General features: G+C 65.7%; 48 protein-coding genes (1 of these 48 only partly in view). 22 read left to right on the forward strand and 26 right to left on the reverse strand.

The features are described from left to right. From rpsA to polA, 3 genes are all read right to left on the reverse strand, one after another. Positions 1-1,162 carry the 5' portion of a 30S ribosomal protein S1 gene (gene rpsA, locus PSET11_RS14265; protein WP_124092974.1) on the reverse strand. It extends 317 nt beyond the left edge of the window, so only the first 1,162 of its 1,479 coding nucleotides appear in the window; its start codon is at positions 1,160-1,162; the stop codon falls past the left edge of the window. A gap of 195 nt (positions 1,163-1,357) precedes the next feature. Further along, complete coding sequence (locus PSET11_RS14270; protein WP_124092975.1) at positions 1,358-2,668, reverse strand: GNAT family N-acetyltransferase; 1,311 nt, start codon at positions 2,666-2,668, stop codon at positions 1,358-1,360. Between the two features lie 48 nt (positions 2,669-2,716). Next, positions 2,717-5,473: a DNA polymerase I gene (gene polA / locus PSET11_RS14275; RefSeq protein ID WP_377946833.1), complete on the reverse strand. Its 2,757-nt coding sequence runs from the start codon at positions 5,471-5,473 to the stop codon at positions 2,717-2,719. Positions 5,474-5,492: 19 nt separating this feature from the next. On the opposite strand from polA, the gene PSET11_RS14280 reads away from it, so the two are divergent. Then, positions 5,493-5,972 carry a hotdog fold thioesterase gene (locus PSET11_RS14280; protein WP_124092976.1) on the forward strand — a complete coding sequence of 160 codons (480 nt, stop codon included), beginning with the start codon at positions 5,493-5,495 and terminating at the stop codon, positions 5,970-5,972. Positions 5,973-5,978: 6 nt separating this feature from the next. Here PSET11_RS14280 and PSET11_RS14285 read toward each other — a convergent pair whose 3' ends face one another. The 7 genes from PSET11_RS14285 to PSET11_RS14315 all read right to left on the reverse strand — a co-directional run bounded on the left by PSET11_RS14285 (position 5,979) and on the right by PSET11_RS14315 (position 12,259). Continuing rightward, the gene (locus tag PSET11_RS14285) at positions 5,979-6,527 is read right to left on the reverse strand and encodes a dihydrofolate reductase family protein (protein WP_124092977.1); all 549 of its coding nucleotides are present in this window, start codon (positions 6,525-6,527) and stop codon (positions 5,979-5,981) included. A gap of 9 nt (positions 6,528-6,536) precedes the next feature. Then, positions 6,537-6,758 (reverse strand): hypothetical protein, encoded by a 222-nt coding sequence (locus PSET11_RS14290; protein WP_124092978.1) that lies wholly within the window; start codon positions 6,756-6,758, stop codon positions 6,537-6,539. Further along, positions 6,755-8,125 (reverse strand): inorganic phosphate transporter, encoded by a 1,371-nt coding sequence (locus PSET11_RS14295; protein WP_124092979.1) that lies wholly within the window; start codon positions 8,123-8,125, stop codon positions 6,755-6,757. Before PSET11_RS14295 ends, PSET11_RS14290 begins: the two co-directional genes overlap by 4 nt. 200 nt (positions 8,126-8,325) lie before the next feature. Further along, positions 8,326-9,021 (reverse strand): hypothetical protein, encoded by a 696-nt coding sequence (locus tag PSET11_RS14300; protein ID WP_124092980.1) that lies wholly within the window; start codon positions 9,019-9,021, stop codon positions 8,326-8,328. A 41-nt stretch (positions 9,022-9,062) separates the two neighbouring features. Further along, positions 9,063-9,494: a VOC family protein gene (locus tag PSET11_RS14305; protein ID WP_124092981.1), complete on the reverse strand. Its 432-nt coding sequence runs from the start codon at positions 9,492-9,494 to the stop codon at positions 9,063-9,065. A gap of 102 nt (positions 9,495-9,596) precedes the next feature. After that, entirely contained in the window at positions 9,597-10,319 is a 723-nt protein-coding gene (locus tag PSET11_RS14310; RefSeq protein ID WP_124092982.1) for a response regulator, read from the reverse strand. Beyond that, a complete protein-coding gene (locus PSET11_RS14315) occupies positions 10,316-12,259 on the reverse strand; it encodes a DUF4118 domain-containing protein (RefSeq protein WP_238989164.1) in 1,944 nt (647 codons plus the stop codon). The genes PSET11_RS14310 and PSET11_RS14315 overlap by 4 nt, the downstream gene beginning before the upstream one ends. Positions 12,260-12,447: 188 nt before the next feature. Between PSET11_RS14315 and PSET11_RS14320 the strand changes: the two genes are divergently transcribed. Next, positions 12,448-14,421: an APC family permease gene (locus PSET11_RS14320; protein ID WP_124092984.1), complete on the forward strand. Its 1,974-nt coding sequence runs from the start codon at positions 12,448-12,450 to the stop codon at positions 14,419-14,421. A gap of 105 nt (positions 14,422-14,526) precedes the next feature. Beyond that, on the forward strand, positions 14,527-15,147 hold the full coding sequence (locus PSET11_RS14325) for an L-threonylcarbamoyladenylate synthase (protein ID WP_124092985.1): 621 nt from the start codon (positions 14,527-14,529) through the stop codon (positions 15,145-15,147). Positions 15,148-15,160: 13 nt separating this feature from the next. On the opposite strand, the gene ligD is transcribed toward PSET11_RS14325, so the two are convergent. Continuing rightward, positions 15,161-16,183 carry a non-homologous end-joining DNA ligase gene (gene ligD, locus PSET11_RS14330; RefSeq protein ID WP_203415983.1) on the reverse strand — a complete coding sequence of 341 codons (1,023 nt, stop codon included), beginning with the start codon at positions 16,181-16,183 and terminating at the stop codon, positions 15,161-15,163. 68 nt (positions 16,184-16,251) lie between these two features. Here ligD and PSET11_RS14335 point away from each other — a divergent pair, with 68 nt between their 5' ends. Continuing rightward, complete coding sequence (locus tag PSET11_RS14335) at positions 16,252-16,929, forward strand: alpha/beta hydrolase family protein (protein ID WP_124092986.1); 678 nt, start codon at positions 16,252-16,254, stop codon at positions 16,927-16,929. On the opposite strand, the gene hrpB is transcribed toward PSET11_RS14335, so the two are convergent. Both hrpB and PSET11_RS14345 read right to left on the reverse strand, forming a co-directional pair. Next, positions 16,922-19,531: an ATP-dependent helicase HrpB gene (gene hrpB / locus PSET11_RS14340; RefSeq protein WP_203415984.1), complete on the reverse strand. Its 2,610-nt coding sequence runs from the start codon at positions 19,529-19,531 to the stop codon at positions 16,922-16,924. The genes PSET11_RS14335 and hrpB overlap by 8 nt on opposite strands. Positions 19,532-19,577: 46 nt before the next feature. Next, on the reverse strand, positions 19,578-20,093 hold the full coding sequence (locus PSET11_RS14345; protein WP_124092987.1) for a flavin reductase family protein: 516 nt from the start codon (positions 20,091-20,093) through the stop codon (positions 19,578-19,580). Between the two features lie 239 nt (positions 20,094-20,332). On the opposite strand from PSET11_RS14345, the gene PSET11_RS14350 reads away from it, so the two are divergent. After that, positions 20,333-20,767, forward strand: a complete 435-nt coding sequence (locus PSET11_RS14350) for a hypothetical protein (RefSeq protein WP_124092988.1) — start codon at positions 20,333-20,335, stop codon at positions 20,765-20,767. Positions 20,768-20,773: 6 nt separating this feature from the next. On the opposite strand, the gene PSET11_RS14355 is transcribed toward PSET11_RS14350, so the two are convergent. The 3 genes from PSET11_RS14355 to ribA all read right to left on the reverse strand — a co-directional run bounded on the left by PSET11_RS14355 (position 20,774) and on the right by ribA (position 25,347). Beyond that, positions 20,774-22,348, reverse strand: coding sequence for a long-chain-fatty-acid--CoA ligase (locus tag PSET11_RS14355; protein ID WP_124092989.1), 1,575 nt, complete (start codon positions 22,346-22,348; stop codon positions 20,774-20,776). A gap of 83 nt (positions 22,349-22,431) precedes the next feature. Continuing rightward, the gene (locus PSET11_RS14360) at positions 22,432-23,370 is read right to left on the reverse strand and encodes a 5'-3' exonuclease (RefSeq protein ID WP_203415985.1); all 939 of its coding nucleotides are present in this window, start codon (positions 23,368-23,370) and stop codon (positions 22,432-22,434) included. Between the two features lie 57 nt (positions 23,371-23,427). Beyond that, positions 23,428-25,347 carry a GTP cyclohydrolase II RibA gene (ribA, locus tag PSET11_RS17015; protein WP_124092991.1) on the reverse strand — a complete coding sequence of 640 codons (1,920 nt, stop codon included), beginning with the start codon at positions 25,345-25,347 and terminating at the stop codon, positions 23,428-23,430. 109 nt (positions 25,348-25,456) lie between these two features. Here ribA and arfB point away from each other — a divergent pair, with 109 nt between their 5' ends. Then, positions 25,457-25,879: an alternative ribosome rescue aminoacyl-tRNA hydrolase ArfB gene (gene arfB, locus PSET11_RS14370; protein ID WP_124092992.1), complete on the forward strand. Its 423-nt coding sequence runs from the start codon at positions 25,457-25,459 to the stop codon at positions 25,877-25,879. Between the two features lie 380 nt (positions 25,880-26,259). Here arfB and PSET11_RS14375 read toward each other — a convergent pair whose 3' ends face one another. Continuing rightward, positions 26,260-28,143, reverse strand: coding sequence for an FAD-binding monooxygenase (locus tag PSET11_RS14375; RefSeq protein ID WP_124092993.1), 1,884 nt, complete (start codon positions 28,141-28,143; stop codon positions 26,260-26,262). A 220-nt stretch (positions 28,144-28,363) separates the two neighbouring features. Here PSET11_RS14375 and PSET11_RS14380 point away from each other — a divergent pair, with 220 nt between their 5' ends. The 6 genes from PSET11_RS14380 (at position 28,364) to PSET11_RS14405 (ending at position 34,768) form a co-directional block, all read left to right on the forward strand. Continuing rightward, on the forward strand, positions 28,364-29,842 hold the full coding sequence (locus PSET11_RS14380) for a fumarylacetoacetate hydrolase family protein (RefSeq protein WP_124092994.1): 1,479 nt from the start codon (positions 28,364-28,366) through the stop codon (positions 29,840-29,842). Next, on the forward strand, positions 29,835-30,503 hold the full coding sequence (locus PSET11_RS14385) for a GntR family transcriptional regulator (RefSeq protein ID WP_124092995.1): 669 nt from the start codon (positions 29,835-29,837) through the stop codon (positions 30,501-30,503). Before PSET11_RS14380 ends, PSET11_RS14385 begins: the two co-directional genes overlap by 8 nt. Before the next feature lie 10 nt (positions 30,504-30,513). Further along, positions 30,514-32,016 carry a 5-carboxymethyl-2-hydroxymuconate semialdehyde dehydrogenase gene (gene hpaE, locus PSET11_RS14390; RefSeq protein ID WP_124092996.1) on the forward strand — a complete coding sequence of 501 codons (1,503 nt, stop codon included), beginning with the start codon at positions 30,514-30,516 and terminating at the stop codon, positions 32,014-32,016. A gap of 102 nt (positions 32,017-32,118) precedes the next feature. After that, complete coding sequence (hpaD, locus tag PSET11_RS14395; RefSeq protein ID WP_124092997.1) at positions 32,119-33,192, forward strand: 3,4-dihydroxyphenylacetate 2,3-dioxygenase; 1,074 nt, start codon at positions 32,119-32,121, stop codon at positions 33,190-33,192. Positions 33,193-33,194: 2 nt separating this feature from the next. Beyond that, entirely contained in the window at positions 33,195-33,980 is a 786-nt protein-coding gene (gene hpaH / locus PSET11_RS14400; protein WP_124092998.1) for a 2-oxo-hept-4-ene-1,7-dioate hydratase, read from the forward strand. Further along, positions 33,965-34,768 carry an aldolase/citrate lyase family protein gene (locus PSET11_RS14405; protein ID WP_124092999.1) on the forward strand — a complete coding sequence of 268 codons (804 nt, stop codon included), beginning with the start codon at positions 33,965-33,967 and terminating at the stop codon, positions 34,766-34,768. The genes hpaH and PSET11_RS14405 overlap by 16 nt, the downstream gene beginning before the upstream one ends. Here the strand turns inward: PSET11_RS14405 and PSET11_RS14410 are convergent. Both PSET11_RS14410 and PSET11_RS14415 read right to left on the reverse strand, forming a co-directional pair. After that, a complete protein-coding gene (locus PSET11_RS14410; RefSeq protein ID WP_238989165.1) occupies positions 34,762-35,811 on the reverse strand; it encodes a PQQ-dependent sugar dehydrogenase in 1,050 nt (349 codons plus the stop codon). The two genes, PSET11_RS14405 and PSET11_RS14410, sit on opposite strands and share 7 nt — an antisense overlap. 26 nt (positions 35,812-35,837) lie before the next feature. Beyond that, the gene (locus PSET11_RS14415; RefSeq protein WP_124093001.1) at positions 35,838-36,569 is read right to left on the reverse strand and encodes an SDR family NAD(P)-dependent oxidoreductase; all 732 of its coding nucleotides are present in this window, start codon (positions 36,567-36,569) and stop codon (positions 35,838-35,840) included. 140 nt (positions 36,570-36,709) lie between these two features. Here PSET11_RS14415 and PSET11_RS14420 point away from each other — a divergent pair, with 140 nt between their 5' ends. Further along, the gene (locus PSET11_RS14420; protein WP_238989166.1) at positions 36,710-37,231 is read left to right on the forward strand and encodes an alpha/beta hydrolase; all 522 of its coding nucleotides are present in this window, start codon (positions 36,710-36,712) and stop codon (positions 37,229-37,231) included. On the opposite strand, the gene PSET11_RS14425 is transcribed toward PSET11_RS14420, so the two are convergent. Then, on the reverse strand, positions 37,172-38,035 hold the full coding sequence (locus PSET11_RS14425) for a hypothetical protein (RefSeq protein WP_124093002.1): 864 nt from the start codon (positions 38,033-38,035) through the stop codon (positions 37,172-37,174). The genes PSET11_RS14420 and PSET11_RS14425 overlap by 60 nt on opposite strands. A gap of 130 nt (positions 38,036-38,165) precedes the next feature. Here PSET11_RS14425 and PSET11_RS14430 point away from each other — a divergent pair, with 130 nt between their 5' ends. Both PSET11_RS14430 and PSET11_RS16940 read left to right on the forward strand, forming a co-directional pair. Further along, positions 38,166-39,080, forward strand: coding sequence for a benzoate/H(+) symporter BenE family transporter (locus PSET11_RS14430; protein ID WP_238989167.1), 915 nt, complete (start codon positions 38,166-38,168; stop codon positions 39,078-39,080). Beyond that, complete coding sequence (locus tag PSET11_RS16940; RefSeq protein ID WP_238989168.1) at positions 38,999-39,187, forward strand: benzoate/H(+) symporter BenE family transporter; 189 nt, start codon at positions 38,999-39,001, stop codon at positions 39,185-39,187. The genes PSET11_RS14430 and PSET11_RS16940 overlap by 82 nt, the downstream gene beginning before the upstream one ends. Here the strand turns inward: PSET11_RS16940 and PSET11_RS14435 are convergent. The 4 genes from PSET11_RS14435 to PSET11_RS14450 all read right to left on the reverse strand — a co-directional run bounded on the left by PSET11_RS14435 (position 39,172) and on the right by PSET11_RS14450 (position 44,552). Beyond that, positions 39,172-40,155, reverse strand: coding sequence for an NAD-dependent epimerase/dehydratase family protein (locus PSET11_RS14435; protein WP_124093003.1), 984 nt, complete (start codon positions 40,153-40,155; stop codon positions 39,172-39,174). The genes PSET11_RS16940 and PSET11_RS14435 overlap by 16 nt on opposite strands. Further along, a complete protein-coding gene (locus tag PSET11_RS14440; RefSeq protein ID WP_124093004.1) occupies positions 40,152-42,815 on the reverse strand; it encodes an alpha/beta fold hydrolase in 2,664 nt (887 codons plus the stop codon). The genes PSET11_RS14435 and PSET11_RS14440 overlap by 4 nt, the downstream gene beginning before the upstream one ends. Continuing rightward, positions 42,809-43,831 carry a 3-oxoacyl-ACP synthase III gene (locus PSET11_RS14445; protein WP_124093005.1) on the reverse strand — a complete coding sequence of 341 codons (1,023 nt, stop codon included), beginning with the start codon at positions 43,829-43,831 and terminating at the stop codon, positions 42,809-42,811. The genes PSET11_RS14440 and PSET11_RS14445 overlap by 7 nt, the downstream gene beginning before the upstream one ends. Positions 43,832-43,988: 157 nt before the next feature. Then, positions 43,989-44,552 (reverse strand): TOPRIM nucleotidyl transferase/hydrolase domain-containing protein, encoded by a 564-nt coding sequence (locus tag PSET11_RS14450; RefSeq protein ID WP_238989169.1) that lies wholly within the window; start codon positions 44,550-44,552, stop codon positions 43,989-43,991. A 99-nt stretch (positions 44,553-44,651) separates the two neighbouring features. On the opposite strand from PSET11_RS14450, the gene PSET11_RS14455 reads away from it, so the two are divergent. The 4 genes from PSET11_RS14455 to PSET11_RS14470 are packed head-to-tail and all read left to right on the forward strand — an operon-like array spanning position 44,652 to position 47,730. Then, on the forward strand, positions 44,652-45,062 hold the full coding sequence (locus PSET11_RS14455; RefSeq protein WP_124093006.1) for a TOBE domain-containing protein: 411 nt from the start codon (positions 44,652-44,654) through the stop codon (positions 45,060-45,062). Then, positions 45,059-45,856: a molybdate ABC transporter substrate-binding protein gene (modA, locus tag PSET11_RS14460; RefSeq protein ID WP_124093007.1), complete on the forward strand. Its 798-nt coding sequence runs from the start codon at positions 45,059-45,061 to the stop codon at positions 45,854-45,856. Before PSET11_RS14455 ends, modA begins: the two co-directional genes overlap by 4 nt. Positions 45,857-45,865: 9 nt before the next feature. Then, positions 45,866-46,684, forward strand: coding sequence for an ABC transporter permease (locus tag PSET11_RS14465; protein WP_124093008.1), 819 nt, complete (start codon positions 45,866-45,868; stop codon positions 46,682-46,684). After that, the gene (locus tag PSET11_RS14470) at positions 46,681-47,730 is read left to right on the forward strand and encodes a sulfate/molybdate ABC transporter ATP-binding protein (protein ID WP_124093009.1); all 1,050 of its coding nucleotides are present in this window, start codon (positions 46,681-46,683) and stop codon (positions 47,728-47,730) included. The genes PSET11_RS14465 and PSET11_RS14470 overlap by 4 nt, the downstream gene beginning before the upstream one ends. On the opposite strand, the gene PSET11_RS14475 is transcribed toward PSET11_RS14470, so the two are convergent. After that, a complete protein-coding gene (locus PSET11_RS14475; protein ID WP_124093010.1) occupies positions 47,718-48,434 on the reverse strand; it encodes a TetR/AcrR family transcriptional regulator C-terminal domain-containing protein in 717 nt (238 codons plus the stop codon). The two genes, PSET11_RS14470 and PSET11_RS14475, sit on opposite strands and share 13 nt — an antisense overlap. A 231-nt stretch (positions 48,435-48,665) precedes the next feature. Between PSET11_RS14475 and PSET11_RS14480 the strand changes: the two genes are divergently transcribed. Both PSET11_RS14480 and PSET11_RS14485 read left to right on the forward strand, forming a co-directional pair. Next, positions 48,666-48,917: a hypothetical protein gene (locus PSET11_RS14480; protein ID WP_124093011.1), complete on the forward strand. Its 252-nt coding sequence runs from the start codon at positions 48,666-48,668 to the stop codon at positions 48,915-48,917. A gap of 115 nt (positions 48,918-49,032) precedes the next feature. Beyond that, positions 49,033-49,389 (forward strand): hypothetical protein, encoded by a 357-nt coding sequence (locus PSET11_RS14485; RefSeq protein ID WP_124093012.1) that lies wholly within the window; start codon positions 49,033-49,035, stop codon positions 49,387-49,389. Here PSET11_RS14485 and PSET11_RS14490 read toward each other — a convergent pair. Next, on the reverse strand, positions 49,367-50,065 hold the full coding sequence (locus PSET11_RS14490) for a TetR/AcrR family transcriptional regulator (RefSeq protein ID WP_124093013.1): 699 nt from the start codon (positions 50,063-50,065) through the stop codon (positions 49,367-49,369). The genes PSET11_RS14485 and PSET11_RS14490 overlap by 23 nt on opposite strands. Positions 50,066-50,260: 195 nt before the next feature. Between PSET11_RS14490 and PSET11_RS14495 the strand changes: the two genes are divergently transcribed. Continuing rightward, positions 50,261-50,947, forward strand: a complete 687-nt coding sequence (locus tag PSET11_RS14495; RefSeq protein WP_124093014.1) for a DUF4386 family protein — start codon at positions 50,261-50,263, stop codon at positions 50,945-50,947. Positions 50,948-51,364 lie beyond the last annotated feature (417 nt).

A 51,364-nucleotide genomic window follows, 5' to 3' on the forward strand; every position in this document is an offset into this window, starting at 1 on the left:
CGGCCATGCCGTAGAGAGCCGGATCGAATTCGGTGGACTCGGCGTCGACGCCTTCGTTGGCCTGCTTGAGGGACAGCGAAATACGGCGGCGTTCCAGGTCGATGTCGATGACCTTGACGAACAGTTCGTCACCAACGGAGACAACCTGCTCGGCCAGCTCAACGTGGCGCACGGCGAGCTCGGAGATGTGAACCAGGCCCTCGATGCCGTCTTCGACGCGAACGAACGCACCGAACGGAACCAGCTTGGTGACCTTACCCGGAACAACCTGGCCGAGGGCGTGGGTGCGGGCGAAGGTCTGCCACGGATCTTCCTGCGTAGCCTTGAGCGAGAGCGAAACACGCTCGCGGTCTAGGTCGACTTCGAGAACCTCGACGGTGACTTCCTGGCCAACTTCGACAACCTCGGACGGGTGGTCGATGTGCTTCCAGGACAGCTCGGAAACGTGAACCAGGCCGTCTACGCCGCCCAGGTCCACGAAGGCACCGAAGTTGACGATCGAGGAAACAACGCCGGGACGAACCTGGCCCTTTTCCAGCTTGTTGAGGAACGTGGAGCGAACCTCGGACTGGGTCTGCTCGAGCCAGGCACGGCGGGAAAGGACCACGTTGTTGCGGTTCTTGTCCAGCTCGATGATCTTGGCTTCGATCTGCTGACCGATGTACGGAGCCAGGTCGCGCACACGGCGCATCTCGACGAGGGATGCGGGCAGGAAGCCGCGCAGACCGATGTCGAGGATAAGACCACCCTTGACAACCTCGATGACGGTACCGGTGACGACACCGTCTTCTTCCTTGACCTTCTCGATGTCGCCCCAGGCACGCTCGTACTGAGCGCGCTTCTTGGAGAGGATCAGGCGGCCTTCTTTGTCTTCCTTGGTGAGAACCAAAGCTTCGACCTGATCGCCAACGGAGACAACGTCTCCGGGATCAACATCGTGCTTGATGGAAAGCTCACGGGAAGGGATGACACCTTCGGTCTTGTAACCGATGTCGAGCAGAACTTCGTCGCGGTCAACCTTGACAACGGTACCTTCGACGAGATCTCCGTCGTTGAAGTACTTGATGGTGGCGTCGACTGCTGCGAGGAAGTCCTCAGCGGACCCAATGTCGTTAATGGCGACGACGGGGGTACCGGGCTTCTCGGTGGAGGTGATGGTCATGTAGTAGGGGCTCCGTTGTGGATAGTAACTTGGTCAGGCGACCACCGCTTCCGGGTATTGACCTGGGAACGGAGCACGGCGGATTGCCGGGTCATCCTGATTGCGTGGCCTGCAGGTGCACAGAACAGTGCACACGTAACACACGCCCGTTTAGTCTAGTCGGTTGGCGTTGGCAGGGTCAAAAGCGGCAGGCACCTAGAAGTGGGTCAGGCAGTGCGTTGACCGCTCCACGGCAAACATGTCCCGCGCCTGCAGCGCGGCACCGCTCCGGTGTTCGCGAATCCGGCCGGCAGCAGCCAACGTCACCGGGCTGACAGCGCCCAGGTAGATGGACGAGAGGTCCGCGATGTCGAGCTCCACGTCAACGCCAGCTTCCGCACCGGAACCACCTGCCAGGAGTTCCACCGTGGCAGCTCCGCCACTGACGGTCACCGCAAACGTTCCACCGGCCAGGCCCAAGGTGTCAGCAACCTTGAAGACCAGCTTGCCGTCAGCAGAGTAGTGCCGTGCCGAGAGCGCAGCCGGTACATCCAGGATGCGGAGCCAGAGCATGTCCCGGACATCCGAGGCTTCAATACAGCGCGGATCGGTCAAGGCCCACCCCAGCGGATCGTCAACGGGAGCATCCTCCCAGCTCACCCGCTGGATCAGGTCAATGGCGCCCAGGAACTGCCACAGCTCGAGGTAGGCAGCGTTGCTGGCAGCGAGGAGGTCCACCACTTCCACCGTGTACGGTTCGGTGTCCCAGCCAGCGAACTTGTACGACACGTAGCCATCCAACGTCCCGTCCGGACCGTAGTGCAGCGCCACCTTGATGGCGGGGTCCGCTTTCCCATCGCGACCCAGCGTTCCGGAGGCCAGTTGGCGGTACCAATCCTGCCTACCGATCGAGCCGGGCGTCAGCTGATGCACTCGGTCGAAGACTTGCGGAGCAAGCTCCAGGAGGACCTTGGGGTCGGCAATTTCGACGCTGCCCACTGGCTGATGCTGCACAGTGAAGCGCTGGCTGGTGTCCACCTTGATGCTGCGCTCAAAGCTGGCAACGCCAAACCCGAACCGGCCGTAGATGCTTGCTTCCGAAGCGGTCAAGGCGGCCATGGCCACCCCGTCGTCCTTTGCCAGTTGCAGATCCGCGGCCATCATGGCGCGCAGCAAACCGCGACGCCGGTGGGTGGTGCGGACCGTGACGGCGGTAATCAGGTGACTGGGCAAGGTCCGGCCAAAGCCCACGTTGAGGGTTTTGCGGAACGTCCCGAACGTCGCCACCGGCGTCTCGGCAGGCAGCGATGACGGTGCTACTGCCCCGGTCTGGTAGACGCCGGTAAGGATCCGGCCGTCTGCAACATAAGTCGCGTGCGTCTTCTCCACGTGATCGGCGGTGCGGGTGGATTCGTGGAAGCCGAATCCCACCGCCTGGCCCCAGGCGATCGATTGTGGGAAGGCCTCATGGTCGCTGGTAACGGCCGGGAAGCGCCGGATTTCATAGTCTGCACTCAATTCGGACATGTTCTTGAGCCTAACCAATGAAACCGGCGCCTGACCAGCACCGAAACGCTAGTGACCGGCGTCGTACCAGCTGGGTCCGACGCCGATCTGGACTTCCAGCGGCACCGTCAGGTCAGCGGCGGCGGCCATCTGTTCGGTGACCAGTCGTTCGACGGCGGCCCGCTCCCCCGCTGCCACCTCCAGCACCAGTTCATCGTGCACCTGGAGCAGCATTCGCGATTTCAGGCCCTGCGCTGCGAGTTCGGCGTGCACGCCCAGCATGGCGCGCTTGATGATGTCCGCGGCGGAGCCCTGGATGGGACTGTTCAAGGCGATCCGCTCGGCGTTCTCCCGCGCCTGCCTGTCGGTGCTGGTGAGGTCGGGCAGGTAACGGCGCCGGCCTTCGATGGTTGCGGTGTAGCCATCGATCCGGGCCTGGTCCACCACGCCACGGAGGTAGTCCCGGACGGCGCCGAACCGGTCGAAGTAGTCCTTCATCAGCGTGCGGGCCTCGTCCACCGAGATTTCCAGTTGCTTGGACAGTCCGAATGAGGTCAGCCCGTACGCTAGACCGTAGGACATGGCTTTGACCTTGGAGCGCATGGCACTGGTGACTTCCTCGGTGGGCACGTGGAAGATGTTCGAGCCAACAAACCGGTGCAGGTCCTCGCCGTCCTTGTACGCCTGGATCAGGCCCGCATCGCCGGAAAGATGCGCCATGATGCGCATTTCGATCTGTGAATAGTCCGCTGACAGCAGGCATTCGTAGCCGTCACTGACCACGAAGATGCCGCGCACGCGCCGGCCTTCCTCGCTGCGGATGGGGATGTTCTGCAGGTTGGGGTTGTTGGACGAAATTCGGCCGGTGGCGGCCACGTTTTGCGCGTACGTGGTGTGGATTCGGCCATCCACCGTCACGGATTTCTTCAGCGATTCGATCATCTGCCGGAGCTTGGCCGACTCACGGTGCGCCATCAACTGGACCAGGAACTCGTGGCCGGTTTTCTCCAGGAGGTTCTTCAGTGACGCAGCGTCAGTGGTGTACCCGGACTTGATCTTCTTGGTCTTGGGTAGTTCCAACTCCTCGAACAGGACCGTCTGCAGCTGTTTGGGCGATCCGAGGTTCACCTCGTGGCCGATCGCCGCAAACGCCTGCTCCTGCGCGTGCTCAATCACCCGGGCCAGGTCCGCGAGTTGGTCGTCCATCTGGCTCGAATCGATCCCAATGCCTGCCAGCTCCATGTCTGCCAAGACACGGCTCACGGGCAGTTCCAGTGAGGTCAGCAGCTCTTCGGACGCGCGATCCTTCAGTTCCGCCTGGAAAAAAGCGCTGAGGGACTGCACGACGGCGGCCGCCTGGATCAGCGCGTCGGCCGCCGCGGCGTCGTCCCCGTCAAAGGACAGTTCCAGTTGGCCAGCTTTGGCAGTGGCGCTCGGAAGACCCACGTTGAGGTGGTGCTGGGCAAGTTCCGCCAACTCGTAGGTGCGGCGATCCGGCTCAATCAAGTACGCCGAGATCGAGGTGTCATCCACCACGCCGTTAAGAGTGAGGCCGCGGACACTGAGTGCTTTCAGTGCCGCCTTGAAACCGTGCAGCACCTTGGGTTCATCGGCCTTAGCCAGCCACGCGGCGAGGACGTTTTCTGTTGCAGCATCCTGGCCCTCGAGTGACACGTACGCGGCAGCATCCTCCCGGACGATGGCCAAAGCCGCAGCGTCTTCGCCGATCCGGCCGGGAACCAGGTCAACGGCGACGGCGGAACGCTGGCCGGCGCCGGCGTTGAAGAACGCTGTCAGCACGGCAGCGCCCTCCGGCCGGATGTAGTCGGGGACGGGAATGCTTTCCCGTTCTGCGGCAGGGGTGTCAGCGTCGCCGTACAAAGCAAACAGCCGGGTCCTGATCGTCTTGAATTCGAGGTCGTCGAAAAGGTTCTCCAACGCCGCCTGATCCGGGCGGGGCTCGAAGAGGTCGTCCAGGGTGACAGGCAAGTCCAGGTCGGTGTGGAGGCGGTTGAGCTTCCGGTTGCGTTTTACGGAATCGACGTGCTCACGCAGGGCGTCCCCCACCTTGCCGCCAATGGAGTCAAGGTTCGCCAAAACCCCCTCCAACCCGCCGTAGAGGTTGATCCACTTGGCGGCCGTCTTGGGACCCACGCCGGGGACACCCGGCAGGTTGTCCGCCGTCTCGCCCACGAGTGCGGCCAGGTCCGAATATTCGGCCGGGCTGACGAAGTACTTCTCCTGGATCGCTGCGGCGTCCATCCGGGGGATGTCGCTGACACCCTTCTTGGGATAGAGCACAAACACGTTGTCAGTGATCAGTTGGAAGGCGTCCCGGTCGCCGGAGACCAGCAAGACTTCGAAGCCTGCCTTGTCCCCCATGGACGCCAGAGTGGCCAGGATGTCATCCGCTTCAAAACCGGGCATCTTGATGGTCTTGATGCCCCAGGCCTCCATGACCTGCCCGATCAGGTCGATCTGGCCACTCATCTCGCGGGGGGTCTCGTTCCGGCCGCCCTTGTACTCGCTGTATTCGGCCTTGCGGTGCGTGGTCTCATCCGAGACGTCAAACGCCACGGCAATGTGGGTGGGCTGCTGATCCTTGATGAGGTTGATCAGCATGGACGTAAAACCGTGAATGGCGTTGGTGTGCTGGCCACTGGCCGTTGAGAACTTGTCGGCCGGTAGCGCAAAGAACGCCCGGAACGCCATGGAATGCCCATCGAGGACCAAAAGCCGGGGCTTACCCTGCGGTGTCACTGCTGGCGCGGGGTCCTCCTGCAGGATCTGGGCGGGGCTGGGGGCCGGTTTGGTAGTTTCACTCACAGGTGCCAGCCTAGTTGGCATGATGGACAAATTCACGCCCGTACCCTTCGCCGCCGAACTGACGGCAGCCGGTATTCCCGAGCATCTGCACGGCTGGCTCGGCTCGATGGGAGTCGGGGCGCTGGTGGTAAGGATGGGCATCACGTTCCTGGAATTGAGCGCCGAACGGGCGGTCGCCACCATGCCTGTTGAAGGCAACACCCAGGTAGCGGGCATCCTGCACGGCGGCGCGCACGTGGTGCTGGCCGAGACGCTGGGCTCGTTGGCCGCCTCCTTGCAGGCGGGCCCGGGCCGGCACGCGGTAGGCATCGAGGTGGGCGCAACCCACCACCGGTCCATCCGAACGGGGTTGGTAACCGGTACCTGCACGGCTGTTCACCTGGGCCGGACCCTCACCACCCATGAAGTCGTGATGACCGATGAAGACGGCCGTCGGCTGTCCACCGCCCGGATCACCAACATGCTCCTCGACACCCCCACCGCGGGTCCGAAGCCCTAACTGCACCTAGCCGGCGGGCGTGAGCAGGTACCGCGACTCGACGATGCCGCGCCCTAAAGTGCGGGCGGACGTCAGTTCAAGGGCCGACGTCGGGCCGGCCAGCGGGAGCAGGCGCTTTCCGTCGCCCAGGACCACGGGGATGGTGGACAGGATGATCTCGTCGAGGAGGCCGGCCGCGGCAAACTGCGCGGCCATGTTCCCGCCGCCCACCACCCACGTGTTGGCGTCGCCTGCAGCCTGACGAAAGTCCGCTGCGAATTCGGTGACGTCGCCGCGCACAAAGGTGATGTCGGCTCCGGCCACTGCGGTGAACTCGTGGTGGGTGAACACGAAGCAGGGCTTGCCTGCATACGGCCATTCGCCGGGAGCGTTCTCGAGCAGCCACGAATAGGTGTCTCCGCCCATGACCAGGCATCCCACCTCGGCCATGAAGGCCTCGTAACTCTCGGTGCCGCCGTCGAATCCGTCGAACTGCAGCAGCCAGTCCAGGTTGTCAGCGGACGTGGCAATGAAACCGTCGATGGACGCGGCAACGAAGTACTGGAATCGGGGCATCACCCCAGCCTACCGAGAGAAGTACGGGATGATCAGATACAAGCCAAATAGGACGGCCACGCCGCACAGTCCGAAGCAGACGTAGGCGAGACCACGCTTGAGGCCGGGCGAACGCTGGCTTGCATCGCCGGCGATGGCCGTTAGGCGCACACCGAGTGAATACAGCACCACCACGGTGACCGCGGAGGCCAGGGTTGCCCCGGCAACGGTGACCAGTTCCAACCATTTCATCGTTGCGTCTCCTGCGGATCGGTGGCGGCTTCCTCGGTGCTCGGCGCTGCGGCGTCTGGTGCCGTTGCGTCCGGTGCGGTGCTGGCGTCGGCGGGCCCGACGGCGGCTGGTGCCGCAGTAACCGAGTCGGTCCCGGCGTCGGAGCTGGGCTTCGCTGCTGCCAGCCTGGCTGCCTTGGCTTTCGCCCGGGCCCGAGCCATGGCCTTCTTTTTGGCGAAGCGGACCGCCTGGCCGGCTTCCTCAACTTCCACGGCGTTGCTGTGGTTGACCTCGGTTTTGCGCGAGTAGAAGAACATGAATAGCACAGCGCTGGTCCCGGCGATCGCGGCGATCAAAACGCCAACCACCCCGGTTTTCACCAACAGTGCCGTCAAGGCACCCACAATGCCTGCGGCGGGCAACGTGAACAGCCAGCCCAGTGCGATCTTGCCCACCATGGACCACCGCACTGTGGTCCCGCGCCGGCCCAGGCCGGAGCCGATGACCGACCCGGACGCCACCTGCGTGGTGGAGAGGGCGAAACCAAGGTGTGAAGAGGCAAGGATGGCGGATGCGGTGCTGGTCTCGGCAGCAAATCCCTGGGCGGGTTTGACCTCGGTCAGTCCGGATCCCATGGTCTTGATGATCCGCCAGCCACCGGAGTAGGTACCAATGGCGATCGCCAGCGCGCAGGCGGCGATGACCCAGAACTGGGGACCGGAGCCCGGCTCCTGGGTGCCCGCAGCAATGAGGACCAGGGTGATGATGCCCATGGTCTTCTGCGCATCGTTGGTGCCGTGAGCCAATGCCACCAGGCTGGAGGTGAAGATTTGACCGGTGCGGAAACCGCCGCGCTTCTGAGTGAGCTTGCTGCCGGTGTCCGGATCATGCCGGGACGTCAGGGCGTAGGCCAGGCGGGTGCAGATGTACGCCACCAAGCCTGCAATCAGGGGGGCGAAGAGGGCCGGCAGGATCACCTTCTGCGCCAAGCTTTCAAGGTTGATCGAGTTGAAGCCAATGCCAGCAATTGCTGCGCCGATCAAGCCGCCGAAGAGGGCGTGCGACGAACTCGAGGGCAGGCCCTTGAGCCAGGTGATCATGTTCCACAAGATGGCACCCATCAGGCCGGCGAAAATGATCTCCGGGGTGATCTGGACCCCGTCAGTACCTTCCCTGATGATGCCGCCCGAGACCGTCTTGGCAACTTCGGTGGACAGAAACGCGCCCACCAGGTTCAGGACGGCGGCCAGGGCTACAGCGGTTTTCGGCTTGATCGCACCGGTGGCAATGGGGGTAGCCATCGCGTTCGCCGTGTCGTGGAAGCCATTCGTGAAGTCGAAAAATAATGCCAGTGTGATCACCAGCGCCACCATTACGGTGATATCCACCTGTTGCCCAATCTGCAGAGTCGACGGTCAGCAGTTTCTCGTGTCCCGGCTGAAAGCATGGCATGTTCATCTAGTGTTCGCCTGAATGCTCCTGTGGAAATAACCAACCGGCAGGAAACCTTTACGATCGTACGCGCACGCGCCAGCAGGTCAAAACAACGGGTGGCAGGGTTCCGCCTTCCTCGGGGGCCAGTCTCCAGCTACGGCGTGGATTCGCGCCCCGTGGCCTCGGGAGTTGCGGTGCCACCGGTTATCTCCCGTGCCACCTTCGCTTCCAGCGCCGCGATGGTGATGTCCGGGATGACAATGAGCCCGTCCAGTTCGCGGCGCGCCCGCCGGTAGGCGGCCTGCCGCTCAGCAGGTGTGGCTGCGGAGTCCTCGGCGATGCGCAGCAGCTTCCGCGCGGTAGCCAGCCGTTCCCGCTCGGGTCCGCTGAACTTGCTGTCCTTGATGCGCCGGGCTTCCCGTTCGGCAACGTCCAGTGCCACCGCGAAGGCGTCCACGGCCTGCCGATAGGCGTCGAGACGCGCCGGGGACGTGACGTCTTCCGCCGACGTCGGACGCTGGCCGTCAGCCACGCGTTTAGCCCGCAGGAAGGCGACGGTGAGCGGCTCCCGGACATCCGTCATCAGCGGATAGTCGATGAGCTTGCCCACATCGAGCTCAAAGTCGAGCCAACGCGCCGAGGTGGCGTCGTGGGCGGCCATGATGGCTGCGACGTCGGCGGCAGCAGCAACCTCGGCATCGCGGGTCTGGTTCTTGAGGGTATAGAGCTCAACCTTCCGGCGGTGCCGGCGCTCGGAGCTCTTGCGCCATGAGTTGGCCCAATGCCCGGCAAATGCGCTCAGCGGAAATACCAGCCACCACTTGTCGGACAGGAATTGGAAGATGTCCACCGGTCCATCCTTGCAGGCGGACCGGTGGGCCTCAAGGCTGCTTACTCGGGTGCGCCGCCGCCGGCGCCATTGACGTTGACCAGCCAGTCGATGCCGAACTGGTCGGTGCACATGCTAAAGACGTCACCCCAAGGGGCCTTTTCCATCGGAACGGTGACGCGTCCGCCGTCGGAAACCAGCTTGTCGTAGTAGCCGCGCAGTTCGGTTTCATCCTCACCGCTCAGGGAGATGGAGATGGACGCTCCAGGCGCGTACTCCATGTGGGCCGGTGTATCGGCCCCCATCAGGATCAAACCACCTGGCGTGATCAGCATGCCGTGCATGATTTTGTCCGTGTCAGCCGGGTCCTCCGTCATCTGGAAATCGCCGAACGTGCTGACGGTCAGTTCACCGCCAAGGACTGACTGATAGAAGGTCATGGCCTCCCGCGCATTGTCACGGAAGCTGATGTAGGGATTCAGGGTGGTGGACATGCTGGCGCTCCTTGGGACGGGTAACAACTGCTGGACCAGTCACCATCCTGCCCCATGCCACCAGCCGCCGGAAGGGGGGATTTGCACATGGTTCGGCCGCGGCTACGGGACGAACCGGTAGCCCCTGCCCGGTTCGGTGAGCAGGTGCCGGGGGTTGGCTGGATCAGGCTCGAGTTTCCGCCGCAGCTGGGCCATGTAGACCCGGAGATAGTTGGCCTCTTTCTGGTAGCTGGGACCCCAGACCAGGGACAGCAGCTCCTGTTGGCTGATGAGTTTGGCGGGGTGCCGGACCAGGATCTCCAGGATGTTCCACTCAGTGGGAGTAAGCCGGATAGGAAGTCCGGCGCTGAAGACCTGCCGGTTCTGCAAGTCCACGGTGAAACCAGCCGACGCGACGGTCGGTGCGGTCTCGGGCTGCGGAACCCGGCGGAGCAGCGCCCGCATCCGCGCCAACAACTCATCCAGGCCAAACGGCTTGGTGATGTAGTCATCAGCACCGGCGTCGAGGGCGCCTACCTTGTCCGTGGAGCCGTGCCGGGCCGAGAGCACCAGCACCGGTACGCTGCTCCAACGCCGGATCTCCCGGAGTACATCGTTGCCGTCGAGGTCAGGAAGACCCAGGTCGAGGATGACCAGGTCCGGAGCCTGCGCGGCAGCCGCGAGCGCCGCGGTACCGTCTGCAGCCGTGGCCACCCGGTAGCCATGCCCTGACAGGGTAATCCGGAGCGCCTTCAACAGGTGCGGGTCATCATCCACCACGAGGATGGTTGCTTGTTTCTCCGGTGCGTTGGCGAGCTCCGCGCCGGTGGCAGTGTGGTCGTTCACTTGGGTCCCCCGTTTACCCCTGTGGAGAGCGGAAGCCTGATGACCATGGTCAGGCCACCGCCGGGCGTCTCCTCGGCGGTGAGGGTGCCGCGCATGGCGGTCACGAATCCTTGCGCCACCGAGAGGCCAAGGCCAACACCGGTGGCAGGCTGTTGATCGTTCAGGCGCTGGAAGGGACGGAACAACTCCACCATCTTCCGGGCCGGCACACCGGGCCCGTGGTCGACGATTCGGAGCTCCCCCGACGGCCGGCCGGCCAAGGCAGCACCCATCCCATCGCTGCTGCCCGTGATGGTAACTCCCGAATCTGTGGCGTACTTCAGGGCATTTTCGACGATGTTGGCGATCACCCGTTCCAGGAGCCCAGGATCCGCTTCAACGGCGGGCATGTTGGCTGGCACGGCGATGGAGACCGACGTCCGCGGCAGGCCACCCAGGGATCTGTCCAGGACATCGTTCCACCGGACAGGGCCCAAGAGCGGGTCTACCGACTGCGCGGTGATCCGTGACATGTCCAGGAGGTTGGCGACGAGCTGGTCCAACCGGTCCGAACACTCGTCAATGGTCTCGAGCAGTTCGCGTTCCTCCGCTTGGCTGAAGTTGGCCGATTCCTGCAACAGGGCGCCGGCGGCGAGTTTGATCCCCGCCAGGGGGGTGCGCAGGTCATGGGACACGGCGCGCAGGATGGCGGTGCGCATGGTGTTTCCCTCGGCCAGGCGCATGACCTGGTGCCGGCTCGCCTCCAACTGGCGGCGTTCCAGCTGGGCTTTGGCGTGCACGGCTACCGCTCCCAGCAGTCGCCTGCCTTCGGGCGGGACCACTTTTCCGAAGAGGACCAGCACGGTGGCGGCGTCCACGGGTTCAATGCTCATCCCCGCGGGAGCCGGTTGGTCCGCGGCAGCTGCGGCGTCTTGCCAGCCAGCGGTGCTCCCCACGCTGGCCAGGAGCTCCGCACGGGATGGCTGGCCTGGGCCTTCCGCGATGCTGTCAGCGGCGTCGGTCAGGTCGGATTCGTCGGTTCGGCCGGCTTCGTCGGTGGGGTTGGTGCCCGTCCATGCCAGCAGTGCGGCACCACTTGCTCCGTAGATGGACATCGCGTCGGCCAACAAGCCGGCGAGGGGGTCTGCGGAACGGGAGGCGTCGAGCGCCAGGTCACCCAGAATCGCGGCCTCTGCTCGCGCCCGCGCAGCCTCCCGCGAGCGCCGGGCCGAACGATCCACGACTCCCGCCACCGCGACGGAGAGCCCCACGAAGACGGCCAAGGACAGGAAATCCTGCGGGTCTTCAACGGCCAGGTTGCCCAGCGGTGGTGTGGAGAAGTAGTTGACCAGCACGGAGCTCCACAGCGCACCCAGCAGGGCAGGCCACAGGCCACCCACCAGGGCTACGGCCACGGCGCCAGCCAATTGGACCAGGACGGCGGTAGCGACACTGTGCTCGGAGACTGCCAGCAACCATTGCAAGCCAACCGGCAAAACAGCGGCCAGCGCGAAGCCGACACCGGTCCGGGCCCTGCCCACATCGAGCGGGGGACGGTCCTGATGGTGGGGTGGGTGCCCATGGGCGACCACATGAACGTCGCAGTCCACGGCACCGCGGACCACCCGCGCCTCAACGGTGTTCCCGGCAAGGCTGGCAAACCAGCCCCGCCGGGACTGGCCCACAACAATCTGCGTGGCCTGCACGGAGCGTGCGAAGTCCAGCAACCCGGTGGCAACATCGGCAGCCTCCGCTGTCCGGTACGAACCACCAAGTTCGGCAACGGCACGGCGCTGTGATTCCAGCCCCTGGGGCGACCGGCCACGGCTTGCGCGCGGCGTCCGGACATGGACAGCCAACAACCCCTCGCTGCCCCGCGGCAGAAGCCGGGCGGCGCGCTGAACGAGGACGCCGCCGTCGTCCTCCCCCTTGAGGCCAATGACGATCCGTTCCGCAGACATGAGCCACATTCTGCCATCCGCGCGCGGGTCCACACCGCACCTCAGGCACCCACGGTGCGCTTCGTCACAGCGGCGTTAAGGATCCGTCAAGATAGTTGGTGTTTTCGGGGAGTCGGGCCCACCGCGGTGCTACGTTCAGCTGTGCCGCGGTGCCAGACCGCCACCACAACGCCGGAAAGGCAGCAGCAATGACCACCATGAGCAGACCCCCGGCCGACCCCTCGGCGCTTCCGCTGCGCGGCAGGGTGGTGCTCAGGAACTGGCTGCTGGTGGGCCTGCAGGACAGCAAAGGCTCCCATCAGGGCCCTGGCGGGCAGGTCCCCGAACACCAGAAGCACCGTTGGTGGCAGGTCATGTGCCTCACCGGCGTGGACTACTTCTCCACCCTGGGGTATCAGCCAGCCATTGCCGCGCTCGCCGCCGGTGCGATCTCGCCGCTGGCAACCCTGGTCCTGGTGGCAGTGACACTTCTGGGCGCCCTGCCGGTGTACCGCCGGGTGGCCGGGGAGAGCCCGCGAGGCGAGGGCTCCATTGCGATGCTGGAACGCCTGCTCCCCAAATGGCGCGGCAAACTGCTGGTGCTGGTGCTGTTGGGCTTCGCCGCCACCGACTTCATGATCACCATGACCCTGTCCGCGGCAGACGCCACCGCCCACCTCATCGAGAACCCGTACGCGCCGGGATGGCTTGCCGGCCAGAACGTGGTGATCACCTTGATCCTGTTGGCCCTGCTCGCTGCCGTGTTCCTCCGGGGATTCAAGGAAGCGATCGGCGTGGCTGTTGTCCTCGTCGCCGTGTATCTGGCCCTGAACGTCGTGGTGATCGGCAGGGCACTGATGGAGACCGCCACCCACCCGGTGGCCGTCAACGACTGGTGGCAAAGCCTCACCACCAGCCACGGCAACCCGCTCATTGCGGTGGCCATCGCCCTCCTGGTATTCCCCAAACTCGCCCTGGGCCTGTCTGGCTTCGAAACCGGCGTCGCCGTCATGCCTCAGATCAAGGGCAAACCCACTGACACCGCAGAAAATCCTGCCGGCCGGATCCAGGGGGCCCGCCGGATGCTGACCACCGCGGCGATCATCATGAGCACCTTCCTGGTCACCAGCAGCTTTGCCACAGTAGTCCTGATCCCCGCAGCACAGTTCGAACCCGGCGGCGAGGCCAACGGCCGGGCGCTGGCGTACTTGGCACACTCCTACCTGGGCCCCGGGTTCGGCACCGCCTACGACATCAGCACCATCGCCATCTTGTGGTTTGCCGGTGCCTCCGCCATGGCCGGGCTGCTGAACCTGGTCCCCCGGTACCTGCCCCGCTACGGCATGGCACCTGAATGGGCCAAGGCCGTCCGGCCCCTGGTGTTGGTGTTTACCCTCCTGGGCTTCCTGGTCACCTGGATCTTCGACGCCGACGTCGACGCCCAGGGCGGCGCGTACGCCACCGGCGTCCTGGTGTTGATGACGTCCGCCGCGGTGGCCGTGACGCTCTCCGCCCGACGCCAGCAGCAACGCAAACGCACGGTAGGGTTCGGCATCGTCGCGGTTCTCTTCGTCTACACCACGGTGGCCAACGTCTTCGAACGTCCCGAAGGTATCAAGATCGCCGGCTTCTTCATCCTGGGCATCGTGGCCGTCTCGCTACTCTCCCGGCTGCTGCGCTCCTTCGAACTGCACGCCACCCACGTCCGGTTGGACACCACCGCCCTGGAATTCATGGCCACCGCCGTATCAGGCCCCATCGGCATCATTGCCCACGAACCGGTCCGGCTCTCCGCATCCGCCTACCGGCACAAATGGGCCTCAGCCACCGAGGCCAGCCACTTCCCCACCGACGTCCAGCCCTTGTTCCTGGAAGTGGTGGTGGATGACTCCTCGGACTTCGAAACGGCACTGGAAGTCCGGGGCGTGGTCCGGCACGGCTTCCAGATCCTGGAGGTCCACGGGCCCGGTATCCCCAACACGATCGCCTCCGTGCTGCTCCACATCCGCGACGTCACCGGACTCATGCCGCACGTGTACTTCCGCTGGACCGAGGGCAGTCCAGTGCGGAACCTGCTCCGCTTCCTGGCCCTCGGTGAGGGCGAGATTGCCCCGGTCACCCGTGAGATCCTCCGCGAAGCCGAGCCCGACGTCCGGCAGCGGCCCTGGGTGCACGTGGGCTGAGAACCCGTGGGCCGACGTCGTGCGCTTGCTGCCGGCCGTACGTGGCGCTGTGGCGCTGTGGCGCGGCATGATGCGCTGCTGCAGCGGGGAACGTAGGCTCAGGGCATGGCCAGATACTTTGACGTTCACCCGCACGATCCGCAGCCCCGCGCCATCTCGCAGGCCATCAACATAGTGCGGGACGGTGGGCTGATCGCGTACCCCACCGACTCCTGCTACGCGCTGGGTGCGCAACTGGGCAACAAGGACGCGCTGGACCGGATCCGGACCATCCGGCAACTGGACAGCAAGCACCACTTCACGCTGGTGTGCCGGGATTTCGCCCAACTGGGGCAGTTCGTGAACATCGGCAATGACGTCTTCCGCAGCATCAAGGCCGTCACGCCCGGCAGCTATACCTTCATTCTGCCGGCCACCAAGGAAGTCCCCCGGCGGCTGCTGCACCCCAAGAAAAAGACCGTTGGGGTGCGCATCCCTGACAACAGGGTGGTCCAGGCCTTATTGGCGGAACTTGGCGAACCGCTGCTCTCCAGCACCCTGCTGCTGCCAGACGAAGAGGATCCGCTGACGCAAGGCTGGGAAATCAAGGAACGGCTGGACCACCAGGTGGATGCGGTGGTGGACGCGGGCGACTGCGGCTCACAGCCCACCACGGTGATCGACTTCTCCAGCGGGGTAGCCGAAGTGGCCCGGTACGGTACCGGGGACGCGTCCCGGTTCGAGTAGGCCTCCGGGTTTCCTACTCCGTCTTCTTGGCCCGGCTGGGCTGGACGCGGGGCGGCTCACCCGGCATTTTGGGGTAATCCGGCGGGAACGGCATTTCGCCCAGCCCTGCCGCGAGGTCACGCTCCCACCACTGCAGCAGCGTGTCGATGGTTCCTGGGGTGCTGCCAAAGTTTGCCCAAGGATCGCCCACGGTACGCAGCCGCTCCGGGACGGTGAGGATGGTGAACTGGCGCGGATCGGCACTGCCGAGTTCGTCCCAGGTAATAGGGCAGGACACGGGTGCGTGCGCCAGAGCGCGCGGGCTGTAGGCGCCGGCGATGGTGCGGTCCCTGTTCGCCTGGTTGAAGTCAAGGAAGATCCGCTCACCGCGTTCTTCCTTCCACCAGGCGGTGGTGACCTGCTCCGGCATCCGGCGCTCCACTTCCCGGGCAGCCGCAATGACCGCATGCCGCACATCGAGGAACTCCCGGGTAGCTTCGATGGGGGCATACACGTGCAGGCCCCGGTTCCCGGACGTCTTGATGAAGCTTTCCAGGCCTGCTTCCGCCAGGACATCCTTGAGTACCCTGGCCACCGGTATGGCGTCCTGGAAATCGGTGCCAGGCTGCGGGTCCAGGTCAATCCGCAGCTGGTCGGGGTTGTCGGTGTTCTCTGCCCGCGACGGCCACGGGTGGAACACCACCGTGTTCATCTGCACCGCCCAGACAGCCGCGGCAGGCTCGTCCAGAACCAACTGCGGGTGGGACCTGGCACTGGGATAGATCACCTTGACGGAGCGGACAAAGTCAGGGGTACCCCGGGGCGGGTTCTTGGAGAAGAACTGTTCGCCGTCGATATTCTCCGAGAACCTCTGCAGGGACACAGGCCGGTCGCCGTTGGCTGCGATGAAGGCCTCGCCGACGTCACGCATGTAGGTGGCCAGGTCCAACTTGGTGAGACGCAGTTCTGGCCACAGCACGCGGCTGGGACTGGAAATACGCATCTCGCGCTCGCCGTGGGGACCTTGGACAGTGATGGTGGTCTGCTCGCTCGCCATGGGGACAACGTACACCCCCTGCCCGAACGAATGCGGCCCTGACGTGCGGGGTCCGGCATGATGGGGCCATGGTGAGTGCTGAAGAATTTTCGATTCCCGTGGGTGAGGGCAGCGTATCTGCGCTCTACACCCGCCCGGACCAGCCTGCGGCTACGTTGGTTGTGGCGCATGGGGCCGGGGCGGGGATGGAGCACCCGTTCATGGCTGGCTTCGCGGCCGGCCTGGCCACTGACGGGGTGGCGTGCCTGCGGTTCAACTTTCCGTACCGGCAGGCTGGCCGCAAGTTTCCTGACCGGCCACCGGCTGCCATCGCGGCGTGGCGGACGGTCATGGACTTTGGCGTTGAGCTGGCGGCCGCCCGTGGGGACGTCGGCCAGCTGTGGGCGGGTGGGAAGTCTTTTGGAGGCCGGATGGCGTCCATGGCCGTGGCCGAGGGGATGCCAGCTGCAGGCCTGGTCTATCTGGGCTATCCCCTGCACCCGCCCGGCAAGCCGGAAAAACTGCGGGATGAGCACCTCTACGGCGTGCAAGTTCCCATGCTGTTCCTGCAGGGTAGCCGGGACACGTTTGCGACGCCGGAATTGCTGACGGGCGTGGTGGAGCGGATCGGTCCGCACGCTGTCCTGGAGTGGGTGGCTGGCGGTGATCACTCGTTCGCGGTGGCTGGCCAGAAGCGCCCGCCGTTCGATGTGGGAGTGGCGACTGCGGGGCGGGCGTCGCGTTTCGTCCTCGCCCAAACTATCTAGTTGGGGAGGGCCTGGGCTTGACGCGGGCCGTCGCCGGCGCCGACCACGGATCTTCCGGCCAGGGATGACGGGGGTAGCGGCCCCGCATCTCCGCCCGGACCTGGGCATAGGGACCGGACCAAAATGAGGTCAGGTCGTCGGTCACTGCCAACGGCCGCCGCGCAGGCGACAGCAGATGAAATAGCACCGGAACGCCAGCCACCAGCGGCGATGCTGCCAGGCCAAAACACTCCTGCAACTTGACCGCCGCCACCGGTTTGGCGTCCGCATCGTCCACCGCCGGGTAGTCGATTCGGATGGCGGACCCACTCGGCACGCTGAGTCGCTCCGGCGCCAGCTCGGCCAGCCGGCCCGCCTCAGGCCACGGCAGGAGGCGCCGCAACGGCTCGGTCAGGTCGATCCTTGCCGCCGGGGTGCCCGCCGCTATCGCCGCCAACTCCGGCCCCAGCCACTGATCCACCGACTCCACCAACGCCGCGTCGGCAACGTCCGGCCACGGCGCGCCGCGGTGCCGGTGTAGGAAGCCGAGCCGACGGCGGAGGGCAGCGGCCGCCGTCGACCATTCCAGGATTTCCAGGCCGTCCGTCCGCAAGGCTGCGGCCACGGCGGCGGCACCGTCCGTGGAGCTGGGCCGGACCGGCGTTGCGGACAGGACGATCCCGCCAATCCGGCGGATTTTCCGGGCGCTCACCTTGCCGTTACTGAAGGTTGCCTCGACGGCGTCCACCACCAGATGGGCCGCGGCGGCTTCTGCCAAGGCGAGGGTCAGGGGTGCTGCGGAGCGGATGAGGGCACCGGTCCCGGCCGCATCGCGGGTATCTGACCGAGCGACCTCAGCCACCGCCAACCACTCGTGCCCCGCCAAGGAGCTCCCGGCAGGCAGTCCGGCCCGGGTACCGGCGGCCAACAGATAGCGCTCGGGACCGTCGCCCGACACGCGGCGCGCCACCCTGCTGGGGAAGGCCAACGCCACCACGGCACCGACCCAGTCCGTGGTGTCCGCGCGGGCCGCCGGGCTGTCCGAGGCTTGGCGCGCCAACTCTTGCAAGCGGCGTTTCTCTTCGGCCCAGCGCCTGCCCGCGGGACCGGCATCCACGCCGGAGCGGAGCCGCGCGAGTAAGGCTGGCAGGTCGGCCCCGGGCGCACGGTGGTCCCCCGCCAGGGCAGCCACCACCTCGGCGGCCCGCGCTGCACCCAGCGTCCCCGCGCCGTCGAGGAGGGCACGCGCCAGCCGCGGGTCGGCCGGGATGCTCGCCAGCAGCCGTCCGCTGCGGGTCGGCTGCCCAGCCGCGTCGATGGCACCGAGTTCGTGCAGCGCCGCGATCGCGTCCGCCATGGCCTGCCGGGGCGGCTCGTCCGGCAGCGACAGTCCTTCCCCACCCGGCGCACCCCAGCAGGCCAGCAGCAGCGCCGCCCCCGTCAGGTCCGACGCAGCAATTTCCGGGGTGACGAACGCCGGCGCGGCACCATACGCCTGCTGGCTGTAACAGCGCACCACCCTGCCCGGACCTTGCCGGGCGGCCCTGCCGGCGCGTTGTTCGGCCGATGCCCGCGCGCACGACACAGTCACCAGCCCCGTCATCCCCCGGCCGGCATCGCGCCGCGGCACCCTCGCCAGCCCCGAATCAATCACCAGCCGCACACCCGGGACGGTCAGCGACGATTCGGCGAGGTCGGTGGACACGATGATGCGCGGCTTGCCGCCGGGGCGCCGCCCACTCACGGCCAGGTCCTGTTCCGCCGCGGGTGCCTGGCCATGCAGTTCCAGCACGTCGACGCCGGCACCCAGCCGGTCCCGCAACATGCCGGCCACCCGGGAGACTTCGCCGGCGCCGGGGAGGAAGACCAGGGCGTCGGTGCCGGGCTCGGCCGCTGTGGCAGCAGCAAAGGCCTCCGCCGCTGTGGCTGCAACGTGCGCCAGGAAGCTCCGCGCCACACCGCCGCCGTCAATCCGATGACCTGCGGCTGAACGCCATTCAACAGCCAGGGGATGCAGCGCTGAGGGGCAGTCAACCACGGGCGCCGGCAGGCCGCCGTCGGGGTCCGCCAGCAACGCCGCAAACCGCTGTGCATCCAGGGTCGCGGACATAGCCACCAGCGTCAGGTCATTCCGGAGCTGCCGGACCTCCGCCAGCATCCCGATCAGGAGGTCTGTTTCAAGGCCGCGCTCGTGCACCTCATCGAGGACGACGGCGGCCACGCCGGGGAGGTCTGGATCGGCCAGGAGGCGGCGGAGCAGGATGCCCGGGGTGACGAACTCGACAAGCATCCCCTTGCTGGTCTTCCGCTCGCCGCGGACAGTGAACCCCACCCGCTCGCCCAGCGGACGGCGGTCCAGGCTGGCCAGCCGGCGGGCTGCTGCGCGGGCGGCAACCCGGCGCGGCTGCGTCACCACGATCCGGCCTGCTCCGGACCCGATCAGGTTGGCCAGCACCGGCGGCACCAGCGTGGTCTTGCCGGTCCCCGGCGGGGCCTGCACCACGGCGGCCGTCCCCGCACCGAGGGCGGCCTGCAGGTCCGGAACCGACACCGCAAACGGCAGGCCCGCGCCGATGGCCACCAGGTCGAAGGCGGGCGGCGCGGCGCTGTCTGCGAAAGTCACCTCACCATTGTGCCCGCAGAAACGGGCGACCGACGGCGGCAGGCAGCTAGCCGGCGACCTGCAGCAACCGCTCCACCTGCGAGAGCTCGCCGTAGCGACCGCGGAAGAAGAGCAGCGGATCGCCTTCGGACTCCAGCGCCAGGTGCCGAACTGCCGCCACAACGATCGTGTGATCGCCGCCGTCGTGCTCTGCCTGGATCTCGCAGTCGATCCATGCCAGCGCGTCAGCCAAGACCGGGTGCCCCAACGGTGACGGCGTATGGTCGACCCCGGCGAACTTGTCCGCGCCCGAGCGGGCGAACTGACCGGCCAGATGCTGGTGCTCGGCGGGCAGGACGTTGATGGTGAACGAACCTGCCTTGCGGAGCACCGGCCAGGTGCTCGACGTCCGGGCCGGGCTGAAGGTGACCAGGGCCGGCGCCAAAGACAGTGCAGCGAAGGATTGGCAGGTGAAGCCCGCCGGGCCGGACGGCGTGTTGGCCGTGATGACGGTGAGTCCGGTGGCGAAGCTGCCAAAGATGTCCCTGAGCCGGCGTGGGTCCAGGTTTGCTGTATCGGTCACGGTGCTGCCTCCCTTGAAGTGGTTACCTCACAACATCACTTGCCGAACCATGGGTGCAATCGTTGGCGCAACGAACCGACGCGGGCCGCAACGCAGGGTCACAGCACTTCTTGAACGGTCATGTAGCGGGGCGCGCACCGTTCTGCTGCAGTGATCAGGAATGAAGAAGCGCCACGCCCGCCAAGATCGTAGAGTGATCGAAAGACCAGCGCGGCTGGCGACTAATCGAGGAGAATTCCATGGCTGAGAAGACTGCAGGACTGTCCAAGGACGAGCGCGACGCCGTCAAGCAGCGTGCCGCAGAGCTGCGTGCCGAGGAAAAGGCCGGCAAGACCCGGGCCGCCGGCGAGCAGGCAGTCCGGGAGGCCATTGCCGCCATGCCTGACGATGACCGCATCCTGGCGGATGGAGTGGACCGCATTGTGGGCGAGGTGGCTCCCCACCTGGTGCCGAAGACCTGGTACGGATTCCCCGCCTACACTGACGCCGACGGCAAGGTAGTGGTGTTCTTCAAGGCCGCCGCGAAGTTCACCAGCCGCTACGCCACCCTCGGATTCGAGGAAGCGGCCAACCTCGACGACGGCGATCTCTGGGTGACGTCTTTTGCCCTCCTCAAGCTGACTCCCGCCACGGAGAAGAAGATCGCCGAGCACATCCGCAAGGCCGCGAGCTAAGGGCCCTTAGGCCTCGTGGCTGCCGGGAACGTACCCCGCGGTCAGTTCGCGTTTGAGGATCTTGCCACTGGGGCCGAGGGGCAGCGCGTCCCGCAGTTCAATGATGCGGGGGAACTTGTACGCGGCGAGCTGGCCCTCGGCGTACGCGCTGAACTCCTCAACAGTCGTAGTGCTGCCGGGGGCAACAACGATTGCGGCGGCGATCTCCTGGCCGTGGACCTCGTCTGGGACTCCGTAGACAGCGGCGCTGACCACGTCGAGGTGCTGGCTCAGCACTTCCTCGACTTCACGGGGGTAGACGTTATAGCCGTTGCGGACAATCATGTCGTTCTTGCGGTCCAGGATGCGCAGGTAGCCGTCGCTGTCCTTGGTGCCCAGGTCCCCGGACCGGAACCAGCCATCCACCACGGCTTCTGCCGTGGCGTCCGGCCTGTTTAGGTAGCCCTTGAAGAGGTTGTGCCCGCGGATCACCAGTTCGCCCAGTTCTCCGGCAGGCAACAGTTCGATCGCGTCGAGGACTTCGGGACGGGCGATTTCGACGTCGACGCCCCAGATGGGGGTGCCAACGGTCCCCGGCCGCGGCTCCCGGCCCACGTGGTTGAAGGAGGCCACCGGCGAGGTTTCGGTCAGCCCGTAGCCTTCGTAAATGTCCACCCCGAACGCCTCGCGGAAACGTTCCAGGACGGCCAGTGGCAGGGATGAGCCGCCAGAAATTCCGTAGCGTAGCCGCTCCGATCGGCCGGGACTGGCTTTGAACGCCTCCAGCAGGGCGATGTACATGGTGGGCACGCCGTAGAAGATGTCGATGTTGTGCCGGCGGACCAGGTCCAGCGCACCCGCCCCGGTGAACTTGGGCAGCATGACCACCGTGGCGCCGGCCCGGACGCCGGCGTTGAGCACGCACGTCTGGCCGAAGGTGTGGAACAACGGCAGCCCGCCGAAGATCTTGTCGCCGCGTCGGAGGTCAAAGGTGCTGATGAGGAGCACGTTCACCTGTTCCACCAGGGCGAAGTGCGTCCCCAGCGCACCCTTGGGTTTCCCCGTGGTGCCAGAGGTGTAGAGGATGGTGGCGGTGTCCTCCGGCCGGCACGGCGTGTAGGTCCGGATCGGTTCGGCAGCTGCTGCCTCGTCCTCAAGCCGGGGCAGGTCGCCGCCTTCCGGGCTGAGCACGGTCAAGACATCCTTTTCTGCCGCCTGCGCTCCGGGGGCCCCTTCGGCCAGCAGTGGGGCGGCGCACACCAGCAATGCTGCGCCGCTGTCCCTGATCACGTACTCAATTTCGCGCGCCTTGAGCAGCGCGTGCACAGGGACCACGATCCCGCCCAGGGCCAACACCGCGTAGTACACCCGGGCGAAGTCCGCCACATTGGGGATCAGGACGGCGACAGCGACTCCCGGCCCCACCCCGCGCGCCTTGAGGGCACCGGCGTAGGCCTTGGTCTGGTCCCACAGCTGGGCGTACGTGACGGTCTCCTCGCCAACGATCAACGCGGGCTCCTCAGGGAAGCGGGCCGCCGATTCGGCCGGGATGGCGGCCACGGAAATAGTGCCGAATCCTGCATCAAACGCCGCTGTGCTCATGCTGCCATCCTTCATCTTTGGAGGTTACCTACCACACAGTAGCTTGGATCTTTGGGCTGTGGGCAGCAGCGGGGAGATTCCGCTCAGGCGCGGAGGTCCAGGGCCGCCACCAGCCGCTTGACCGAACCACCCAAGTTCCATTCCATGGCGAGTCGTTCCAGCTCAGCGCGCTGTTCACCCTGTACCGGCCGCAGGTGTGCGCCTGCCTCCTCAAGGGTGGGCAGCGGCAGGTTCCGGACCAGATTGACGACGGCGGGGGCTACTTCGAGGTAGTCGGCGGCGGCCGCCAACTTGGCGCGCACTCCCGCTGACACTTTGCTTTCAGGGTCTGCCGCTGCTGCCAGCAGGCCTTCCAGGTTGCCGTGCGCCAGCAGTAACGCGGCGGCGGTTTTCTCACCAATTCCGGCGACCCCTGGCAGCCCGTCCGAGGCGTCACCACGCAGGGTGGCGTAGTCGGCGTATTGCTGCGGCAGCACGCGGTACTTGGCCACCACCGTTTCCTCCGTGAGGACTTCAAGGTTCCGCATTCCCCTGGCCGTATAGATCACCCGGACCTGCCTGCGGTCGTCGCAGACCTGGAAGAGGTCGCGATCGCCGGTCACCACATCCACGGGAAAATCGGCGTGGCTGGCGTAGGTACCAATGACGTCGTCTGCCTCATGCTGGTCGGCGCCGACGGTCGCGATCCCGGCGAGGTCCAGCATGCGGCGGATCATGGGCAACTGCGCCTCCAAGGCGTCCGGAACCACTTCGACGTCGGGACCACCCTCAACTTCCCGTGCCACCCGGTGTGCTTTGTAGGTGGGGATCAGGTCAACCCGCCACTGCGGCCGCCAGTCATTGTCCCAGCACGCAACGAGGTGGGTGGCCCGGTAATCGGTAGTCAGCCGGGCGATCATGTCCAGCAGGCCACGGACGGCATTGACCGGGACGCCGTCCGCACGCTGGATCGAGTCCGGGAGGCCGTAGAACGCACGGAAGTACAGCGACGCGGTATCCAGCAGCATCAGGCGGTGGGGCATACTCGATCCTTCCACGGCGGACTCTCCTTCGGCTACTGGCCGCCAGCGACTGCCGCCCTAGAACGACCGGGCCGTGATACCCAGCCCCAACAATCCGCGGCCAGCCTGTTCCAGGATCGGGTCGAGTGCCAACGTGGGGTGGCTGACCAAGACGACCACGTCACGCTGAATGCGCTGCAACGGGTGGCTCAACCGGTGCACGCTGGCACCGGATCCGGCCAGTACCAGGCGGACCGCTTCGTGGGCGGCGTCGGCACTCAACCCCAGCAGCAGCCTGAAGTGGGCCCGCTGGGAATCCGCGTCCGCACCCGACTGTCCTGCCGGCGTCGTCCATTCCGCCAAGGCCTCCTGCCACAGCAGCCGCGCGGACGCTACCTTGCCAAACGCCTGCGAATACCGGGCCTGCAGCAGCGGCGAGTCGGCGCGACGCCCGGCAGTTGCAGCGGAGGAGCTTGCGTCCGGGCGCAGCCGCTGCTCGAACAGTTCCAAGGCAGCTTCGGCCGAACCGAGCGCCACGGAGGGGCCCACCACGTTCAGGAGCGTTGACATGGGCGCGTGCAGCAGCGGCTCGGGGTGCAGGAAACTGCCCGGGTTCTGCGGTGAGGACAGCAGCGCCCAATCCGCCGCATGATGGCTGGGGACGAACAGGTCCTGAACCACCACGTCGTGACTGCCGGTGCCGCGCAGGCCGTCGGTGTGCCACGCGTCCTGGATCTCCACCTCGGCGACGGGGACGAGGCATTGCAGCCGCGCGCCGTCGTACTCCACAGCGAGGAGGGCCCACTCCGAGTGCATGCTACCGGACGCGAAGCCCCAGTGGCCGGAGATCAGGTAGCCGCCGGGGACCTGGCGGGCCGCACCCACGGGGGCGCTGGTCGCGGCGGCCAGCGGCATGGTGCCGTTGGCGAAGACCTCGGCCTGCACCTCTTCCGGCCAGCGGGCCAGCATCCAGGCGTGCTCGATGAGGTGGCCCGCCGTCCATGCGGTTGAAGCGCAGCCCCTGGCCAGGAGCCGGACCACCCCGGCGTAGGTTCCCGCCCCCATGCCGTAACCACCCACGGAGCGCGGCGCCAGGATCCGGAAGACGCCCGCGGCGTGGAGCTCGGCCATGGTTTCTGCCGGCAGCTGGCGACGCTGCTCGGTGTCCGCGGCGCGCTCACGCAGGTTCGGGATCAGGGCCGCCACGCGGGCCAGCAGGTCCGTATCCTTAGGGATCACGACGGCTTTGGGCACCGGTGTCTGACCAGCGCTGGGGTGGGCGGCGGCTCCGGCGGCTTCCGGTGCGACGGCGGCGGGCACCGTCAGCGTGTGCGCCGTTTTGTCCCGCTTGGCGGTGAGGTAGTAGCGGTTGGCTTCGGTCAGGTGCACGCCGGTGGGCACCAGCTCGGCCACCGTGATGCCCAGATCGGTGAGCTGCGCCGATTTGTCAGGATTGTTCGTCAACAACCGAACCGAGTGGGCACCCATGGTGTTGAGCATCTGCGCTGCAGCGGTGTAATCACGCTCGTCGGCCCCGTGCCCCAGGGCCAGGTTGGCATCGTAGGTATCCATCCCGGTGTCCTGCAGCGCGTAGGCATCCAACTTTGGGTACAGGCCGATGCCCCGGCCCTCTTGGCGGAGGTAAAGCAGGAAACCGCCGGCCACCGAGATCTGTTCGACAGCTTCGCGCAGCTGCGGGCCGCAATCGCAGCGCTCGCTGCCAAAGACATCCCCGGTCAGGCACTCACTGTGCAGGCGGACCAGCGGCCCTTGCGTTGGCTGGTCGGCACCTGCCTGTTGACCGGCCAAGAGGGCCTGTTCCCAAGGACCGAGCGCCAGGAGCAGGTGCTCCTTACTGTCGGCCAGGCCATGGAAGGTCACTACCTCGGCGGTGGTCTTGAACCCATCGGAAAAACGCAGCGGAACGGTGACCTGCGTGCGCACTGTGGCCGTGGGGACGGTGGCAGACGGGCGGGCGGAATATGCGATGGCAGTCATGGGTTCCCTCAACAGTGAACATTACTTGAAGCTTAAACTTCATCGTAGCGACAAATAGTTAGACGTTCAAGTGTTTCGAAATATTCCTGCACTGTGCGACGCTGGAGTCATGGATCTGGAGGTGCTGCCCACGCTTATCATTCCGGCAGCAGAACTCAGCTGGCGGTTCTCCCGATCGTCCGGTCCCGGCGGCCAACACGTGAACACCACCGACAGCCGGGTGGAACTCGGCTGGAATCCCGGGACGTCTTTGGCGCTGACCGACACCCAGCGCACACTCCTGCTGACGCGACTCGCCAGCCGACTCGTGGCCGGAGTCCTTACCGTCACGGCGTCCGAACAGCGCTCGCAGTGGCGGAACCGGGAAGTAGCGATGGCGAAACTGGCAGCCATCGTGGCCGGAGGACTTGCTGCCGCTCCCCCGAGTCGCCGTGCCACCAAACCCACCCGCGCCTCGCACCGGCGTCGGCTCTCCGCAAAGGTGCAGCGCTCGGCCACCAAGCAGCAACGCCGCCGCCCCCTCCAGGACTGACCTTCCCGGAGCTTTTACGGGAGATCCCGCTACCCTCCCGGAGTTCTCACGGACAAACCCGCAGCCCTCCCGGAGTTCTCACGGACAAACCCGCAGCCCTCCCGGAGTTCTTACGGCCAACCCCACAACCCTCCCGGAATCTTTGCCGCCCCTCCACCGATAGGCGTACGACGTCGGCGATCTAGGCGGAAGCGCGCGGCACCAATCTCGACGGTTCGCGGAAGCCCCTGCCGCCGTCGTCGTCGGCTACCGGTTTGCCGGCCGTAACGAAATGTCCGGGAAGGTTGGCCGGACGGTCGCAACAACCCCGGGAAGGTTGGCCGGACGGTCGCAACAACCCCGGGAGGGTTGATGAAACGGCCGCAACAACCCCGGAAGGGTCAGGCCGCGAGGACCGGTGCGAAGAACGCAGCCAGTTCGTCCGTTGCGGTCAGCGGGAGGACAGCCGCAACGTACTGGTCTGGCCGGACTACCACTACTACGCCGTCCCGGGACAGGCCACGGACGTCAAAGATGTCAGCGTCGGGCACCGTTCCGTACACCTTTTCCAGGTCGGTCAGCCGGAACGGGCCAACCTGGGGCCGGAAGACGGCTGGGACCGCGTTGATGTCGATGTCTTCGTGCGGCTGCTGGTAGATCACCTTGATGTCGAACCAGGCATCGTCGTCCCCACCGGCAGGGGTTGCTGCGAGCGGTGACGTGGGAGCGGAACCGAGCCATTCGGCGAGGTCGGTGGTGGCGGACGCTGCACCGGGGAGGGCCGGATCGGCAAAGACGTAGATCCGCCAGCGACCGTCCGCCGTAGCTTGGTGGCCCAACTGCAACGGGTTGGTATCGCACACCCTGCACGCAACGGCAGACTTGAAGCGCTTGCCCACAGGGAAGCCGGTAGCGAGGTTTTGGTGGGTGGTGTCGGCCACGATCAGGGACGGCGTATATTCCGTCATGAAACCAGCCGGGAACTCTGCCGTCCGCACGTAGAAGTCTTCAAGTTCGGAGGGGCTCTCAAAATCTTCAGGCCTTTTTGCCATCATACTGGACCAGGTCTTGTCGAAATCGATGAGATTTTTGGCCACAACCTGGCGTTCCGCCGAGTAGGTGGACAGCAGGGATTCCGGGCTCCGGCCAGTCAGCACGTGGCCCAACTTCCAGGCGATGTTGAAGCCGTCCTGCATGGACACGTTCATGCCCTGCCCAGCTTTCGCGGAGTGGGTATGGCAGGCGTCGCCGGTGATGAAGACGCGCGGCGACCGGTGACCCAGGTCTGCCGGCAGCACGTCGTCGAACCGGTCAGTGAGCCGGTGGCCCACCTCGTAGACGCTGTGCCAGGCAACGTTGCGGACCTCCACGGTGTAAGGCTGCATGATGTGGTTGGCCTTGGCAATGATCTGTTCAACAGTGGTGTTGCGGACGTTGCCGTTATCGTCCTCGGCCACCTCACCGAGGTCCACGTACATCCGGAACAGGTGCCCACCTTCACGGGGAATGAGCAGAATCGATCCGCCGTCGTGGGATTGGATGGCGCATTTGAGCCGAATGTCGGGGAAGTCGGTGCTGGCCACCACGTCCATGACACCCCAGGCGTGATTGGCCTTGTCTCCGGCCAGCGTGCAGCCAATGGCGGAGCGGACCTTGCTGCGAGCTCCGTCGGCGCCGATGACATACTTGGCGTTGACGGTTCGCGTGGCGCCTGCATCCGGTCCGTCGCTGCGAACCAGGGTGACCTTGACCGGGTACTCCCCCGATTCGGAGACCTCCAGGCCCTGGAAATCCCAACCGAAATCCGGCACGAGTCGTGCGGCCGAGCGGGCAGCGTATTCGGCAAAGTAGTCGAGGACCCGGGCCTGGTTGACGATCAGATGCCTGAATTCGCTGATCCCCGTTTCGTCGTCCTTGGCCCGGCCGCCTCGGACGATTTTCGTGGGGTCCTGAGCATCTGGGCGCCAGAAAGCCATCTCAGTAATCCAATAAGCCTCAGACGTGATGGCCTCGGCGAAGCCGAACGCCTGGAACGTCTCGACGCTGCGCGCCTGGATGCCGTCTGCCTGGCCAATGGCCAACCTGCCGCCGCGACGCTCCACGATCCGGGTGCTGATCGCCGGGAATTGGGAAAGCTGGGCAGCTGCAAGCATGCCCGCGGGACCGCTGCCAACAATCAGCACATCCATGTGCTCGGGCAGCTCAGCGGGCCGATCGATGCCAGTCCCAGCAGGGGCCTGAATGCGCGGGTCGCCAGATACGTAGCCGTGATGGTGAAACTGCACGGGATTCCTCACTTCATTGTCAGGCGGAAACTGCCTTGCTCGTTCGATAATAGAATTGGTGGTTCAATAATCGAATTGTTCGTTGCCAAGAAGCCTACGGCAAGGATGATGCAGGTCACAACCACGGTTTTTGAGAGCCTGAAACAATGCAGGTCTTGACGAATCGCGCTTTGTGGACCATAGTTTCGTATACGATTTCGTACTCGATGAGGAGGGTTACTTGGAACAGGTCACAGACCACTTTCTAGCCGCGACGGGCAAGGTCATCGCGGTACACCTCAACTATCCCAGCCGTGCGGCGCAACGCGGCCGGACGCCATTGCAACCGTCTTACTTTTTGAAACCCACCAGTTCATTGGTGGCAGGCGCCGGCACCGTGGAGCGGCCTCTCGGCTGCGAATTGCTGGGCTACGAAGGCGAAGTGGCCCTGGTCATCGGCACAACTGCCCGCCGGGTCAGCCTTGAGGACGCCTGGAACCATGTCGCCTGGGTGACCGCCAGCAACGACCTCGGCGTCTACGATCTGCGCTACGCCGACAAGGGCTCGAACGTCCGGTCCAAAGGCGGCGATGGGTTCACCCCGGTGGGCCCCGCGCTCGTCCCGGCTCCCGCCGTCGACCCCGCCGGCCTGCGACTGCGCACCTGGCACAACGGCGAACTGGTCCAGGACGACACCACCGAAGACCTCCTCTTCCCGTTCGCGCGCCTGGTGGCAGACCTCTCCCAGCTCATGACCCTCCACGAGGGGGACGTCATCCTCACCGGCACGCCCGCCGGCGCTTCGGTCGCGGTGCCTGGCGACGTCGTGGAGGTCGAGGTAAGTACGACGGCGGCAGTGGACGGCGGTGAAACACTGAGCAGCGGCAGGCTGGCCACCACAGTCACGGCTGGCACCGTGCCATTTGCGGACTTTGGTGCGCGGCCAAAAACGGACGACCTGCAGCGTGAAGAAGCCTACGGATCGCGCGCAGCTGCAGGCCTTCCCGTCCTGGCCAGCGTGCTCACTCCTGAGCTGAAGGCGAAGCTGGAAAGCGTAGCCACCGCCACCTTGTCCTCGCAGCTGCGCAAGCGCGGCCTGAACAATGTCAGCATCGACGGTCTCCAGGCCACGCGGCCCGGTGCAAAGGTGGTGGGTCTGGCCCGCACCCTTCGGTACGTCCCCAACCGGGAAGACCTCTTCACGTCCCACGGTGCCGGTTTCAACGCCCAGAAACGAGCGATTGACTCGGTCAACGAGGGCGAAATCCTGGTGATGGAAGCCCGCGGCGAAAAGGGCACCGGCACTGTGGGTGACATCCTCGCCTTGCGGGCCCAGGTTCGTGGCGCAGCAGCCATCATCACCGACGGCGGCGTTCGCGACTTTACCGCTGTGGCCGGACTCGATATGCCCACATTCTTCGCCAACCCGCATCCAGCAGTCTTGGGCCGCCGCCACATTCCGTGGGACACGGACATCACCATTGCGTGTGGTGGCACCACCGTGCAGCCGGGCGACATCATTGTGGCGGACACCGACGGCATCCTGGTGATCCCGCCGGCCATCGCCGAGGAGCTGGTGGATGAATGCATCCAGCAGGAGAAGGAAGAGGCGTTCATCTTCAGCATGGTCAAGGACGGCAACAGCGTGGACGGGCTCTACCCCATGAACGCTGCCTGGCGGGCTCGGTTCGCTGAATGGGAAGCCAACCACAATGCCTAGGACGTTGGGTCCAGACACAGTCGCCACGAGTAAGTCCGAGCGGGCCTACGACTTCGTCAAGGCTCGGATTGTTGCCGGCACCTACTCCCCCGGGCACCGCTTGGTGCTGGCGAAGATCGGCGAGGACCTTGGCGTCAGCGTGGTTCCCGTTCGGGAGGCCATCCGTCGACTCGAGGCCGAAGGGCTGGTCACGTTCGAACGGAATGTGGGTGCCACCGTTGCAGGCATTGATCCCACCGAGTACCTCTACACCATGCAGACCCTGAGCATTGTGGAAGGTGCTGCCACTGCGCTGTCCGCACCTTTGATTGGCGCCGCCGATGTGGCGCGGGCTCGGGCCATCAACGCAGAAATGCGTGACTGCCTGGAACACTTTGACCCGGTCCGGTTCACCGCGCTCAACCAGGACTTCCACAGCGTCTTGTTTGAGCATTGCCCCAACCCGCACATCCTGGATCTGGTCCATCGAGGCTGGAACCGCCTGGCCTCCCTCCGGTCATCGACCTTCCGTTTTGTCCCTGGCCGGGCGCACGAGTCCGTGGCAGAACATGAAGCCCTCTTGACCCTGATCGAATCCGGATCCGACTCCGACACCATCGAAAAGGCGGCGCGACTGCACCGCTCTGCCACCCTTGACGCCTATCTCCGCCTCACTCCCTAAGGAAGTACTCATGACGTTCACGGCTGAACAGCACACTCCCCAGGACCTTCCCACCCACATCCAGCACTACATCAACGGCGAGTTCGTTGACTCCGTCTCTGGGAAGACTTTCGACGTTCTGGACCCCGTATCCAACGCCAACTACGCCACGGCAGCCGCCGGCCAGAAAGAGGACATCGACCTCGCTGTGGCAGCCGCCAAGGAGGCTTTCGCCAGCGGCCCCTGGCCACGGATGAAGCCCCGGGAACGGGCCCGGATCCTGAACCGGATTGCCGATGCCGTGGAAGCCCAGGAGTCTCGACTGGCTGAGCTGGAAACCTTCGACACCGGCCTTCCCATCACGCAGGCGAAGGGCCAAGCGTTGCGCGCGGCGGAAAACTTCCGCTTCTTCGCTGACTTGATTGTGGCCCAGTTCGACGACGCCATGAAGGTCCCTGGTTCGCAGATCAACTATGTCAACCGCAAGCCGATTGGCGTTGCCGGGCTGATCACCCCCTGGAACACGCCGTTCATGCTGGAGTCCTGGAAGCTCGCCCCGGCTTTGGCCACCGGCAACACCGTGGTCCTGAAGCCAGCCGAGTTCACTCCCCTCTCGGCTTCCCTCTGGGCCACCATCTTCAAGGACGCAGGCCTCCCTGACGGTGTCTTCAACCTGGTCAATGGGCTTGGCGAGGAAGCCGGTGACGCCCTGGTCAAGCACCCGGACGTTCCACTGATCTCGTTCACCGGTGAGACCACCACCGGCCAGACCATCTTCCGGAACGCTGCCACCAACCTCAAGGGCCTGTCCATGGAGCTTGGCGGGAAGTCCCCCTGCGTCGTTTTCGCCGATGCAGACCTGGACGCTGCTATCGATTCGGCGCTCTTCGGTGTGTTCTCGCTGAACGGTGAACGGTGCACCGCGGGATCTCGCATCCTGGTGGAGCGGGCCATCTACGAGGAATTCTGCGAGAAGTTCGCCGCCCGCGCCAAGAACATCGTGGTGGGCGACCCGCACGATCCCAAGACGCAGGTGGGTGCGCTGGTCCACCCGGAGCACTTCGCCAAGGTTGCCTCCTACGTGGAGATCGGCAAGTCAGAGGGCCGGCTGTTGGCCGGCGGTGGACGCCCCGAAGGCCTGCCGACGGGCAACTACATCGCCCCGACCGTTTTCGCCGATGTGTCCCCGGATGCGCGGATCTTCCAAGAAGAGATCTTCGGCCCGGTTGTGGCCATCACGCCTTTCGAGAACGACGACGAGGCGCTGGCTTTGGCCAACAACACCAAGTACGGCCTCGCCGCCTACATCTGGACCCAAAACCTGACCCGGGCCCATAACTTCTCGCAGAACGTCGAGGCCGGCATGGTGTGGCTGAACAGCCACAACGTCCGCGACCTGCGCACCCCATTCGGCGGCGTCAAGTCCTCAGGCCTGGGCCACGAAGGCGGCTACCGCTCCATCGATTTCTACACCGACCAGCAGGCCGTGCACATCACGCTCGGTTCGGTCCACACCCCCAAGTTCGGCGCCTGACCCCAACTAGCTCGCACTTGTTGTCGTTTTGGACCCTCAAAACGACAACAACTGCTAGTTAGTTGGGAACTTCAGCACACCTTTCGAAGAAGAGAGAACCTCATGACCAACCGTGTCCCTACCCCCTCCGTCCCGGCCCCGGACATCGTCCGCTGCGCCTACATGGAACTCATCGTCACCGACCTCGCCAAGTCCCGCGCGTTCTATGTTGATGTTTTGGGCCTGCACGTCACCGAGGAAGACGAGAACGCCATCTACCTGCGCTCCCTCGAGGAGTTCATCCACCACAACCTCGTCCTCCGCAAAGGCCCCATCGCCGCTGTCGCGTCCTTCGCCTACCGGGTCAAATCCCCCGCCGAAGTCGACGCCGCCGAGGCCTACTACCGCGAGTTGGGCTGCCGGGTTGAGCGCCGCAAGAACGGCTTCACCAAAGGCATCGGCGACTCCGTCCGTGTCGAAGACCCCCTCGGCTTCCCCTACGAATTCTTCTACGACACCGACCACGTCGAACGCCTCACCCAACGCTACGACCTCTACAGCGCCGGTGAACTCGTCCGCCTCGACCACTTCAACCAGGTCACCCCCGACGTCCCCCGCGGCCGCGCCTACCTCGAAGACCTCGGCTTCCGCGTCTCCGAAGACATCAAAGACTCCAACGGCGTCACCTACGCCGCCTGGATGCACCGCAAACAAACCGTCCACGACACCGCCCTCACCGGCGGTGACGGCCCCCGCATGCACCACGTCGCGTTCGCCACCCACGAAAAGCACAACATCATCCAGATCTGCGACAAAATGGGCGCCCTGCGCATCAGCGACCGCATCGAACGCGGCCCCGGCCGCCACGGCGTGTCCAACGCCTTCTACCTCTACATCCTGGACCCCGACAACCACCGCATCGAGATCTACACCCAGGACTACTACACCGGAGACCCCGACAACCCCACCATCACCTGGGACGTCCACGACAACCAACGCCGCGACTGGTGGGGTAACTCCGTCGTCCCCTCCTGGTACACCGAAGCCTCCCTCGTCCTAGACCTCGACGGCAACCCCCAACCCGTCATCCCCCGCACCGACGCCTCCGAAATGGCCGTCACCGTCGGCGCCGACGGCTTCTCCTACACCCGCGAACCCGGCGAAGAAGCCGGCTTCAAACTCGGAACCCAACTCTGACCATGATGGACGCAACGACCATTGAGGCCATTGCCGATGAACTGCTGGCAGCTGGCCGGAGCCGGACCCCGGTGCCGCGGCTTACTGCCCGTTACCCGGATATGACGGTGGCGGACTCCTACGCGGTACAGCGCCTCTGGCGGCAGCGCAACGAAGCAGCTGGACGAAAATTGGTGGGCCGCAAGATTGGCCTGACCTCGCGGGCCATGCAGCTGGCCACCGGCATCACCGAGCCGGACTACGGCGCGATCTTCGATGACATGGTGCTGGACACCGGCTGCTCCGTGGCATGGGACCAGTACACCCACCCGCGGGTGGAGGTGGAGTTGGCGTTTGTCCTGAAGACCGGGCTCAAGGGCCCGGGCTGCACGATCTTCGACGTTCTCAACGCCACCGACTACGTTGTTCCCGCCCTCGAAATCCTCGATTCGAGGATCGAGATGGAAGGCCGGACCATCGTCGACACGATTTCGGATAACGCAGCAATGGGCGCCATGGTGGTGGGTGGGCGCCCCGTGCGGCCGGACGCCGTGGACCTCCGGTGGGTCTCGGCAATCCTCTATAAGAACCAGACCGTGGAGGAAACCGGCGTCGCCGCCGGCGTCCTGGACCACCCGGCCAACGGCGTGCACTGGTTGGCGAACAAGATTGCCGCCCATGGCGACGAGATGAAAGCCGGAGACATCATCTTGGCCGGTTCCTTCACCCGACCCATGTGGGTGGCGAAGGGCGACACCGTGCACGCCGACTACGGACCCCTTGGAGTCGTGACATGCCAGTTCACCTAGGCCCCACGTTCCGGCACGCCTTGGCGTCCGCCGACCGGCCGTTGGCTGGCATGTGGGTCTGCTCCGGCAGCCCCCTGGTTGCTGAGCTCTGTGCCGGATCAGGCCTGGACTGGCTCCTGGTCGACGCCGAGCACAGCCCCAACGGGCTTGAAGCCATCCTTGCCCAGCTGCAAGCCATCCACGGCTATCCCGTCCACACCCTAGTCAGGCCGCCGGTGAACGACACCGTGGTCATCAAGCAGTACCTGGATCTGGGGGTCCAAAACCTGCTCATCCCCATGATCAACACCGTCGCGGAAGCCCAGGCTGCGGTAGCCGCGACCCGGTATCCGCCAGCAGGTGTCAGGGGCGTCGGCTCGGCTCTGGCGCGGGCCGCGCGCTGGAACCGGGTGCCCGACTACCTGGCCAGCGCTGATGAGACCATCAGCGTCACCGTCCAGATCGAATCGACGGCGGCAGTGGCGGCAGTCGAGGACATCCTTGCCGTTGAAGGCGTCGACGCCATCTTCGTGGGCCCGTCAGACCTGGCAGCGTCCATGGGGCTGCTGGGCCAGCAGGAACACGCGGAGGTGATCGCCGCCGTCGAGCTGTGCCTCCACGCTGCCAAAGCGGCCGGAAAACCTGCCGGCGTCAACGCCTTCAACCCCACCACTGCCCAGCATTACCTCGACCAGGGCGCAGCATTTGTGTTGGTGGGGGCCGACGTCGCCCTCCTCGCACGAGGCTCCGAAGCCCTGGCCGCACGGTTCGTCAAGCCCACCAACGGCGCATCGACGGCGAGTTACTGACTCCCGAGCGCCACGCCCACTATCCGATCGTCGTTGGGGCGTGGCGCTCCCCTGCCGTCGGTGTTGTTGGTCAGCAGCCACAGCTTCCCGTCCGGAGCCACAACGGCGTCCCGCAGACGGCCGAAGTCACCGCCAAAGTAGGTGCTGGCGGTGCCGGGTTCGTTGACGGGAACGGCGCGCAGGACCTGGCCGCGCAGGTTCGCGACAAAGACGGTGCCCGCCAGGATGGCCATCCCACTGGGGCTGGCATCAGCGGGCCGCCACTGCTGCACTGGATCGGTGAACCCGTCACGGCCGGCAATGCCTTCCACGGTGGGCCAGCCGTAGTTGGCGCCGGGGGTGATGATGTTGAGTTCGTCCCAGGTGTTCTGGCCGAACTCGGCGGCAAACATGGTGCCGTCGGCTGCCCACGCAAGTCCCTGTGGGTTGCGGTGCCCATAACTGTAGACCAGCGACTCAGGTGCCGGATTATCTGCCGGGATCCCGCCGTCGGGCGTCATCCGGAGGATTTTTCCGCTCAGCGAGGACCGGTCTTGGGCATTGGCGCGCTGGCCGGCGTCGCCAGTGGTGACGTACAGCATCCCGTCGGGGCCGAAGGCGATCCGGCCGCCGTTGTGGGTGCCGGCCGCAGGAATTCGATCGAGCAGCGTTTCGGCGGGGCCCAAGGCGAGTGAGCCGGGCGCCCCAGTGACGTCGAACCGTTGGACCCGGTTGCCATCGGCGGCCGTTGAGTAGGCGTAGACGCGGCGCTGGCCGTCCACGGCCAGTCCCAACAGACCGCCCTCGCCAGCAGCAACGACGCCGGTCACCGTCCCGATGACGCGGGAAGCGCCGCTGGAATCGAGCTCAAGGATGTTGCCGCTGTTTCGTTCGCTGACTAAGGGCGTGCCGTCGCGGAAGGCAATCGACCACGGTGCGGCCAGCCCGGTGGCGATCACTTCTGGCGCGTTCGGGCTGGCGCCTACGGTGGCCGGTGGAACTTCAGGCGCGGCGGGCGGGGCCACGGTGCAGCCCACCAGCAGCGTCGCAACACCAGCGGCCAACAAAGTACCGAACCTTACCCTGGCACTCACGCGACGCCCGCCAGCACGAGCCCGCTGAAGTCGGCCAGTGATCGCATCAGCTCCGCCTGAAAGTGGCCGTCATGGACTGCCGGATGGGGCTGGTGGACAGCGCGGTGGAACCAGTAGCGGAAACCCGGTTGCTGCTCCTCGGCGGCAAGCCACGCCTGCGTTTGGTGGCCCATGGCCAGGTCGTCATTGGCGTTGGGCCCACCCATCCGCGTGGGCACCCAGCCCGGGTCCACAGCGTGCACGGAGACCTCCGGCCAGGACTGCGCGACGGCGGCCGCAAGCGTCGTCAGGAAAAGTTTGCTGTCCGAATACGAATGACTCCGCTGCACACCGCTCCAATCGACACCGGCCAGGGACGGAGTACCGCCGCGATGCATGCCGCTGCTGAGGTAGATGAGCCGCCGCGGCCGGGCCATCTGTGCCGTCAAAACGTAGGGTGCCACCACGTTGACCGGCAGCAACGCACCGCCGTCGAGCACGCCAGCATTGTGGATAACGGCGTCGAAGACGCCCAGCGCGTTCGCCTGCGCCGCCACGTCCTGGACCTGATCCAGGGCAGCCAGGTCACCCACCACCGCCAGCGCGCCGCGGTCCAGCAACGGTGCCAGGACGGCCAGCCGGGCATCGGTTCTTGCGTGGACAACGACGTCGTGACCCCCTGCCAGCAACGCCTCCGCAGTGGCCCGGCCCAGTCCCTCGCTGGAACCAGTGACAAGGATTCTGGACATGGGCTACCTCCCGGTGGGTGAACAACCTCAGGATAGCCTGACGCCGCACGCGTGAATCTCGGTGCGGCGCAGGCTATTGCACCGATCACGGGCCACGAATGACGCGGCCGGCGGGGTAGATTCTCAGCAGCGGAACAAGGTTGGAGACCTGGTTCGCCAACCGCGGCATTGGCCGGCCCATCGCCGAGTCCTTGGCGGCGACCATGGCGTGGTTCCACCGCTGGCTTGCCGGCGTAGCCCCGTCCGGCCGGCCGGTCTTTCTGGTGGGGTTCAGCGGTGGCGCGGCCTTTGCCGGCGGGCTGGCGCTGGACCAGCCCGAAAGGTTTTCCGGTGTCGCCGTTCTCTACGGCACCGTGCCTTTCGACGCCGGCGTGCCCGTCACAGCGAACCGGCTGGCAGCACTGCCTGTGTTCGTTGCCCAGGGCGACCGGGACAGGGTCATCCCGGCCGAACTGTTGGAGCGCACGTGGGCGTACCTGCACACCGAATCCAGTGCACCGGTGACGTCTCGTCGTGATCCCGGCGGACATCGGACCTCTGCGGACACTGCTGCGGAGCTCAACAGCAGGGTTCTCGGCCTGCCAGCAATGGCCGGTAGCGGCTCAGGCGAGCTTGACCCAGTTGGCCTGGGTGGGATCACCGCCCACCTTGCAGAACCATAGGCTGGTGATCTCTTTCCCGCGTTCCTCTTCGTCGGCCCAGACGGTGGTCAGCAGTTCGCCAGCCGTGGACTTGGCCAGGGACAGTGGGTTCTCGATCTTGAGTGGCACCAGCAGCAATTGGGCCGTGCGCCGCGATTCGAGCACGGCACCCTGCTCCGCCCGCGACGACGCCAGCACGCCGGGTCCGGTCCTGCCGGTGGCCACCACCCCTGTATCGCCGTCGCCCAGCACGCCGGGGCCGGTACTGGACAGCCCGTGGACACCAGGGACTCCCCTGCCAAAAACGCCGGGCCCGTTGGCGCCGTCACCGCTGACACCCGTTTCACCCCGGCCCAGTACGCCAGCCTTCTGCGCCGCCTCGAAGACAGTGTCCCGCGGGGTTGCCTGCTCGTAGCCCACCACACCGTTCTGGCCGGAGCCAAACACGCCAGCGGAATCGACGCCACCCACGCCCAGGATGCCGGCACCTGTGGCGGATTCCAGCACTTTGTCGCGACTGACCGCGTGCACATAGCCCACGGCGCCATTGATGCCTTGGGCGATGATGCCGTTGCCCGCCGGGATGGTGCCGATTGCACCGCCCGTGGCGAACGAGACAGTGCCTTTGGCGTGGATCGCGTCCACCCCGTGCGAGGAGGACACCAGGACTTTGTCGTCCTTGGTGGACACGTTGAGCACGAAATCTTCGCCGTAGCCATCCGGCGCGTTATCGCCGTTGCTGGCCAACAGGAGGGTCCGATCCTCACTCACATTGGTCCGGCCAACCACCATGTCATCGCCGGATTCGTCTGCACCACTCGCCATGAAACACCTCGCTCCGTCACGGCCGGCTGGATGGCCATCTGCGCGGCAATCCGACAGGGACCGGCCAATACATCGCTATTGTGCGCCGGCGTCCGGAACCCCACAAGACGTAATGTGTTTGGTACCAAAAGTGCAGCGGACGGAGCGGCCGGAGTTCAAACCGGCAGGGCTGCGCGACGTCCTGCGGGACCTTGGTCCGCGGTACGCTGCCAACGGCGTGATGGGGTTGGTGTTCTCGGCGTCTGGGTCGCTCGCTGTCACTCTTGCGGTGGGTTCCATGGGCGGACTGACGGCGGCGCAACTCGCCTCGTGGGTTTTTGCCATCCTGCTCTCCGCAGGGGCGGCCACCCTGGTGACGTCACTGCTGTACCGCCAACCGCTGGGATTCGCCTGGTCCATTCCGGGTACAGTCCAGCTGGGTCCGTCGCCGCAGCACCTCAGTTTCCCAGAGGTAGTGGGTGCGTTCTTCGGTGCCGGCGTGCTGATCCTGGCGCTGGGGTGTTCGGGCGTGATCCGGCCCCTGACGACAGCTATTTCGTTGCCGATCGTGATGGCCATGGTGGCTGCAGTCTTCTTGAAATTCGGCACGGATATCGTGGCGTCCAGCCGGGCAGATCCATGGATTGCCCTGCCCATGGTGGTCGCTTTCCTGCTCCTCAGTGCTGTCCCCACCCTCGGCCGGCGGCTACCGCCGGTCTTGGGGACGCTGCTGGCAGGCATCGTGGCGGTCGCCGTCAGCGGCCGCTTTACCGCCCTGGGCGAAGGCCCGGTGTTGGCCCTGCCCATCTTTACCGTTCCCGAGTTCACGTGGTCTGCGCAACTGCAACTGGTGGTGCCGCTGGCCCTCACTGTCTGGATGGTCCAAAACGGGCAAGGTACGGCGGTGTTGCGCGCCGCCGGGCATTACCCGCCCGTCAATGTGTTCCCATCAGCTCAGGCATTTTTTCGCTGGGCGGCATCGCCATGCCCAAGGCACTGCAGCAGGCCTTCGTGGCTGCGTTCGCCACCAGGTTCACGATGGGTGCCTTGGTCACGTTCATTGTGACCATCTCGGGACTGAACCTCTTCAACATCCACGCGGCATTCTGGGGCATCCTGAGTGGCTACGCCGTCTCCAGGCTGCTGGAGCGGAACGACTACCGCGCCGCGTAGCCGCCCCGGTAATGCTGGGCCAGTTTGGCCAACCCGGCATCCAAAGTGACGGCGGGACTCCAGTCGAGCAGCCGCCGCGTCTCCCTCTGGTCAAACCAATGCGCGGTGGAGAGCTGCTCGGCCAGAAACTCGGTCATGGGCGGCTCGTCCGATTGCCCTGACAAAAGCCACAGCTTCTCCACCACCTTGCCCACTGTCCGGGCGAGGCCGCCCGGCACGGTCCAGGATGGCGCAGGCACTCCCCCGGCAGCGCAGATGCCCGCCAGCAGTTCACCCACCGGGCGAGGCTCACCGTTTGACACGACCAAGGCGCGGCCGTGGATGTGCTCCACCCGGTGCAGTCCAGCCACGATTGCCGAAGCAGCATTGTCGATGTACGTGGTGTCGATCAGTGCGGCGCCCGCATCGAGCAGCGGCAAACGGCCGCTGCCGGCCCGGGCCAAGACCCGTTCCACCAGTTGGGTGTCCCCCGGTCCCCACACAATGTGGGGGCGGATCGCGGCAACCCGAAGGTCAGGGCCGTCCGCGGCCAAGGCCAGCAACTCCGCTTCGGCCTTGGTGCGGGAGTAATCGCCGTGGGCCTTCGCTGGGCAGGCTGGTTCTGCGCCGAGTCCGGCGATGGCGGCACCGGAGTTGGCCACTGAGGGCGAGGAAACGAAGACGACGTCGGCAACCCCGGCAGCCTGCGCGGCGGCCAGCAGCGTCCGGGTTCCCTCGACGTTTACCGCGTCGAAGTCCTCGGGGCGGCCGGTGAACGAGACCTTGGCAGCGAGGTGGATAATGCCTGCAACGCCACGCACAGCGTCGGCTACGGCCGCTTGGTCTGTCAACGATCCAAGGATGTCGGTGGCGTGGTCAACTCCGGACGGGCGGCGTTGGAACGTCGCCACGTTGTGGCCCTGCTGCACCAGCAGCCGGGCCACCGCACCGCCGAGCAACCCACTGGCGCCGGTAACGAGGACCCTCACGGTTTGCCCGGCCGGCCACCGGCCAGCACCCGGGTAGCCCAGCGGGACAGCCTGGTCCGGTCAATCTTGGCGTTATGGCGGACATCCGTGGGCTGGGCAGGGACCTCCAACACGGCGGAAACCACGACGCCGGCCGCCAGGGCGGCAGCGCGGACCAAGCCAGCGAGGTGCGGCGCAGCAGGACCCGCCTTACGTGCGGGCGGCACTGTCTCGACGACGGCCACCACTGCCTGTGTCCCCGCAGGTCCAACGCCGGTAATGGCAGCGAGCCGCACCTCGGGCAGCCGCTCGATCGCCTGTTCGGCACCCACCGGTGTGAGCACTGCCTTTGGGGCTGTCACCACGTGGCTGAGACGTCCCTCTACCCAAAGCCGACCGGCGTCGTCGAAATGCCCGACGTCACCCGTCCGGTGCCAGCCGGGAATACTGGTGCTGACCTGCTGCGTCAACCACAATCTGTCGTAGCGGTCCTTCACGTGCGGGGCGCTGACCAGGATCTCCCCGGTGATCCCCGCCGTCGTAACGGGCTGCGAGCCGGTAGCTGTGCCGTCCAACTGCAGGGGGATGACGGCGAGGCGTGCCCCGTGCACGGGCCAGCCAACACAAACGCCGTTGCCGGCGCCGGCAATGGCTCCGCTGGCCGCATCTGCGTCGGCGGCCTGGATCTGGCCGAGGTTGATGTCGGTGACGGGCAGCGCTTCGGTCATGCCGTACGGGGTGTGCAGTGAGGCGTTGGGCAGCAGTGTTTGGACGTCCACCAGCAACGGTTCGGGGACCGGCGCGCCAGCGGAAAGTAGCACCTCGACGGCGGCCAGAGCGTCCCTGCCCGCAGAACCCACGGCCCCACTGGTGGCCACCACGTTCCGGAGGGCCGCTGGTGAGGCGAAGACCACCGTGGCGTCGATCGCAGCAGTGGCGGCCGCCAACGCACTGGCTGTGAGGGTGCGCGGCGCTGTAACGTCCATCGCCGGGGTCACCGAAACGGCACCCAAGGCAGGACCCAGCAGCGCGAAGGGCGCAAATCCGGCCACCAGCCGGGCGCCGGGGCGAATGCCGAAGGTCTGCGCCACCGTATCGCGCATCGCGGCGAGCTGCCGGTGCGTGTAGAGCACTCCCTTGGCGGGGCCTGTGGAGCCGGAGGTGAAGAGGACAGCCGCCGGGGCATCCGGGTCCACCTCGGCAAAGGGCTGCGCCGGGAGGCGTCCGTCGCCGGTGCGCGCCAGGTCTGCCAGCGACGTTTCCACGCTGAGCAGCCTGCGGCGGCCGGCCGGGAGGTCCTGCACACTGACCTTGCGACCGGGCCAGCCCAGGATGGACGCGGCGGCCAGCGCCTTGTCGATGCCGATCAGGAAATCAGGAGTAGCCCCCCTGACGGCGCGGCTCAGGCCTTTGGTTCCCAAGCCGGCGTCGGCCACCACCACGATGGCACCCAACCGGAGGCAGGCGTACAGCGCAACGGTCAGGTCTACGCCCGGCGGCACCATCAGGCTGACCCGGCTGCCCGGCGTCACGCCAAGGCCGCGCAGGCCAACGGTGAGGTCCGTGATGTGGTGATCGAGGTCGCGCCAGGAGAGCGAGCGGGCAATGGTGCCGTCCTCAGCCATCTCGGCCACGGCAACCTCATCTGCTGACGCACCGGCAGCCAGGCCACCGAGGAGGTCCCACAGCGGGCGGAATTCAGCCATGTTTGCCGGCAGGCTTTCGTCAGCGAGGGACGCAGCCGTCCCACTCCCCACGTTCCGGTGGCCCAACCACTGCAGGATGGGGGTGGCGATGTCGCGGTCTTCGGCGACCAAATGGCCTGCGCCTTCAAAGCGGTGCACGTCTGCGTGGGGCAGCCGGCCGATCAGGTCCTTGAGGTACCTGTCGGAGAAAATCGGATCCTTGGGCCCCCACAGCATGAGCGCTGGAACCTTGAGATCGCGGACGCCTGTTGCAACGCCGTCGAGCGCTGCAAAGCTGGGGTGCGACGCGTCCACCGGAATGTCTGCCACGAAGTTGCCCACCCCGGCCCGGCGCGCGGCGCCATGGTAGGGGGCCATGAAGGCTTTCCGGACGGAGTCCTCAAGCGCCGGAGCCGCCAGCGAGTGTGTCACGCGAAGGAACGCATCCGAGATGGTGGTTCCCCAGCCGTGGACTGCGGGGTGCAGCGCGAGACGCAGCGCGGGCGGAATGGCAGAGGTGGTGGGCTGGTGAACAGCGGTGTTGGTCAGGATTACGCCGGCAAGGATTTCCTGGTGGGCAAGGGCCCAGCCGAGGCTGATGGCACCGCCCCAGTCGTGGCCCACCGTCACCACGTGGCCGCTCAGGTCCAACGCGGTGGTGAGGTCGCCCAGGTCATTGATCCGATCAGCCAGCCGGCGGAAAACGCCTGTCCGCTCGGAGAAGCCCATGTCCAACTGGTCCACGGCGACCACTCGCCATGGTCGCTCGGCCGATGAGCCGGCAGCCACCAGCGTCCGCCAAAGGTAGGACCAGGTGGGGTTGCCGTGCACGCAGAACAGGGTGCCGACGGGAACTAAACCACGGCGCTCCAGTTCGGGACCGTTGTCAAGGATGTGCCAGCGCCGGGGCGCACCAGCATCGACTGCGGACGTGGAGGTGACAACGACTTCGCGTGACCAGAGCGGATCGACGCCGGGCCAGTCGGCGGCTACCAAACGATTTCCAGCATTGCCGTGTTGAGCCCGGAGCCCACACCCATGCACAGCACGCGGTCGCCTGCCTCGAGGGACTGCGCCTCGGCCGCCAGGGTCATGGGCAGCGATGCCGGTCCAACGTTGCCCCAGTGCGGGAAAGTGATGGGCACCTTTGCCGGGTCCAGGTCGATGGCGTCGATGATCGCCTGTGTGTAGGCGTTGCTCACCTGGTGGGTGACGTAGCGATCCATGGTGGCCCAATCCCACTCGGGTTGCGCTTCGTGCCAGGCATCCACCACGAGTTCCAGGCCGCCGTCGAGCAGTCCCTTGGTATCAGTGGTCATGCCATCAATGCCGCCCACGCAGAGGTCGTGGTGCTCGGTGCCGGCCCGCATGACCCCGCCGATGATCTGGTGTGCGCCGGGATGCTTGTCTGCGGGGCCCAGCACGGCTGCTGCGGCGCCGGAGCCCAGGGTGAGGGTGGCGAATTCCCGGTTGAAGTCTTCACGGGTGGTTTCGGGGCGTTGCAGGCGGGCCAGGGTTGCCTCCTGGGTGGCCTGGGCGTCTTCGGCGTTGACAATGACGGCGTACTCGATCTGTCCCGAGTCGATCATGTTGGCTGCCAACGTCAGACCGTTCACGAACCCGAGGCAGGCGTTGGCCAGATCAAAGTTCATGGCCGACGACGGCAGGCCCAGTCCGTGATGGATCTTCACCGCGACAGAGGGCTCAAGGTTGCGCCGGGTCACCGACGTGTTGATGAGGAGCCCAATCTCGGAGGACTCAATACCGGCTTCGGCCAGGGCCTTCGCGCCAGCCTCGATGGCGGCGTCGTCGAACGAGGTCCCGGCAGCCCACCACCGGCGGTGCGTGATGCCCGCGACCCGTTCCAACAAGCGCGGCGGGAACTTCAACCGCTGCAACGTGGACGCCAACGTATGATCGAAATCCGAGGAGCTGACTATTCGCGGCGCCTCGACGCTGCTGACTGAGAGCAGCGCGGTGTTGTTATGCCGGAAGGTTGCATTCCCTACCAATTCAAGCCCCTGTTCGTTTCTGTCCTGCCTTCGTGCGGTGACTGTGTCCACAAGAGCAAGCTCAAGAGCTTAACTATGCTAGGCCCAGCCCAAATCTGCACATTTCCCACGCCTTGAACGCGCGAATGTGATAGAAAACCCTGAAGTACCCCGGGTATCAGGGGGCAAAGGCAGCGATGAGGCTCGCCAGCGGCGGCGGGGCGTGACCGGCTGGCAGGGCAGCCACCAACAGCGGTGCGTACCTGATCTTGTTCCCGCCCCGGCCGCCAAAGAAACGGCGCAGCTGGGCCACGATACTTTCTTCGCGGAGTGCGGGCTGGCGTTGCAGCAGCCGGAACGATGCCAGCTCACCCTGGTCCTCGATGACTTTCAGGACGCCGTCTATGCCCAGGCACTGCAGCAGTTCTTCTTCCAGGTCCGCGTGGCAGACGAAGAAGCCCCGGCTGGGCAGCGGACCGGTGCCCAGTCCGGCCTGGTCCAGCGCCCGGGCAAAGATCGCCTCTTCACCGGCATCGCAGAGCCCCAACACGCGATGGCCAGCACCGTGCGGTCCGTAGCGGGCCAGGAACCTGCCGATATTAGTGGCGCCACCCATCTCGACGACAGTGATGCCTTGGCGCGTGAGGTCGTGCCCGAAACGGTGCGCCAACGCTTCGACGGCCAGCCTGTCGCTCTCGCCTTCCACCAGGACCGTGGTGGTTTGCACGTCTGTTTGGCTCACACCTCATCAGACCACGGATCCAGCGAGAGGACCGCGTTGATTTGTATTTGCGACTGGTGAACGTTAATAGTTCCGTAAATGCTGGTTTAGGATGCCTACATGGCGATGATACGAGTTTCAGAGGCCGCCCGGTTCCTGGGCGTCAGCGACGACACCATCCGGCGGTGGACCGAGAACGGGACCTTGACCGCGCAGAAGGACACCTCTGGTCGATTGGCCGTGGATGGCCTGGAACTCGCGCACCTGGCGCGTGAACAAGCCCAGCTACCGGAAGATCCCACCAAGGTGGGGAGGTCCGCCCGGAACCGGTTCGTTGGCTTGGTCACCGGAATCACGGCCGACAAGGTCATGGCGCAGGTAGAACTCCAATGCGGCCCGTTCAGGGTGGTGTCACTGATGAGCAGTGAAGCCGTCCGCGAACTCGGGCTGGAGTTGGGCTCCGTGGCCACCGCAGTTGTCAAAGCCACCACCGTCATTATCGAAACTCCTCAGGGAAAGAGCATCATATGAACACCGCCCGCACTGCCGCCACGTCCCTCCTGGCCGCTGGCGCCCTTGCCGTCAGCCTGAGCGGCTGCGCTGGATCCAGCACTCCCGCCACCAGCTCCAACGCCGCCTCCCCCACGCTGTCCGGCACCGTGACGGTCTTCGCTGCCGCCTCGCTGAAAGCCACGTTCAGCAAGATCGCCGCCGACTTCGAGGCAGCCAACCCCGGGACCAAGGTCACGCTCAGCTTCGCGGGCTCCTCGGACCTGGTCACGCAGATCACCCAGGGAGCGCCAGCCGACGTCTTCGCATCAGCCGACACCAAGAACATGACCAAGCTGTCGGACGCGAAGCTGATCGACGGATCGCCGACCAATTTCGCCACTAACGTCCTGGAAATCGCCGTCCCGCCCAGCAACCCGGCCAACATCACCTCGTTTGCCGACCTGGCCAAGCCGGATGCGAAAGTAGTTGTCTGTGCCCCGCAGGTTCCGTGCGGGTCTGCCACGGAGGCCATCGAGAAAGCCACCGGGACCACCCTGTCCCCCGTCAGCGAGGAATCGTCCGTCACCGATGTCCTGGGCAAGGTCACATCCGGCGAGGCCGACGCCGGATTGGTCTACGTGACCGACGTCAAGGCCGCCGGCGAAAAGGTCAAGGGTGTCCCCTTCGCCGAGTCGGACAAGGCTGTCAACACCTACCCCATTGCCGGGGTTGGCGCCAGCAGCAACAAAGAGTTGGCCAAGGCCTTCATTGCCGCGGTGACCAGCGCCGAGGGCAAGAAGGTCCTCACCACCGCGGGCTTCGGCACCCCGTAACCTTGGGGGATGCCATCACGACGTAGGGCCGGATACACCGGTGTTCCGCCCTGGATCTACGCTATCGCGGCAGCAGGAGCCTTGTTTGTCCTGCTGCCGCTGGCGGCCATGGTGGCCAAGGTCAACTGGGCCCAATTCTTTCCACTGATCACCTCCGAGTCCTCGCTGACGGCGCTGGGGTTGAGCCTGCGCACATCGGCTGCCAGCACCGTCCTCTGCATTGTGTTTGGCGTTCCGCTGGCACTTGCCCTGGCGCGCGGTTCCTTCCCAGGTCAACGCCTCCTCCGCGCCTTCGTGCTCCTGCCCTTGGTTTTGCCCCCGGTGGTGGGCGGCATTGCGCTGCTCTATACCTTTGGCCGCCAAGGCCTGTTGGGGAAGTCGCTTGAGCTGGCGGGAATCCAGATCGCCTTCTCCACCACCGCCGTCGTGCTGGCCCAGACTTTTGTTGCGCTGCCCTTCCTGGTGGTGAGCCTGGAAGGCGCGCTGCGGACGGCCGGCACCCGGTACGAAGCGGTGGCAGCGACCCTTGGGGCCCGTCCCACCACCGTGCTGCGACGGGTGAGCCTCCCCCTGGTCCTCCCGGGGCTGGCATCCGGAGCTGTGCTCTCCTTTGCGCGCTGCCTCGGCGAGTTCGGTGCCACCCTCACGTTTGCCGGCAGCCTACAGGGCGTGACCCGGACATTGCCGCTGGAGATCTACCTGCAGCGCGAAACTGACGCGGACGCCGCCGTCGCGCTTTCCCTGGTCCTGGTGGCGGTGGCCGTCGCCGTCGTGGGCCTCTCCTTCCGCCGCGCCCGCACGGAACCGGCCATGGGGAGCCAGGCATGACCTTGACGCTGACTGCCGCCCTCGCCGCCCGCAACTTTGAGGTCACTGTGACGCTCGCCCCGGGCGAGACCCTTGCAGTGCTGGGCCCCAACGGCGCCGGGAAATCCACCCTGCTGGACATCATTGCCGGGCTGCTCAGGCCCGATTCCGGCCAGGCGGTCCTCAGCGGGAAGACGTTGTTCACGCTCGACGACGGCCGTGGCGCGTTCGTCCCGCCGCATGCCAGGGGCACTGCGTTGTTGGCGCAGGAACCGCTGCTGTTCCCGCACCTGAGCGTGCTGGAAAACGTGGCGTTCGGGCCCCGGTCCGCGGGCATCAGCCGGCGCGAGGCGCACCAGACCGCCAGTCATTGGCTGGCCGAGGTCGATGCCACGGAGTTTGCGGGACGGCGGCCGGGCCAGCTCTCGGGTGGGCAGGCCCAGCGCGTTGCCGTTGCCCGGGCGCTGGCGACCAATCCCGAACTTCTGCTTCTCGATGAGCCAATGGCCGCACTGGATGTCCACGCGGCGCCGCTGCTGCGCCGGCTGCTCAAGCGCGTCCTGGCCAACCGGTTGGCCATCATCATCACCCACGACGTCCTGGACGCCTACATGCTGGCGGACCAGGTGATTGTGGTGGAGGACGGCCATATCACCGAACAGGGGCGCACCCGTGAGGTACTGGCGAAGCCTCGCAGCCGTTTCGCCGCCGGACTGTCCGGGCTGAACCTGCTCACCGGCACCATCACCGCCGATGGGTTGATCGCCGACGACGGCATGGCCATTGTGGGACTGCTGGGAGATGGCGCCGTTCCCGGCGACGCCGGGGCAGCAACGTTTCCGCCTGCAGCGGTGTCGATCTACCTGGGTGCCGAACATGGCAGCCCGCGCAACACATTCCAGGTCACCGTCACCGACCTGGAGCCACACGGCGACCTGATCCGGGTGCGGGCAGGGAACCTTGCCGCGGACATTACGCCCGCGGCCGCCGCTGAACTGGGCTTGGCGCCAGGGACCGGCGTTTACTTCGTCATCAAAGCAACAGCGGTTGCCGTCTATCCGGCCTGAACTGGCACCCCGTCAACCGTGTCCGGCACACCCTTTCCAAGGCCACCGAGCAGGATGCTGAGGCCCTGGTCCAGTTCGTTCTCGCCGTCGTATTCCAGGAGCTGGGGGGCGAGGCTGCGGAGGTTGGGGAAATCGCGGAGGGGCAGAAGATGAAGGCCAAGCCGCAGCACGGCCTCGCTTTCCTCCGGGTCGGCGACCAGTTCCTGTAGCTCATTGAGGATGTGACCGTGAAGGAACCCGTAGAACGTGCGGTAAACGTGGAGAGCGTCAGTGGGGCCGAAGCCCGCGCCGATCAGGATCCTGAGGATCTGCTCCACCGGCCGCAAAGTTCCCGCGGGACGCAAGCCCAGTGGCGTGGACAGGGGTCCGGTCACCAACAGCGGCACCACGTTGGGGTGCAGCAGGCAGACGCGGCGCAGCTCATGGGCCATGGCGCGGAGTTGACTCCGCCAGTCCGCGTCTTCCGCGAAAATTTCCACTTCGTCCAACACCAGTTCGGTGATGCCTGCCAGGAGATCTTTCCGGTTGGCCGCGTAGCGGTAGACGGTCATGGGATCCCGGCCAAGAACCTGGCCGAGCCGGCGCATACTCAGCGCCTCAAGGCCATGCTCATCCACCAGGTCCAGCGCCGCGCCCAGCACGGCCCGGCGATCCAACCGGACTGTCGTTCCTGACGCTTGTATCGCTGACTCCTCGCGATCCATTTCGCACCCCTTGTTTTCGAAAATGTGTAGGCCTACACTGTAGACATACGCTGGCAGCTACGGCCGGTGTTTACGGTGTAGATCACCGGAATTCAGTGTAGTTGCAGCCGGATTCTTCCGCTAGCAGCCGCGCCCGTGAGGCCCACCCCGTCCAAGGTGGCCCCGCCGCAGATCGCATTGCTGGCTAGGGTCAGATGACCCGGCAGTGCAATCCTTACCGAGAGAAAAGCCATGGCAGTTTCACATTTCGACCGCTTTCTCATCGAAGCCACCACTCCCGATCTTGATCCAACGCATCGCCTGTCGGAGGACCAGCTTTATGGCCTCTACGTCAGCTGGTGCCGGCTCAATCACCGACTCCCCGCCACTGATGCGGACTTTCGGGCAGCTACGCGGCAACATCACGGTCACGTGTCCAGGCGTCGCATGACCGGGCCTGCTGCTGCAGACTACATTTTGGCCACGTACCCCGTCATGATCTGACGGCCCGGCACCTGGAAGGGGAGCGCCCATGTCCAGCTATCCAGACCCAGAGCGGGATGGCTCCCTACAGCCGGCCGACTCCCCCGTTGGCACCAGTCCATGGTGCGCAACGTGCATGACGGATGAATACCTGATGCTGCACTCCATCGAATCGGTGGGCGCGCACACCGGGGCCCTTTTGGTGCACGTCACCTATACCTGCGCCGTGTGCGGACACTTCGGCGCCCACGCCGCACCGTTCCGCCAGGTAGCGACGCTTTTGAATGAGAGTGAACTCGTCCCGGGCGTGCTGCACTTCGGCGATACCTACATGCACTGCGGGCAGCCCATGGCCGAAGCTGGCGCCTCCAGGTACACCGTCCAGTCACCCACCTCGACGTTGGATCAACCAGGGTCTGCGCTGGCCGACGTCGTCCTGCCCACCCGGGCGCTGCGGTGCGCGTGCGGGTTCAGGATTGAGCTACCGGGCTAGGATTTTCGCCAGTTGCCAGGGGCTCGAGGGAGGCCAGGACGAGGTCAAGGCCGAAGACGAACTCCTCCGCCGGGTCGTAGTCGGCAGCCACGAGTGCCGCGGCGGACTCGTTGAGGTAGGGGAACTGGTCAGAAGGAAGCTGGGGAAGGTAGACGGCCTCGCCCATGCCTGCGAACTCGGCGGCAGTGTCGAAGGGCAGGCTGGCTTCCTGCAGGGCGTACCCGTAGACGAGACTATCGAGCAACCAGTTGGCGTGCGTCGCCATGAGCACCGAGAAGCCAGCCCGTCGTAGGCAAGCGGTGACCGCTTCGTGGTGGCGGAGGTTTGCGGGTCCGGGCGATGTCCGCGACTCCATCAGGCCGATCGCCCACGGGTGGCGCGCCAGGACCTGACGTGCAGAGATGGCTCGGTGTCGCATCGCCGACCGCCAGTCGGTCTCCTCAGGCGGGAGCTCGATCTCGTCGAAGACGACGTCGATCATGGCGTCTAGCAGTTCGTCCTTGTTCGCCACATAGTGATAGAGCGACATCGCCCCGGCGCCAAGCGCACCAGCCAGCCGGCGCATGCTCAGCCCGTCGACTCCCTCGGTGTCGGCGAGCCGGACCGCTTCTTCCACCATTCGCTGTCTACTGAGCCCAGCTACTGATGTGACCTGGCGTTGTTCCTTCGCAGCCACGGATCTCCTTACTCTTCTCAAAAGCTTGACAATAGTACAGCGTACGCTCAAGGTTACTCGTACAGCGTATGACGTACGGTGTACGAGCCCGTGAAAGCGCGGCTCCTATTGGAGGAGGCTTCTGTGGGAAGAGAACAGGGATTCAGTGCGGCTACTCGCCTGGAGCCGGAAGCGAGTCCGGCCGGGGTGCCGGCGATGCGGATTGTCGGAATAACCGCGATTGCCCTTGCCGTGTCGATGGTGATCCAGAACGCGATGTTTATGGCGACTGATGCTCCAGGCTACGGGGACCCGATCGAGGAGGTCTTTGCCTGGCATCGAGAGAACCGGACCGTGGTTGCCATCGCGGTCGCCCAGGAGGCGCTGCACATTCCGCTGCTGCTCGGGTTTTTGACCGGGCTCCACGGGCTCGTCGCGGGTCACGGAGGTGCTACCTGGTCGCGCCTCGCGGTGGCAGCGGGGGCGACTCTGTCGGCGATCTTCGCCCTGTACAGCGTCCTGTGGATCGGCGTCGCGCTTTCCGTGGGCGAGCACACCGAGCCGAACCCGACGTTCGAGCTGGCCTGGCTACTGCATGCAGCAGCGTTTGCGCTGGCGCTGCCGGCACTGGGCGCTACCTTTATCGGCGCTGCCCTGGCAGCGCATCAGAGTCGACTGACGCCGTCGTGGCAGCGCCTGCTCGGCGTGGCCGGAGGAAGCCTACTGCTCGCCGCCGGGGCGGCAAGTCTCGAGATCGCGGACGGCTCGCCACTCCTGTTTGTGGGCCTGCCCGGACTCGCCCTCTGGATCGTCTGGTTGCTGGCGACCGGCGTTCGGCTCGTGCGCGCTCGAACAACCGCCCGTCCTGACACCGCGTCCACAGCCGACGCCACTCGCGGATAACCTGATGCTGGCGTCTTCGTGACGCCGTCGGCGATGCCCTCGATGCAGCCACCATCTTCGAACCCGAAGTCTGACTCACTGACCGGTCTTCCGTTCGCGGCGTCTCTTTGAGCGTTCTTGAGAACTTCGCTTTCTCGTAGAGATCGAGGATGGTCCGCAAGTGCGGGCCGCCCTCCACACGGTCATGAACCCAATGCCCGACACAACCGAGTTGGATACCCGCGGCTAGGCACACCACGTAGCCAGCGTCAGCGGGACCTGACAAAAGACTGACCAAACGTCAACGCAAAAACCCCTCTGACGAGGGGTTTTGCTGTGCCTGAGCTGCCGCGGAGATCTCGGACAGTGGGCCCTCATAAAATGAGGGTCTACCGAAAGTAGAGATCAGCATGACCGCATCACGGAAGCGATTTACCC

This window comes from Arthrobacter ulcerisalmonis, from assembly GCF_900609065.1.
Lineage (GTDB): Bacteria > Actinomycetota > Actinomycetes > Actinomycetales > Micrococcaceae > Arthrobacter > Arthrobacter ulcerisalmonis.

Excerpts from the sequence above, each read along its gene's own strand:
- PSET11_RS14335 (WP_124092986.1), top strand. The coding sequence starts at position 16,252 with ATGGTGAGTGCTGAAGAATTTTCGATTCCCGTGGGTGAGGGCAGCGTA.
- PSET11_RS14495 (WP_124093014.1), top strand. The coding sequence starts at position 50,261 with ATGCGGATTGTCGGAATAACCGCGATTGCCCTTGCCGTGTCGATGGTG.
- hpaD (WP_124092997.1), top strand. The coding sequence starts at position 32,119 with ATGACCAACCGTGTCCCTACCCCCTCCGTCCCGGCCCCGGACATCGTC.
- PSET11_RS14475 (WP_124093010.1), bottom strand. The coding sequence starts at position 48,434 with ATGGATCGCGAGGAGTCAGCGATACAAGCGTCAGGAACGACAGTCCGG.
- PSET11_RS14285 (WP_124092977.1), bottom strand. The coding sequence starts at position 6,527 with ATGCCCCGATTCCAGTACTTCGTTGCCGCGTCCATCGACGGTTTCATT.
- ligD (WP_203415983.1), bottom strand. The coding sequence starts at position 16,183 with ATGGCGAGCGAGCAGACCACCATCACTGTCCAAGGTCCCCACGGCGAG.
- PSET11_RS14470 (WP_124093009.1), top strand. The coding sequence starts at position 46,681 with ATGACCTTGACGCTGACTGCCGCCCTCGCCGCCCGCAACTTTGAGGTC.
- PSET11_RS16940 (WP_238989168.1), top strand. The coding sequence starts at position 38,999 with ATGCCCAAGGCACTGCAGCAGGCCTTCGTGGCTGCGTTCGCCACCAGG.
- hpaE (WP_124092996.1), top strand. The coding sequence starts at position 30,514 with ATGACGTTCACGGCTGAACAGCACACTCCCCAGGACCTTCCCACCCAC.
- PSET11_RS14425 (WP_124093002.1), bottom strand. The coding sequence starts at position 38,035 with ATGGCGAGTGGTGCAGACGAATCCGGCGATGACATGGTGGTTGGCCGG.
- PSET11_RS14385 (WP_124092995.1), top strand. The coding sequence starts at position 29,835 with ATGCCTAGGACGTTGGGTCCAGACACAGTCGCCACGAGTAAGTCCGAG.
- PSET11_RS14355 (WP_124092989.1), bottom strand. The coding sequence starts at position 22,348 with ATGAGCACAGCGGCGTTTGATGCAGGATTCGGCACTATTTCCGTGGCC.
- PSET11_RS14270 (WP_124092975.1), bottom strand. The coding sequence starts at position 2,668 with ATGTCCGAATTGAGTGCAGACTATGAAATCCGGCGCTTCCCGGCCGTT.
- arfB (WP_124092992.1), top strand. The coding sequence starts at position 25,457 with ATGGATCTGGAGGTGCTGCCCACGCTTATCATTCCGGCAGCAGAACTC.
- ribA (WP_124092991.1), bottom strand. The coding sequence starts at position 25,347 with ATGACTGCCATCGCATATTCCGCCCGCCCGTCTGCCACCGTCCCCACG.
- PSET11_RS14350 (WP_124092988.1), top strand. The coding sequence starts at position 20,333 with ATGGCTGAGAAGACTGCAGGACTGTCCAAGGACGAGCGCGACGCCGTC.
- PSET11_RS14305 (WP_124092981.1), bottom strand. The coding sequence starts at position 9,494 with ATGTCCACCACCCTGAATCCCTACATCAGCTTCCGTGACAATGCGCGG.
- PSET11_RS14315 (WP_238989164.1), bottom strand. The coding sequence starts at position 12,259 with ATGTCTGCGGAACGGATCGTCATTGGCCTCAAGGGGGAGGACGACGGC.
- PSET11_RS14455 (WP_124093006.1), top strand. The coding sequence starts at position 44,652 with ATGGCGATGATACGAGTTTCAGAGGCCGCCCGGTTCCTGGGCGTCAGC.
- PSET11_RS14465 (WP_124093008.1), top strand. The coding sequence starts at position 45,866 with ATGCCATCACGACGTAGGGCCGGATACACCGGTGTTCCGCCCTGGATC.
- PSET11_RS14290 (WP_124092978.1), bottom strand. The coding sequence starts at position 6,758 with ATGAAATGGTTGGAACTGGTCACCGTTGCCGGGGCAACCCTGGCCTCC.
- PSET11_RS14485 (WP_124093012.1), top strand. The coding sequence starts at position 49,033 with ATGACGGATGAATACCTGATGCTGCACTCCATCGAATCGGTGGGCGCG.
- PSET11_RS14325 (WP_124092985.1), top strand. The coding sequence starts at position 14,527 with ATGGCCAGATACTTTGACGTTCACCCGCACGATCCGCAGCCCCGCGCC.
- PSET11_RS14405 (WP_124092999.1), top strand. The coding sequence starts at position 33,965 with ATGCCAGTTCACCTAGGCCCCACGTTCCGGCACGCCTTGGCGTCCGCC.
- modA (WP_124093007.1), top strand. The coding sequence starts at position 45,059 with ATGAACACCGCCCGCACTGCCGCCACGTCCCTCCTGGCCGCTGGCGCC.
- PSET11_RS14280 (WP_124092976.1), top strand. The coding sequence starts at position 5,493 with ATGATGGACAAATTCACGCCCGTACCCTTCGCCGCCGAACTGACGGCA.
- PSET11_RS14320 (WP_124092984.1), top strand. The coding sequence starts at position 12,448 with ATGACCACCATGAGCAGACCCCCGGCCGACCCCTCGGCGCTTCCGCTG.
- hpaH (WP_124092998.1), top strand. The coding sequence starts at position 33,195 with ATGATGGACGCAACGACCATTGAGGCCATTGCCGATGAACTGCTGGCA.
- PSET11_RS14360 (WP_203415985.1), bottom strand. The coding sequence starts at position 23,370 with ATGCCCCACCGCCTGATGCTGCTGGATACCGCGTCGCTGTACTTCCGT.
- PSET11_RS14480 (WP_124093011.1), top strand. The coding sequence starts at position 48,666 with ATGGCAGTTTCACATTTCGACCGCTTTCTCATCGAAGCCACCACTCCC.
- PSET11_RS14415 (WP_124093001.1), bottom strand. The coding sequence starts at position 36,569 with ATGTCCAGAATCCTTGTCACTGGTTCCAGCGAGGGACTGGGCCGGGCC.